Origin of the sequence: Pseudomonas sp. RG1 (assembly GCF_025910115.1) — a bacterium.
GTDB lineage: Bacteria > Pseudomonadota > Gammaproteobacteria > Pseudomonadales > Pseudomonadaceae > Aquipseudomonas > Aquipseudomonas atacamensis.
Genome location: NZ_JAPCIK010000003.1, coordinates 57672 through 114315, shown reverse-complemented (window position 1 = coordinate 114315; position 56644 = coordinate 57672). Strand labels below are relative to the sequence as shown.

Here is a 56644-nt window from a genome sequence, read left to right as displayed (position 1 = left end):
GGCAAGCCCGCTCCCACAGGGTACTGCGTTTATTTGAATAGCTGCGCTTCGGTCAGCTCTTCCAGGGTCTTGCCCCGCGTCTCCATCCCGAACAGCCACACCACGCCCGCCGCAATCGCAAAGCACGCCGCGCCCAGCGCGAACACCCCGCCCTGCCCGGTAATCGGGAACACCAGCCCGGTCACCAGTGGCCCGAGCAGTGAGCCGACGCGGCCGATCGCCGAAGCGAATCCCGAGCCGGTTGCCCGTGCCGAAGTCGGGTACAGCTCCGGGGTGTAGGTGTAGAGCACCGCCCACATGCCGAACAGGAAAAACTGCATCAACAGTCCGGTGCCGATCAGCAACGCGACGTTGCCGCCGAACACCGCGCTCTGCCCATAAAGAAACGCCATCACCCCGCCGCCGAGCAGGGTGACGATGCACACCGGTTTGCGCCCCCAACGCTCGACCAGCCACGCCGCCATGAGGAAGCCGGGAATCCCGCCGAGCGAGATCAGCACGGTGTAATACACCGATTGCGTCACGGCGAAACCCGACTGCTGCAGCAATGCGCTGAGCCAGGAAGTCAGCCCGTAAAAACCCAGCAATGCGAAGAACCACAGACTCCAGATCATCGTCGTGCGCTGGCGATATTGCGGCGACCAGATCTGCTTGAGTGCCGAGAAGAAATTACCCGGTGGCGTCACCGTGCGTGGCAAACGAACCGGTTCCGGTAACGCCGCACCGCCCAGCGAAGCACGCACCCGCGCTTCAATGCCGTTCAACACTTTGTCCGCGTCGGCGTCGCGCCCGGCCTGTTCCAGCCATCGCGGTGACTCAGGGATGAAAAAGCGGATCGCCAGAACGAACACCGCCGGCACCGCCAGTACCAGGAAGATATCGCGCCAGCCAATCAGCGGCAGCAGGAAGTACGAGAGCACACCCGCCGCGACAAAACCCAGCGGCCAGAAGCCGTCCATCAGGGCGATGTAGCGCCCGCGCCGTTGTGCTGGAATCAATTCCGACAGCATCGACTGCGCGATGGGAAACTCCATGCCCATCCCGATTCCGAGCAGGATGCGAAACAGCGTCAGCGTCTCCACCGTCTGCGCCGTCGAACACAGGTAACTGGCCACGCCCCACAACACGATGCTCCACTGAAACACCGGTTTGCGCCCGAAGCGGTCGGCGAGCATTCCCGACAGCGACGCCCCGAGCACCATGCCGAAGAAGCTCGAGCTGGCCAGCAGCCCTGCTTGCGCACTGCTCAGGCCGAACTCGGCTTTGATCGAGCCGAGCAGGAAAGTCATCATCGCCAGATCCATGGAGTCGAAGAAAAACGCCAAGGCAATGATGATGAAAATGACGCGGTGATAACCGCTGAGCGGCAGCCGTTCCAGGCGCTCAGCCGCACTAAAGCGTTGTGTATTCATGTTGTGCTCCCCCATCCGAGAAATCCCCGGATCGAGTGTGCGTCATGGTCATTCAGAGGTCGTACTGGATGCGACCTGTTCACAGCCGTGGACGACGTCAGCCTTCAGCTCATCGCCGAGCAACGCTCTAGAACGCTGTTTCCAGCTCGGTTTCCTTGGCAAAGCGATGGATTTCGCGCTGGCCCGTCGCGGTCAACTGCAAGGCGCGGGAATCGTTGGGCAAGGTCAGCCAGCCGGACTGCATGAACAACTGCAACAGCGCCGCGCCCAGTGAGCCGCCCATGTGCGGACGACGCTCGCTCCAGTCCGGGCAGGCGCAGGCGACCTGCACGTTGCGGTGGGCCAGGGCCTGGATGAACACTCCGCGCTGGGCCAGTCGGGTGGAGCCCTTGTGCGTCACCACCACCCGTTGCTCAAGCTGTTCGATCCAGCCGGCATCGAGCAGGCGCTGATACAGGTCGGCCGCCAAAGTACCGCCCAGATGATCGTCGCAGAACCGCGCGCGCAACAGCGAAGACGGCGCCGCCTGTGGTCTGACCATGGGAGCCGTGCGTTTCAGCGCATCAGGGATTTGCCGTGGCGCGCTGGCAATGGTGGCGCTGGCCAGTGCTTCGATCGCCGCGCCGATTTCCGGTGCCGCCAGGCGAAAGAAGCGTTTGCGCCCACGCATTTCGATGTTCAACAGCCCCCCTGCGGACAGGCGTCCCAGATGCGCACTGGCCGACGACGGCGAGAGCCCGGCCAGCAGCGCCAGCTCTTCGGCTTGCCGGGCCGAGCCATCCATCAACGCCCACATCATCGCGCTGCGCTTGGGGTCGGCCAGCAATGTCGCGATCTGGCTGATGCACGGTGCATGTTCCATATGTTCACTCCCTGTTGAATCGTATCGTCTACCGCTCGGAGACATCCTGGCCGGTTATGGGGCATCGGCCAACACGCGAAAATCGCCCGGGATCGGTGGCAAGGGATGCCACCGACACCAGCTGCTCCGGCACACAACCTGGCAGCAGAAGTAGCAACCGTCACCAAAAGCCGGCAACGCGTTACGGGGTCTGCGCGCCGGGTGTCAGTGCAGGCATGAGGCGGGCGCTAGTATAAGCGGGTTAAGCCAGACGTCCTGCGCCTGGGCCTGGGCAGGTGGCGATTGTTCCTGACAGAAATTTCTCTAATTGCCTGCGACTAATGATCAACTTTGAGGAAACCGGGAAATTGGCTACTCAATTCGGCGCATCGGCTGGCGAGCATCTCCCTCAGCAGGTTCACCGGCTTACTCAATTGTGCGCGATGGGCGCACAACAGATTCAGCGGTGCGCGCTCACACAGCAGTTCCGGCATCAGCACTTTGAGGCGTCCGGCGAGCACATCGGCGCCGACATCCAGCCAGGATTTGTAGGCGATACCGGCACCGGCCACCGCCCATAACCGTACTACGTCGGCGTCATCACTGAAGCGGTCGCCGCTGACGGTCAGGCCGACTTCGCGCTTGCCATCGTGAAAACTCCAATGGTCATGAACACGGCTGCCGAGCATGTACAAAAGGCAGTTGTGCTGGGCCAGTTGCTCAAGCTGGCGCGGTTCGCCATGCCGGGCCAGGTAATCGGGAGATGCGCACAACACGCGGCGATTGTGTGGCGCGATGGGCAAGGCGATCAGGCTGGAATCTTCCGGCTCGCCGTAGCGCAGGGCGATGTCCACCGGTTGCCGGAACAGGTCGGCGATGCGGTCGCCAAGCAGCAGGCGCACCGTCAGTTTCGGGTGTTCACGCTGGAACGCGTCGAGCCACGGCAGCAGCAGATTGCGGCCGAAATCCGAGGGTGCTGACAGTTGCAGAATTCCGCTGACCTGATCCTGTCCGCTGGCGAGCAGTCGACGGCCTTCGTCGAGATTGCTCAGGGCGGCGCGGGCATATTCGAGGAAGCCTTCGCCCTCGGCGGTGAGGCGCAGGCTGCGGGTCGAACGCGCCAGCAGCCGTGCACCGAGTTGTTGCTCAATGCGCTTCAAGGCCGCACTGGCCACCGCCGCAGACATGTCCATCACCCGTGCCGCCGCCGACAGGCTGCCCAGATCCGCCGCGCGGACAAACAACTGCAAGTCATCAAAACGCAGCATGCGCAGCCTCGATTATCAAAAAAATATTGAAAGAGACTGCTCTTTTAGCCGGTTTTATCGCGCAGAGAAATAGCCAATGATGGCCTACAACAAATTCATCCCGATTCTCTGGAGTCCGCGCATGTCCCAGCCCTTTACCGCTATCGCCACCCTGACCGCTAAATCCGGCCAGCAGGACGTTCTCGAACAGGCTCTGCGTGCCCTTGTCGAACCGAGCCGCGCCGAGCCCGGTTGTGGCCAGTACGACCTGCACCGCGACCTTGCCGATCCGCAGGTTTTTTATGTCATCGAACAGTGGGCCAGTGACGAGATTCTTGAGGCGCACAACGCCAGCGCGCATTTTCAGAAGTTTCAGGCCAGCGCCGGCCACACCATCGAACACTTCCAGCTCAAACGCCTCGGCAAAATTGCCTGATTCCTCCTTCTATCAACTGTACGGAGCCACTTATGAAAGCCATTGCCTATTACGCGTCCCTGCCGATCAGCGACACCAAGTCCCTGCAAGACATTGAACTGCCAGAACCGGTCGCCGGCCCGCGCGACCTCTTGGTGGAGGTCAAAGCCATCTCGGTCAACCCGGTCGACACCAAAGTGCGGCAGAACGTGGCACCGGAAAACGGCGCGGCGAAAGTGCTGGGCTGGGACGTTGCCGGTGTGGTCAAGGCTGTAGGCAGCGACGTCACCCTGTTCAAGGCGGGCGACAAGGTGTTCTACGCCGGTTCGATCGCCCGGGCCGGTGGCAATAGCGAGTTGCACGTGGTTGATGAGCGCATCGTCGGCCACATGCCCAAGTCCCTCGGTTTTGCCGAAGCCGCCGCGCTGCCGCTGACCGCGATCACTGCGTGGGAATTGCTCTTCGAGCGCCTGCAAATCAGCGAAGGCAGCAATGATCAAGGCCAGAGCCTGCTGATCGTTGGTGCGGCGGGCGGCGTGGGCTCGATCCTCACTCAATTGGCCAAGCAATTGACCGGCCTGAAAGTCATCGGCACTGCCTCCCGTGCGCAAACCCGTGACTGGGTCAGCGCACTCGGTGCCGATCTGGTCATCGATCACAGCCAGCCGCTGAGCGAAGAATTGAAGCGCGCCGGCATCGCCAGCGTGACCCACGTCGCCAGCCTGACCCAGACCGACCAGCATCTGGCGCAACTGGTCGAAGCCCTCGCGCCGCAAGGCAAGCTGGCGCTGATCGACGATCCGAAGTCCCTCGACATCAGCCTGCTCAAGCGCAAGAGCCTGTCGCTGCACTGGGAGTTCATGTACACCCGCTCGTTGTTCGAAACGCCGGACATGATTGAACAGCACAAGCTGCTCAACCGCGTTGCCGAGCTGATTGACTCCGGCACTTTGAAGACGACTTTGGGCGAGCACTTCGGCGCGATCAACGCGGCAAACCTGCGCCGCGCCCATGAGCTGCTGGAAAGCGGCAAGGCCAAGGGGAAAATTGTTTTAGAAGGTTTCTAAAAAAATAAAGCCTCGCAACCGCTCGTGATGCCAGAGCGGTTGCGGGGCTTTTTGCCGTCAGTCGGTTGCTTGACCCTTGTCACAATTGCGCGGGTATCGAGGTCTACAATCGAAGCCTCTGCGATACATCTTTTACGCAAGGGAGGTCAGCAATGAAGATCCTGATAAAAGAAGTGGCAAAGTCCCAATGGCAAGTGCGCCTGGACCAGCACGTCGTGACCTTTCGCAGTGAAGCCGAGGCTCTGGCCTTCACTCGCACCCTCGAAGCGCGACTCTGCGCGCCCCACCGGATTCCCGAACCCAGCCAGCAGCGCGCCGCCGGCTGAGTTCCAAAGTCGAGCGTTCAGACCTGGGCTTGGGCCAGCGCCCGGGCATTCTGCAAGCGCCGGGTGAGCAGCGCGACGCTCACCACCAGCAAACCACACAGGCTGATGACCATGGCCATCGGCACGGCGCTGCCATCGTGCAACACCCCCACCAACGCGGCGGCACCGGCGGCGATGCTGAATTGCAGGCAACCGAGCATCGCCGACGCACTGCCGGCGCGGGCGCCCTGACCGTTCATTGCGCAAGCCGAGGCGTTGGGAATGATGCAGCCGAGGCTGGCAATGCAGATGAACAGCGGAATCAGCAACGGCCACAATGCCTCTGGACGCATCGCGCTCACCGCCAGCAACGTCAGCCCGGCGAGGAAATACACCCACACCGCGCGCACCAGCAAAAACGCCGGACCACGCTTGGCCAGCAGACGCGCATTGACCTGCGCCACCAGAATGAACCCCGCCGCGTTGGTGCCGAACAGCCAGCCAAAATGCTCGGCGGGTACGCCGTAGAGCTTGATGAACACAAACGGTGAACCGGCGATGTAAGCGAACATGCCGGCGATGGCGATGCCGCCGGTCAGGGCGTGGCCGAGGTAGACCGAATCCTTGACCAGTCGTGCGTACTGGCGCAACGCACCGGACAACGGCTGGCGCGGCACGTGGGCCGGCATGCTTTCCGGCAGACCCAACGCCACCGCCAGACCTGCCGCCGCACTGAATCCGGTGAGGACCAGAAAGATCGACTGCCAACCCGTGGTATTGACCAGCAGACCGCCGAGCATCGGCGCCAGAATCGGCGCCAGGCCCATCACCAGCATCAATTGGGAAAACACCTTCGCCGAGCCCACCGCATCGCACTTGTCAGCAACCACCGCACGGGAAATCACCATGCCCGCACAACCACCGAGTGCCTGGACGAAGCGCGCGCCGATCAGCCATTCCAGGCTCGGCGCGTAGGCGCAGGCCAATGACGCCAGGGTGAACAGAGCAACGCCGCTGAGCAGCGGAAGCCGCCGGCCGAAACGATCGGAAATCGGCCCGTAAGCCAGTTGGCCCAGCGACAGACCGAGGAAGTACGCCGCCAGCGTCAGCTGGACATGCTGCTCATCGGTGCCGAACGCCAGCGCCATGGCCGGGAAGGCAGGCAAATAGAAGTCGATCGCCAAAGGACCGAAAGCGCTCAAGGCGCCGAGTATCAAAATCGTGCGGAAGTTCATCAGGCATCCAGGTGGGCAAGTCGCAGCCCGACAGTCTAGCCGCGCCCGGACGCCTTGAACATTCCGATAGCTCGCTAACGATCAATTTCAGACGAGCTTCACCTCATAACCCTCTTCGCGGATCGCTTCGATCACCTGGTCGGCACTCAGCGCGCTCTCGACGCCGACTTCCTTGGCCGCCAGATCGACACGCACGCTGGCCGCCGGATCCAGCGCCTGCACCGCAGTGGTAATGGCTTTGACGCAATGACCGCAGGACATGCCTTGAACGTTGAACACTTGCATGGGAAGACTCCTTTGAGTGAGGTTGCCGGCAGTCTCGAGCTTGCCACGATGGCAAGGTCAAGTTCTGCGAAAAACTGCCGGGCTGGCATTCGGCGCCGCGCTCGGCCAAGCTGCATGCATCAATGACTGGAATTCAGGAGATTCAGCCATGCGCTGGTCAGCTTTGAGCCTGTTTGGCTTGCTCAGCCTTTTCGCCGCCGTCCCGCAGGTGCAAGCCGCCGGCGAGGATTACGCGGTACTGATCATTTCCCGCGAACGTCTCGAAGTGGCGACCTCGTGCGAGATCGGCGTGTACATCCAGGACCAGCTGTCGGCGCGCCTGTTCCAGGAGCAGAGCACGTCGTTTAACCTGCCACCGGGCAAGGTTTCGCTGCGCCTGAAACTGCTGCCGGGCCAGGCACCGGGTTGCAACCCCGGCATGCTCGCACCGGGCTCGCAGGAAATTAAACTGCAAGCGGGTGAGATCCAGAAGTACCGGATAGCGATGACGCAGGACGGCATGTATCTGAAGCGCGCCGATCTCGGTTATTGAGCAAATTCCTAACCTGTGGGAGCGAGCCTGCTCGCTCCCACAAGAATCGCCGATCGTTCCCACGCTCTGCGTGGGAATGCAGCCATGGACGCTCTGCGTCCCGAAGCGTGACGCGGAGCGTCACAGGAGGCATTCCCACGCGGAGCGTGGGAACGATCAACATCTTGCGGAATGGTGCTTGACCTTGCCCGCATGGCAAGGTTGATCCTGTAGACATCCACTACAGGGAGCGCGACCGATGTCCGAATCCACCACTTTCGATCTGCCGATTGCCGGCATGACCTGCGCCAGTTGCGCCGGTCGTGTCGAGCGGGCGCTGCGCAAGGTCAGCGGCGCCAGTGCCGTCAGCGTCAACCTCGCCACCGAACAAGCCCGGGTACAGGCGCCCGGCGATAGCCTGCCGGCGCTGATGCAAGCCGTGGAGCGCGCCGGTTACAGCGTGCCCCGGCAAACCGTCGAATTGAGCATCGACGGCATGACCTGCGCGTCCTGCGTCGGTCGCGTCGAACGTGCCCTGAACAAAGTCCCAGGCGTGAGCAGCGTCAGCGTCAATCTGGCCAATGAACGTGCGCACCTCGAATTGCTCGGCCAGGTCGATACGCAAACCCTGCTCGACGCGGTGAGCAAGGCCGGTTACTCGGCCAGCGTCTGGCAAGCTGAACGGCCACAGTCCGATGACCAGCAAAAACGCTTGCACCGCGAGCGCTGGGCATTGATCTGTGCGATCGCCCTCGCTCTGCCGCTGGCGCTGCCGATGTTACTGCAGCCGTTCGGCATTCACTGGATGCTCCCGGCCTGGGCGCAATTCGCCCTCGCCACCCCCGTGCAATTCATCTTCGGCGCACGCTTTTATGTGGCGGCGTGGAAAGCCGTGCGCGCCGGTGCCGGCAACATGGACCTGCTCGTCGCCCTCGGCACCAGCGCCGGTTATGGCCTGAGTGTCTATGAATGGGCCAGCGCCGCCGGACGCATGCCGCATCTGTATTTCGAGGCCTCGGCGGTGGTCATCGCTTTGGTATTGCTCGGCAAATATCTCGAAAGCCGCGCCAAACGTCAGACCGCCAGCGCCATTCGCGCCCTCGAAGCGTTGCGGCCGGAGCGCGCGATTCAAGTCATCGACGGGCGTGAGCAGGACGTTGCGATCAGCGCCCTGCGCCTCGACGATCTGGTGCTGGTCAAACCCGGCGAACGCTTCCCGGTGGATGGCGAAGTCGTCGAAGGCCAGAGCCACGCCGACGAAGCGCTGATCAGCGGCGAAAGCCTGCCAGTGCCGAAACAACCGGGCGACAAGGTCACCGGCGGCGCGATTAACGGCGAGGGTCGTTTGCTGGTGCGCACCCAGGCGCTCGGCGCGGAAACCGTGCTGGCGCGGATCATTCGCCTGGTCGAAGACGCGCAAGCGGCGAAAGCGCCGATTCAGAAGCTGGTGGACAAGGTCAGCCAGATTTTCGTGCCGACCGTGTTGCTGATCGCCCTGGCCACGCTGATCGGCTGGTGGCTGTACGGCGCGCCGCTGGAAACTGCGGTGATCAATGCCGTCGCCGTGCTGGTGATTGCCTGCCCGTGCGCCCTCGGCCTTGCCACCCCGACGGCGATCATGGCCGGCACCGGCGTCGCCGCACGCCACGGCATTCTGATCAAGGATGCCGAAGCGCTGGAACGCGCCCATGAAGTCAGCAGTGTGGTGTTCGACAAGACCGGCACGCTGACCTCGGGTGCGCCGCGTATCGCGCACTTCAGCGCGGTCGATGGCGACGAAAACAATCTGCTGACACTGGCCGGTGCCTTGCAGCGCGGCAGCGAGCATCCGTTGGCCAAAGCCGTGCTGGATGCAGCCGCCGAACGCGGCTTGAACGTGCCCGATGTCATCGACAGCCAGGCGCTGACCGGCCGCGGCATCGCCGGCACGCTGGATGGCCGGCGCCTGGCGCTGGGCAATAGGCGGATGCTCGACGAAAGCGCTTTGAGTGCCGGTGAATTGAGCTCGTCCGCCGAAGCGTGGGAACGCGAAGGTCGCACATTGTCGTGGCTGATCGAACAAAGTCCTCAGCCGAAGGTGCTTGGTCTGTTCGCCTTCGGTGACACGCTGAAACCCGGCGCACTGCAAGCGGTGCAACAACTCGCCGCGCGGGATATCCAGAGCCACCTGCTGACCGGCGACAATCGCGGCAGCGCACGGGTGGTGGCTGATGCCCTAGGCATCCGCACTGTTCACGCCGAAGTGCTGCCGGCCGACAAGGCCGCGACCGTCGCCGAGCTGAAGAAAACCGGCGTAGTCGCCATGGTCGGCGATGGCATCAACGACGCCCCGGCCCTCGCCGCCGCCGACATCGGCATCGCCATGGGCGGCGGCACCGACGTCGCCATGCACGCGGCCGGCATCACCTTGATGCGCGGCGATCCGCGACTGGTGCCGGCGGCGCTGGAGATCAGCCGCAAGACCTACGCAAAGATTCGCCAGAACCTGTTCTGGGCCTTTGTCTACAACCTGATCGGCATTCCGCTGGCGGTGTTCGGCTTCCTCAATCCGGTGCTGGCCGGCGCGGCGATGGCGCTGTCGAGCGTCAGCGTGGTGAGCAATGCGCTACTGTTGAAAACCTGGAAGCCCAAGGACCTGGAGGAACACCGATGAACATCGGCCAAGCGGCCCGGCAGAGTGGCCTGAGTGCAAAAATGATCCGTTATTACGAATCGATCGGCCTGCTCAAAGCGGCCAATCGCACCGACAGCGGTTACCGCGTATACGGCAGCGACGACCTGCACACGCTGGCGTTCATCAAGCGCTCGCGGGATCTGGGCTTTTCCCTGGAAGAGGTCGGCAAGCTGCTGACCCTCTGGCAGGATCGCCAGCGTGCCAGCGCTGATGTGAAAGCACTGGCGCGCCAGCACATCGACGAGCTGAACCAGAAGATCCGCGAGCTCGGCGAGCTGCGCGACACCCTGCAGGATCTGGTCGAGCATTGCAGCGGCGACCATCGCCCGGACTGCCCGATCCTCAAGGAACTGGCGTCGGGCTGCTGCGCGCAACCCGCCCGCGCCTGATCCGCAACAGCGTCACCACGCCCAAGGTGCCGAGGGGAATGCCGTGGAACAGCATGACCACGGCCCCCGGCGTCCACCACGCATAGAACGGCGCAGCGACCAACATGCCGATGCCGAAACCGCTCATCTGCAGCAAGGTCAGCACGCTGAAAATCGGCAGGCGCAACGCCGCAGGTTCCCGTTGCAGCCGTGACATCAGGCTGACTTCGGAAACCCCGTCGCCAAGCCCCGCCGGCAAGGCGAACAGCAGCAGACCGTAGAGGCTGTGCTGCTGGAACATCAGAATGAAACCGCAGGACATCAGCGCTACGCCGCAGAAAAATCTTCTTTCGAGGTGGCTGTTCTCCGAGCCTTTCAGGTGACTGGCGATGCGTGCGCCGAGCAGTTTGCCGATGGCCCATACCGCAAGCGCCAGCCCCAAGGTCGTACTCGCCGCCTCGGGCGTGAGCAGTTTCGAAATGATCGGGAAGCCGACGTTGTGCGCAGCGCTGCCCAAGGTGTCGGCCATGGTCACCGCGAGCATGGCCGCGACCACAGGCGCTGAACGCAGGCCCTGCCGCAGCGCAAACCATTCACCGCGTTCCGGTTGTTCGCTGACATCGGTTTTTTCGAAACGCAGCGGCACGATCAGCAGAGCCGCGAGCAAATAGGTCAGCGCGTTGAGGGCGAAGACCGTTTCAAAACCGAAAGCAGCCACCAGCAACCCCGACACCAGACTGCCGCCGACCATCGCCGCAGAAGAAGCTGAAGTGATCCAGGCATTGGCCTTGAGCAATTGCGCCGGCGCGATCAAACGCGGCAACTGGCTGTTGAGGCCGATGGCGAACATCGAATTGCCCAAGCCGAGGCCGAAGGCAATCAACGGCAACAGCCACGCCTGCTGATTCGCCGGTGTGATCAACAGCAGTCCCAGCAGTGCGGCGCGCAACAGATCGAAAGCAATCAGCGGCGCGCGGCCCTGCCAGCGCCGGTAGAAGCGCGTGCCGATCAGGCTGGCGAAAATTCCGCCACCGACGCGGCTGGCAAGGAAGATGCCGACGCTCATGGCATTGTTGCTCAGCAGGTAGACGTAGGTGGCCAGCGCGACCATGTTGAGGAAGGCGCCGAAATCGGAGATCAGCCGGGCGGTTACGATCAGGTGGGTGTTGCGTGGGGTGGTCACATTCAGTCCTTGAGTGTGGTTGGAGCGCTGGACAGTAGACGCGAATAAGCCAAGTTCCGAAAGCCCCCTCACCCTAGCCCTCTCCCAAAGGGAGAGGGGACCGATTGGGGGATATTTGGGAGATACACCGACCTGAACGTTTTTCTTTGAATCCATAATCGACTCGGTTTTTTCAGGTCGATGTATGGCTAAAGACACCTCGGTCGGCCCCCTCTCCCTCCGGGAGAGGGACCGATTGGGGGATATTTGGGAAATACACCGACCTGAACGTTTTTCTTTGAATCCGTAATCGACTCGGTTTTTTCAGGTCGATGTATGGCTCAAGACACCTCGGTCGGCCCCCTCTCCCTCCGGGAGAGGGCTGGGGTGAGGGTGCTTTTTGACTCAAACAAAAAACCCGGCCGAAGCCGGGCTTTTTCATCACGCGATCACTGCATCCACGGCGGTGGAGGCGGTTCTTCGGGTTTGCCTTTCGGCGCGTCGTCCGCCGCGCGAATGGCCTGCTTGCGTTCCTCGTCGAGGCGCGCCGCTTCGATTTCGCGCAGCACCCCGCCGACATCGGCCAGGTCCTCCGGATCGTCGAACTCGCCGGTCAGCACACTGTTCGGGTGCAAGGTGCCGGCTTCGTACAACGCCCACATTTCCTTGGCGTACTTGGTCTTCTTCAATTCCGGCGCGAAACGGCCGAAGTACGAAGCCATATTGCCAACGTCACGCTCGAGCATGCTGAACGCGTGGTTGTTACCCGCAGCGTCGACTGCCTGGGGCAGGTCGATGATGACCGGGCCGGTCGGGGTCAGCAGCACGTTGAACTCGGAGAGGTCACCGTGCACCAGACCGGTACACAACATCAGCACGATCTGCGAAATCAGGAACGCGTGATACTCGCGCGCCTGATCCGGCTCCAGCACCACATCGTTCAGACGCGGCGCGGCGTCGCCGAATTCGTCGGCCACCAGCTCCATCAACAGCACGCCGTCGAGGAAGTCATAGGGTTTGGGCACTCGCACACCGGCGCCGGCCAGACGGAACAGCGCCGCCACTTCGGCGTTCTGCCAGGCGTCTTCGGTCTCTTTGCGACCGAACTTGGACCCCTTCGCCATGGCCCGCGCCTGACGGCTGTTACGAACCTTGCGGCCTTCCTGATACTCGGCCGCCTGGCGGAAACTGCGTTTATTCGCCTCCTTGTAGACCTTGGCGCAACGTAACTGATTGCCGCAGCGCACTACATAAACAGCTGCCTCTTTGCCACTCATCAGTGGGCGCAGCACTTCGTCGACCAGACCGTCCTCGATCAGGGGTTCAATGCGTTTTGGAGTCTTCATCAGCTTTTATTGTGGGTCCTTTATTACCAAACACGCGAATGTCACTCGTTATACGGCAATCCTCGCCCGACGGGGAGGGGTTGCCGACCTGTGAACCTTGAGGATGCACACACTGTGCCGGATCAATCGCAGCGACCCGGGCGAATCATAGCCGAGACCGTGGCATTGATTGGTATCGGTCGGCAAGGGCATTTGCGACAGAATCTGACATGGTCGGTGAACTTCAGTTGCCCTCACCCCAGCCCTCTCCCAGAGGGAGAGGGGGCCGATCGAGGTGTCTCCCGTAATGCATCGACCTGAGAGACCGCAGCGCTTCTGGTTTGAATCGCAGCTTTGGATTCGGTGAAGGGCGCTCAGGTCGGCGTCGATCTCGAGCATCCCCCAATCAGTCCCCTCTCCCTTTGGGAGAGGGTTAGGGTGAGGGGCTTTTTCAGCGTTCAATGATCGCGGTGACACCCTGCCCGCCCGCCGCACAAATCGAGATCAGACCCCGGCCCTTGCCCGCCGCATCCAGCAGTTTGGCCAAATTCGCGACAATGCGCCCGCCCGTTGCGGCGAACGGATGCCCCGCCGCCAGCGAACTGCCTTTGACGTTAAGCCGACTGCGATCAATCGAACCCAGCGGTGCGTCGAGCCCCAAGCGGGTTTTGCAATATTCGGGATCTTCCCAGGCCTTGAGCGTGCACAAGACCTGCGCGGCGAAGGCTTCGTGAATTTCGTAGTAATCAAAATCCTGCAAGGTCAGGCCGTTGCGCGCCAGCAAGCGTGGCACGGCGTACACCGGCGCCATCAGCAGGCCCTCGGCACCGTTGACGAAATCCACCGCCGCCGCCTCGCCGTCGCGCAGATAAGCGAGGATCGCCAAGCCGCGCGCTTTGGCCCATTCCTCACTTCCCAGCAACACCACCGAAGCGCCATCGGTGAGCGGCGTAGAGTTACCCGCCGTCAGCGTGCCCTTGGCGCTTTTCTCGAAGGCCGGTTTCAGCGTGGCGAGTTTTTCCAGGGTCAGGTCCGGGCGCAGATTGTTGTCGCGGGTCAGGCCGAGGAACGGCGTCATCAGATCGTTGTGCCAGCCTTCGCTGTAGGAAGCGGCGAGTTTGTGGTGGCTTTCGAGGGCCAGTTGATCCTGTTCTTCGCGGGGAATATTCCAGGTCTGCGCCATCAGCTCACAGTGCTCGCCCATGGACAGGCCAGTGCGTGGCTCACCGTTGCGCGGGAATTCAGGAATCAGATGCCGGGGGCGCAACTGCAAGAGGGTTTTCAGTTTGTCGCCGGTGCTCTTGGCGCGGTTGGCCTGTAGAAGAATCCTGCGCAGGCCTTCGCTGACGCTGATCGGCGCATCGGAAGTGGTGTCGACGCCGCCAGCGATGCCGCAGTCGATCTGGCCGAGGGCGATTTTATTCGCCACCAGCAGCGCCGCTTCCAGACCGGTGCCGCAGGCTTGCTGGATGTCATAGGCCGGCGTCGTCGGAGACAGGCGCGAGCCGAGCACGCATTCGCGGGTCAGGTTCATATCCCGTGACAATTTAAGCACCGCGCCCGCCACCATTTCGCCGATGCGCTGGCCATGCAGGTTGTAGCGTTCGATCAAGCCTTCCAGCGCGGCGGTGAGCATCGCCTGATTGCTGGCCGTGGCGTACGGCCCGTTGGAGCGGGCGAAAGGGATGCGGTTACCGCCGATGATCGCGACGCGGCGCAGCTGGGTCATGGATAACTCCTGTGGAATTTGCGGATTCACATGGAAACCTGTGGGAGCTGGCTTGCCAGCGATGGGGGCGGCATTCCCAACCCTTCAGCGGCTGACACTCCGCCATCGCGGGCAAGCCCGCTCCCACAGGGTCAGTGGTCTACTCTGCTAAACCAGCGTAGGCCTTATTGCGCCGATCGAACGATTGATTGCCGTGGACAGTCCACACTTTGAACCCCAACTTCTGGAGAGCGTTCCATGTCTGACCGCTATATCGACTTCGCCAACTCATCCTTCGGCCATCGTCTGGTCGGGGCCTTGGGCCTGCCGTCGCCGGTGCGGCTGGAACGCTGGCAGGCGGGGCGTCTGCGGCCCATCGAGGGCGCCCTGTTGATCGGTGGCGGGCCGCTGGCCGAACGGATCAGCGGGTTTGCCAATCGCTTGACCGATGCAATCTACAGCTACGGCACCGAGCCCTCGCTGGCCACCGCGTGGATCCCCGGCCACGGGCCGAAACTCAAAGCGGTGGTGTTCGACGCCAGCGATTTGCAGCACACCGACCAGCTCAAGCAACTGCGCGAATTCTTCCAGCCATTGATGAAAAATCTCGACCATAGCGCGCATCTGGTGATTCTCGGCCGCGCGCCGGAAAGCCTGAGTGATCCGTTCGCCTCCAGTGCGCAGCGAGCACTCGAAGGCTTCTCGCGCTCGCTGGCCAAAGAGCTGCGCGGCGGTGGCACCTTGCAGCTGATCTACGTCGGCGAAGGTGCCGAAGATCAACTGGAAGGCCCGCTGCGATTTTTCCTCTCGCCAAAAAGCGCATTCGTTTCCGGCCAGGTGATTCGCCTGACCGCGTGCGCCACGCCAGTGACCGACTGGACCCGACCGCTGGCCGGGCGCAAGGCGCTGGTCACCGGTGCTGCGCGCGGCATCGGCGCGTCGATTGCCGAAACCCTCGCGCGCGATGGCGCCGAGGTTATCCTCCTCGATGTGCCGCCGGCCAAGACCGACCTCGAAGCCCTCGCCGCGCGCCTCGGCGGCCGGGCGATTACCCTCGATATCTGCGCCGATGACGCCGCCACCCAATTGATCGAACAGCTGCCCGACGGCCTCGACATCCTCGTGCACAACGCCGGCATCACCCGCGACAAAACCCTGGCCAACATGACCCCGGAATTCTGGGACGCGGTGCTGGCCGTCAACCTCAATGCCCCGCAATTGCTGACCAAGGCGCTGCTCGACAGCGGCACCCTGCGCGACAACGCACGGGTGGTCCTGCTCGCCTCGATCAGCGGCATCGCCGGCAATCGCGGGCAGACCAATTACGCGGCGAGCAAGGCTGGCCTGATCGGTCTGGCCCAGGCCTGGGCGCCGACGCTGCTGGAACGCGGCATCAGCATTAACGCCGTGGCCCCCGGTTTCATCGAAACGCAAATGACTGCGCACATTCCGTTCGGCCTGCGCGAGGCCGGGCGGCGCATGAGTTCGCTGGGCCAGGGTGGCTTGCCGCAGGACGTCGCCGAAGCCGTGGCGTGGCTGGCGCAACCGGGCACGGGCGCGTTCACCGGGCAAGCGTTGCGGGTCTGTGGGCAAAGTGTTCTGGGGGCATAAAGATGAGCATCGAATGGCACACGCTGGATCGCGAACCGAGTCTGCCGGGGCTTTATTCGCGCGCAGCGACGCGACGCAAAATCACCGGTACGCAACTGCCCGACAGCGGCCTGCGCTGCTGGGTCGATATCGACAGCAAACGGCTGGCGGCCTATCGCAGGGTCTGCGGTTTCGTCGATGACGGCCTGCTGCCGCCGACCTATCCACACATCCTCGCCTTCGCCTTGCAGATGCAATTGCTCACGGCCAGGGACTTTCCGTTCCCGCTGCTGGGGCTGATTCACCTGAGCAACCGCATCCGCGTGCTGCGGCCAATGGGCGCGATCAGTCGCGCGCAAGTCAGCGTGCGTGTGCACAATCTGCAACCGCACGCCAAAGGCGCGACATTCGATCTGCTCACCACCCTGGACGATCAGCTTGGGCCGCTGTGGGAAGCCGAAAGCCAGATGCTCTGTCGCGGGGTGAAACTCGAGGGCGAGGCGCTGGCACAGGACTGGCAGCCGTCGCAGGATTTGCTTGAGGTGACGCGCTGGACTGCGCCGGCCGATATCGGTCGCCAGTATGCGAAAGTCTCCGGCGACTACAATCCGATTCACCTCAGTGCGGCGAGCGCCAAACTGTTCGGTTTTCCCACCGCGATTGCCCATGGACTGTGGAACAAGGCGCGGACACTGGCGGCACTCTCCGATCACCTGCCCAAAGCCAACCTGGAAATCGCCGTGCACTTTCGCAAACCGGTGCGTCTGCCCAGCGAGGTGACGTTACTGGCCAGTGCAGCGGGCTCCAGCGGTGAACTGCGCCTGGTCGGTGCCGGCGACCTGGAGCATATGGTCGGTCAGTGGCAACCGATCGCCTGATCTGGCGGGGCGGAAAACCCGTTAATTGTGTATATATCACTTAAGTTTTTCCGCGCCCTGCCCGCTGCTTTGCAAAAAACCGAGCCTTGAATTTCAAGGCTTTTTTTTGCCCGTTTATTACCGGGGTATTAGTCCTTCGGCATAGCGCCGAGCCCTCTATATAAAGGGGTTAATACCAACTTGAGAATGGTGAAAAACCTGCCATCGACTGAGATTACAGCCACGGACGAGGCATCGCCGACGACAGATCGGCGAGCCATCGAAGGCAACGTAACGTTGTGACAGGTGCAGGAATCTCAATCATGAAAACTCAAGTGATGTGGTCCAAATCGGCAATCGCGCTGGCACTGATTCTTTCGGTCGGCCTCGTCGGCTGCAGCAGCGGCGGTGGCGGTCATCGCAGCAGTTCGGGCAGCTCGACGGCGGACGGCACGGCGGGCACCGATGGCAGCGGTGGCGCGGGCGGCGGAACCGGCGGCGATACTGCCGGCACTGGTGGCACCGGCGGCACTGGCGGCGGAACCGGTGGCACTGGCGGTACCGGCGGTGGCACCGATCCGACCAATCCAACCAATCCGACAGACCCGACCGATCCCACCAACCCGACCAATCCCGCTGCACCTTCGCTGGTGACCACAACACTTGTTCAGGATGTCGGCAAAACCGTCAGCGGTGTCGGCGATGGCGTCGGCCAGATCGGCGATTCGCTGAGCACTGTTCCGGTCGCTGGCGGCATCGTGCAAAGCGTGGCCAACACCACCGGCAACGTGGTCAGCACCTTGGGCGATGGCGTCACTGATGGCATCGGCAAACTGGCCACTGACCCCAATGGCCTGACCATCACCGTGGCCTCGGTTGGCGGCGTGGTTTCCGATGTTGGCGACGGCGTGTCGGACCTCAGCGTCAAACTCAACACAGCGACCCGTAGCGTTCCCGTCGTGGGCGGCGTAGTCACCCGCGTGGCGCCGCTGGTTGATGGCATCGGTGAAAAAGTCACCATGCTTGGCGACACCCTCAACACCTCACTGAGCAGCGGCCCGACCAGCCAGTTGACCAACAAGGTCGACAGCGGCCTGGTGCCGGTGATCGCCATGGTCGAAAGCACCACCGACAAGCTCGGCGATGCCACCGGTCTGGGTGATCCGCTCAAAGGGGTGATCTCAAAAGTAGGCGGCACGGTGAACAGCCTCGGCGGCAAAGTCACCGACGCAGGCAGCGGCAATCCCCTGACCAACACCCTCGGCGGCGCCCTGAGCAACACCGGCACGGCGGTCGGCAAAGCGGGTGGCCTGGTGTCCAATGGCACTGGCTCGGGTACTGGCGGCATCGGCGGCATCGGTGGCGGGCTGGGCGGCACCGGTCTGCTGCAAACCGTGGGCGGCGCCGTGGTCAACGTCGGCAGCGGTCTGAATGCCGGCAGCACCAGCGGCGTGGTCAGTGCCGGCGGCGTCACCGCTGGCGGGCTGGGCACCACGATTGCGTCGATCAACACCGTACTTGGCGGCTCGGGCACCCCGATCACTGCAACCACGTCGCCGCTGGCCAGTGTCGGCGCCGCAGTCGGTGCGGGCCTCAATCCGGTCACCAGCGCGGTCACCACTGTCACTCAACAGGTCGGCGCCGCTACCGGTCTCGGCACTCCGGTCGCTGGTCTTACAAATCAGGTGGGCGCCGCCGTCGGCAATCTCGGCGGAGCGATTGCCGCCACCAACAATCCGGTCACCACTGCTGTCGGCGGTCTGGTTACCAACGTCGGCGGCACCGTGGCAGCGGTCGGTGGCCTGGTCAACGGCGGCACTGCCACTGGCGGCACAACTGGCGGTCTGGGCGGGGTACTCGGCGGCCTGACCGGCGCGCTGGGCGGCAACAAACGCTGAATTGCACCTGGCCGATTCGACGGCCTTACCTACAGCGCCTACGCTTGGTTGAGGGCGGAAGATTCCCACGAGTCTTCCGCCTTTTTTCTACGGAAAAACTTGCCCTGTGCTGTGTTCTGACCATGGAGTGTCCTATGCGCGTACTGGCATCCCTGCTGTGCCTGAGCCTCAGTTCCGCTGCCCTCGCCGACACCTTGCCCAGCTTTCTCAACAGTAACGAAACCATCCGCAACCTCCCCGTACCCAACCTGCCCGCCGACGCCTATCGGCCGAGCGCGGCGCCGCTGCAAGTGCCGGACCCGGGTGCGACCGCCGCACAGCCACTGCTGATGGAAACCAAGGTCAACCTCAAGACCGTGCAGATCGAAGGCGGCACGATTTACCCGCTCAACGAACTCGCGGAAATCTACAAGCCACTGATCGGCCGCCAGGCCAGCCTTGCCGAACTGATCGAAGCCACGCGCAACATCACCCGCCGCTATCAGCAGGACGGCTATCTGTTGTCCTACGCGTTCCTGCCGCAACAGAACTTCGATGACGGCGTGGCGCGGGTGGTGCTGGTCGAGGGCTACGTGCGCGATATCCAGATGCAGGGCGACATCGGCCGGGTCAAAAGTCTGCTCGACAAACTCGCCGCGAAAATCCAGGCCGAACGCCCGCTGACGCGCAAGACCTTCGAGCGTTACACCACGCTTATGAGCCGCATTCCCGGCGTAACCATTCAAGCGCAAGTGCCACCGCCGGGCACCACCGATGGCGCGACCACCCTGGTTGCCCAGGCCAGTCGCAAACCGTTCACCAGCACCCTGAGCACCACCGAAGACAACCGTAACGGCCCGCAGGCGTTGCTCGGTGTCAGCAGCAATTCGCAGACGTCGATGGGCGAACAGTTGAGCCTCAGCGGCCTGTTTCCACCGGGCGACGATAAAGAGCATTACTACCGTCTCGACTACAGCCAGTTCCTCGATACCGAGGGCACGCAACTCAACGTCTCGGCCTCGCGTTACCGCGCCGACCCGGACACCGAAGTGCTGGTGGGCGGTGGCGGACGCCTGAGTACTCACCGCGAGAACGATCGCTACTCGATCGGCTTCAGCACGCCCCTGATCGCCTCCGCCAACGAACTGCTGACCGCCGGCTCGCGCTTGTATGCGGTCGACGACAAGACGCGCTACGACGGCATCAACTTTCCCTTCAGCACCGAACTGCGCACCGATGTCCGCGCCCTGGCTTTCGAAGGCGACTGGCGCAAGGCCGACGCCCGCCAACTGCGCATCCTCAGTGCCGGCGTCTACCAGGGTTTCGACAGCCTCGGCGCGCACACCAACTACGACGACATCGACCTGGATTTCTTCCGCGTCAGATTGTCCGGCGTGCAGAGCGACAAGTTTCTCGACAACTGGCAAGGCGTGCTCTCGGCGGCGCTTTACTGGAGCGACGACACCTTGCCCGACAGCGAACGCGCCGTATTCGGCGGGCAGAATTTCGGCCGTGGCTACCCCGACGACCAGGCCTCGGGCGACAAGGGTTGGGGCGTGGCCTACGAGGTCAACTACAGCTTCAACCGCGACGGCAACTGGGTGCGCATCCTGCAACCCTACGTCGTCGTCGACCGCTCGCGCAGCTGGTTCAACCAACTGCCGGTGCAGGCCAACAACCTGTCATCGACAGCCGTCGGGCTGAGGTTCGGCGATGCCAAGTACTACAACGTCGCCCTGGAAGTGGCGAAGGCCATGTCCGATGAAGCGCTGGATACGTTGAACCGCAAGCCTCGGTACAGCATCAGTTTCAGTTATCAGTTGTGATGGCCGAGCGGTGTGTCAGTCAGGATTTTTTTGACTGACGCACCGCCTTCGCGAGCAGGCTCGCTCCCACAGATTCGGCGGTGTTCACAGTTTCTCAGTACAACCGCCGTCCCTGTGGGAGCGAGCCTGCTCGCGAAAGGGTTCGGCTATTCAAACTATTTATCGCAGCGCTTAAACCAGCCGTTTAAACACACGCCCCGTTACCTCGCAACAGCCCACAAATCCTTGCGCCGTTGCCTACGGCTACGCCAGAATCCGCCGGCTTGTGCGCCTGGGGCGCGGGTTCTATCGTTTGCCTGCCACTGCTCATCAGTGGTCGGGTTTAGTCGCCCGCTTGTCCACGACGCACAGGTTCCTGTCAGCCAGGTATTGCATACCTGCACTTGATGGTGGCTGTGCGCAGGGCGCCTTCGGGCGCGCCGATTTCGTGGCTCATCGGTCGACTAACCTGCGTGCAGCTGCCTCCCTTTCGTTTAGTCGCGAACGGGTTGCGGCCCTACTCCATCAGGAGACTGAGCCCGTGAAAAAAATAACGCCCGATCCACCTCTTGCCGATCCAGCCTTCGCCGACCCGCTCGTCGAAGCGCAAAAACTCAAGGAAGCCGCCGACCGCGCCATCGATTACTACCTCAACCCCCGCCTCATCAAAGACCCTGCCGCACCGCGCAAACCCAGCACCCTGTTCATCGTCGACCCGGCTGCGGACAACGAAACCTTGTTGGTCCATGCCTGCGAATCACTGGCCTCGGCGAGCATCATGGCCAGCGACCTCGCCGGATTTATCGATGGACCGCAGCGCAATTCCCTGTTGGGAATACAGCAAGTGATCATGCTGGGCGAACTGGCGGTCAACCGCGTACTGGACAGGCTTGTGCCGGAGTGACAAGAGCAAGAGGTTGATTGCGCAGGTGGTGAGTCAGGCAGAGCGTTGTTGGCTGACTGGCCGCCTTCGCTGGCAAGCCAGCTCCCACAGGATTGATGTACATCAGGCAGGAATGGGTTGGCTGGCAGGGCGCTATCGCGAGCAGGCTCACTCCCACAGAAAAGCAAAGCAGCGCAGCTGCCCGCGGCGAAGCCGCACCACTCAACAATGAGCGCAAGCTCGAGTGCTCTTGATCTTGATCCACCGGCGACGTCGGAAGGCTGAGTGGAGGGATTGATCCGGGCGTGGGAGCGCAGCGACCGTTCGACGCAGTCGAACACAGCGGAAGGAGGTGCAGCGAAGCAAACCGTAGCCGCTGCGCCCGGATCAGTCCCGGAGCGAAGGAACCCGAGCCTGCGAGGGCCGAACGTAGGAGCAAGCCTTTTCGGTTACCTTTTTGGCGTTTGAAAAAGGTGACTCGCCGTAAGGGCGAAACCGCCAGCCGCAACACCCGCAGCAACGGATATTCACCCCCCCCACAGAACACGGTCGGCCCAAAGGCCGCCGAGTTCACCCAGCCCCAACCAGAGGCTTGGGAAACAGAGTATCGAGAGTCTCCAACAACCTCACGTGATAAATCGGCTTGCGAAACAGATCCAGTACCTGCAACCGCAACATATCGCTGACATCCTCCATATCCGCATGCCCCGACATCACAATCACCGGCAAATGCTCCCGCGACGTATGCTCACGCAGCAGCCTGATCAGCGACATGCCCGACTCCTCGGGCATACGCAGATCAGTAATCACCAAAGCAATATCCGGATGCCGGGTCAACAGATGCAACGCCAACTTCACCGACGTCGCGGTATGACAGGTAAAGCCCTCCCCCTCCAGCAACTCCGCCAACTCCAGCAACGCGTCTTCTTCATCATCAACCAGAAGCAGTTGTTGGCGGGGCGACGAAGACGCGTTCATAGGCAATACCTGAATACTGAAAGGTAAATCCAGTGTAGTGCGATATCAGCCAAGTGCAGAGTTCACAAAATCACGGCGTTGGCCGGGTCACAGCCGTACCATCGAGCGAGGTCAGAATATTGTTGAAGATCGCCAAGACCCTGTCTCCAAGCGGAGTGACGAACGCCACAACCACCACCGCCACCATCGCCACCACAATCGCATACTCGATCGCCGAAGCACCCTCTTCACTGCGGGCAAACGCGCGAGCCTTGGCGATCACATAATCAAAAGTCATACGAAACATAGGTCCACTCCTTCGCGCCTCTGGCGCCGACATCACCACCGCGGCAAGGTTCCACCGTGCCACCTGAGCATTGTCAACAAACCCCCGCCCAACAACTGTAAGAACGCATTAATCACAAAGCATTAATCCCATCGTTTTTCCGCCGTTTCCGGCTGTTAACTGGCCAGATTCATACTTTGGTACGGTTATTTCGCCTGTCATTAATGGCGCTTTTGCTTGGATCAGCTAGCTTGGAAATAGCGAAATAGTTGCATGTTCATAGCTGCCGAATGAGTAAGCCCTTCACAAGCAGATGCCGTCGGTTGTGCAGCAGGAAAGGGAGAGCCGTCATGAACAGTCGCGTCACCATGGGCCTAGCCGCGTTGCTGTTGCTCGGCGCGGTTTTTGTCGGTTACTGGGGGCTGGTGCTCAGTCGTCAGCCGGCCCCGGTCGCCGAGGCGCCCGTCGCCCCAGCGGTCAGCATTGAACAGACTGTCGCGATTGCCGAAGACCAGACCCGCCAACCGGTGGTGGTGCTGCTCCACGATGTAGCGCCGTTCACGCCGTTGAGCGCCGCCGATGTGACCGTGGAAAAACTGCGCAGCGCACCGGCCGGCAGCCTGACCAGCATTGAACAAGCAGTCGGCCGCACGCCTTGGCGCCACCTCAGCGCCGGCACCTGGCTCAATGACGAAAGCTTCCAGGCCGGCGGTGCGTTGGCGCGGATGATTCGCCGCGACGAGCGCGCACTGACCGTGGCCGTCGATGAAGTGATCGGTGCCGCCGGGCAGTTGCTGCCGGGCGATTACGTTGACGTGCTGCTGTATCTGCGCGAGGACGCGAGCAATCTGCAGCAGTCGGCGCAGATCGCCGTTCCGGCCCTGCGCGTGCTCGGGGTCGGCGATCAGTACGGCCTGACCAACGACGGCCAACCGGCTTCCCCCAACCTCAGCGCCGAAGAAAAACTCAAACAGGACCAGCGCCGCATCGCCGCGCGGACTGCGGTGCTGGCGGTGCCGGAACAACTGCTCAGCCGCCTGATGCTCGCCACTCAAGTCGGCACCTTGCGCCTCGCGGTGCGCAGCAGCGAAGAACAGCGGCTGGCCAAATACTGGGCCGGCGAAGCGCAATCGCCCGCGCATCTGGATCGCGCCAACAGTCAGCTTTTCCAGTTCACCCAACTCGCCCTGGGCAGCGCGCAAAGAGCACCTGCCACCGCCAGTGCCAGCGCGGCGCCCAGGCCTGCGGTGGAAATCATTCGCGGCAACCAGATCAGCCAACAAACCCCATGACTGCGCAAGGATTCACGTGCATGCAGAGTCGACTCAGACCGACATTGAAACCGGCGCTCCGGGCCTTGCTGTTGTTGGGATTGACGATGGACAGCGCCTTCGCGGCGGTGGGCAACTGCTCGGCACTGCCGCGCCTGCCCTCGGTGATCGAAATCGGTGAAGGCTTCCAGCAGGACATGCAGTCACCGGTGGCAATCACTCGGCTGGCAGTGGGCGATCCGAAAATTGCCGACGTGCATGCCAATGGCGGTTCGTCCTTTCTGCTCACGGGCGTCGGCCCCGGCGCGACCAGCCTGATGGTCTGGACCGCCTGCTCGGCGCAGCCGCAGCAAGCCATGGTCTTCGTCCAGGGCGCGGCGACCACGGCGCTGACCAGCAGCGTGCCGTCGGACGATCCGGCCCTGCCGTCGCAAGTGCAGACCGACATCCGTTTCGTCGAAGTCAGCCGCACCAAACTCAAGGAAGCCACGGCGTCGCTGATCGGCACGCGCGGCAATTTCCTGTTCGGCTCGCCCGGCACGCTGCCACCAATCGACGGCGTACCGCAGCCGCGCCTGCCGGTGGATAACTCGCTGTTCAACTTCTCCTGGGTCGGCGGCAAGACCATGGCGATCATCAACGCCCTGGAAACCAGCGGCTTCGCCTACACCCTGGCGCGGCCGAGTCTGGTGGCGTTGAACGGGCAGAGTGCGAGCTTCCTGGCCGGCGGAGAAATCCCGATTCCGGTGCCCAGTTCCGGCAGCGACAGCGTGTCGATCGAGTACAAGGAATTCGGCATCCGCCTGACCCTGACGCCAACCATCATCGGCCGCGACCGCATCGCGCTGAAGGTCGCCCCGGAGGTCAGCGAACTGGATTTTGCCAACGCGGTGAACATCGCCGGCACGACCGTTCCGGCGCTGACCATCCGCCGCACCGACACCAGCGTGTCGCTGGGTGATGGCGAAAGTTTCGTCATCAGCGGTTTGATCAGCACCACCAACAGCTCGCAAGTGAACAAGTTTCCCGGCCTGGGCGATATTCCCATCCTCGGCGCGTTTTTCAAGGGTTCGCAGATCAAGCGCGAAGAGCGCGAACTGCTGATGATCGTCACCCCGCACCTGGTCCAGCCATTGGCGGCGGACGCGCGACTGCCGTCGTTGCCGGGAGAGAAATTGCGCAATTACGACCCGAATTTTTATCGCATGTTCTTCCTCGAGAACGGCAACTTCGACAAGCGCAGCGGGTTGTCGCAATGAACCAGAATCTCAGCCAGACCTTCCTCGCCATCACCCGCAACAGCACCGATCTGGAATGGCTGCAAAGCGCTCTCGCGCCACTCGGCCAGGTCATCAGCGCCGGTGCCGGCAGCCTCGACGAATTGCTCGCACTGGTCGATGTAACGTTCGCCAATCTGGTCTTCGTCGGCCTTGATCGCGAGCACGTCGTGGCGCAGAGCGCGCTGATCGAAGGTGCGCTGGAAGCCAAGCCGATGCTGGCGATCGTTGCTCTCGGCGACGGCATGGACAATCAGCTGGTGCTCAATGCGATGCGCGCCGGCGCACGGGATTTCGTGGCCTATGGCTCGCGTTCCAGCGAAGTCGCCGGACTGGTGCGGCGCCTGAGTAAGCGTCTGCCGGCCGTTACACCTAGCACCCAGCTCGGCGGCCTCACCGTTCTGTACGGTGTGCAAGGCGCGTCGGACGGCGCCTTGATCGCCAATCACATGGCCATGGTCGTGCAGAAAAGCGGCCAGCAAACCCTGCTGCTCGACCTCGGTCTGCCGCGTGGCGATAGTCTGGCGTTGTTGGGTCTGGAGAGTTCGTTTCACTTCGGCGATGCCCTGCGTCATTTGCGCCGCCTCGACGCCACGCTGATCGACAGCGCTTTCACCAGCGCCGAGCACGGCCTGCGAATTCTTGCTTACGCCAACAGCGACGAGCCGCTGGAATCCACCAGTGCCGCCGAGCTGTACATGCTCCTCAGCGCCCTGCGCCAGCACTTCCAGCACATTGTCGTGAACCTCACCGGGCAGGCCGACAGTGAAGCGTTGCGCACCTTCGTCAGTCATTGCGACAAACTGCTCTGGTACACCGACCAGAACGTCCTCAACTGCCGACGCAATCTTGCCGTGCTCAACCAGTGGCGCGAGAAAGGCATGAAACTCGAGCACGGGCGCTTGCTGATCGATCGCTACCTGAGCAACGTTGCGCCGGATGCCGAGACCCTGGGCAAGACCTTCAATCTGGAAGTCATCGCCGTGCTGGCGTTCAGTCCCGATGTGCGCCTGAACGCGAAAAACCAGGGCGTGAGTCTGTTCGAACTGGCGCCGCGAGAGAAACTCACCCAGAGCCTGCGCGCCCTCGGCGAACGTTTGGCCAAGCGTTCCGAAGGCTTGAGCAAACCGAAAGTCACCTGGTTCGACCGTCTGCGAGGCCACTCATGAGCGCAGAAAAACTCTTTGGCGCAACGTCTCACGGAGCGATCGGCAACAGCGATCACGAAGGCCTGAAACTGGTCCTGCACCGCTACATCATCGACGCCATCGAGGAGTCGGGGAAAAACCTGCTGGAAGGTTCGCGCCAGCAACTGGCGCAGTTCGTCACCGACAAGGTCGCCGAATACATCGCGCGTTTGCATCTGGCGATCTCGCGCTACGAAATGGAGCGCCTCGGCGAGGAAATCGTCGACGAGCTCACCGGTTTCGGCCCACTGGAAGTCCTGCTGCGCGACCCGTCGGTGACGGAAATTCTGGTCAACGGCCCGCACCGGGTGTTCATCGAGCGCGACGGCGTACTGCATCAAAGCGATCTGCGTTTTATCGATGCGCATCATGTCGAGCGGGTCATGCAACGCATCCTTGCGCCGCTCGGGCGCCGCCTCGATGAGTCCTCGCCGATGGTCGATGCGCGCCTGCCGGACGGCAGCCGGGTCAACGCGATCATCCCGCCGATCGCCCTCGACGGCCCGTGCCTGTCGATCCGCAAGTTCCGCAAGGACATGCTCAAGAGCACCGACCTGATGGCGATGCAGACCATCGATCTGGCGATTTTCGAATTCCTGCAGAACGCCGTGGGCAGGCGCTGCAACATCCTCATCAGTGGCGGCACCGGCACCGGCAAGACCACGCTGCTGAACATCCTCAGCCAGTTGATCAACCCGCACGAACGGCTGGTGACCATCGAAGACGTCGCCGAGCTGCAACTCGGCCATCCGCATGTGGTGCGTCTTGAAACCCGTCCCCCCAACGCTGAGGAGCATGGCGAGGTCAAGGCCAGCGACCTGATTCGCAACGCCCTGCGCATGCGTCCTGACCGGATCATTCTCGGCGAGATCCGTGGCGTCGAAGTGGTCGATGTGCTCACCGCGATGAACACCGGCCACGACGGTTCGATGAGCACCGTGCACGCCAACAATGCGCAGGATGCGCTGCTGCGTCTGGAGACGCTGGTCGGGCTGACCGGGCGCTCGATCGCCGAACGCACCTTGCGCCAGATGATCTGCGCCGCCCTCGACGTGATCATTCAACTGACGCGCATGCCCGATGGCCGGCGCTGCGTCAGTGAAGTGGTGGAAGTGGTCGGCATCCGCGAGGACGTCTACGTCACCAACACCCTGTTCCGCCTCGACCGCCGCACGGGGTTCGGCTTTGTGCGCGAAGCGGTCAACCCGGCCGGCGACAAGCTGCGCCACGACGCTCACCTGGGCTGACGGCGAGGAGCACGCAGATGCTGGGACCGATCATTCTCATCGCCATCTGCCTGATGCTGCTCGGGCTGTCGATCTATCTGTTCCTGCAAGGGCTGCGCAAGACCGCGACGGAGAAAGTCCTCAATCGACTCGCCGCCGGACAACCGCAGCTGGCCGTCGAGCAGACCAGGTGGGTGGGGCTGGAGCGCATGTTTCTGCGTGCAGGACTGGGTCGGCCGAGCGAGCGTTTCGGCCTGTGGCTGAGCCTGTGGGCGGCGGCCATGGGCCTGGGATTTCTGCTCGGGAGCTGGGTTGGTTTGCTGATCATGTTGCTCGTCCCGCCCGTGGCGTTGCGGTTGTACATCGCCATTCGCTACCGACGGCGGATCCGCCGCATGATCGAACAACTGCCGCAACTGCTCGACCACACCGTGCGCAGCCTCAAGTCCGGGCGCACGCTGAGCGATGCGGTGCTGGGCGGCATCGAGGCCAGTGAAGATCCCTTGAAAGCGGCCATGGGCCGGGTGCAGCGCAACGTGCAACTGGGGGTGAACCTGCCCGATGCGGTCAGCGATTTTGCCGAGCTCTACGAGCAGGACGAATTGCGCATGTTCGCCCTCGGCCTGAAGGTCAATCACCGCTACGGCGGCAACGCCAGCGAGTTGCTGGAGAATCTGATCAAACTGATCCGCGAGCGCGACCAGGGCGCGCGGCAGTTGCGCGCGTTGACGGGGGAAACGCGCATGACCGCTTGGGTGCTCGGTTTGCTGCCGCTGATTCTGGTGAGCTACTTCATGCTGACCAACCCCGGCTACATGCTCGGCATGTGGCACGACGAAAGCGGCCAGACCATGCTGCTCAGCGCCGCCGTGTTGCAGGTGTTGGGCAGTCTGGCGCTGTGGCGCATGTTGCGGAGCGTTTGAGATGGTCTGGCTCGCGGCGTTGTTGTTGCTCCTTGGTTCGCTGTTATTGCTGGGCAATCACCTGCTCACCGAGCGCCGCCGCGTGCGTCAGGTGCATCAGCGCTTGCACGGCCAATTGGTGCGGGAGAACCGTTTCGGCCACTGGCTGCGCGCGCTGGGCAACAGCCGTTTCGGCCGGGGCTCGGTGAGCATCGACAGCGAAACCCAGACCCTGCTCGGCCGCCTCGGCTGGCGCCGCGCCAACGAACGCGCGCTCTTCGCCGCCTGCCAGATCGGCACGCCGCTGCTCGCTCTGGGGCTGGCGATCTTTTTGCAGGAAGTGTTATTCCCGCAGACCAGTCACCGCTGGATGGCGCCGATGTTCGCTGCGGGCGGCGGCTATCTACTGCCCAAACGCCTGCTCGCCTACGCCGCCGCCCGCCGACAGAAAACCATCGCCGTGGAAATCTCCACGTTCATTCCGCTGCTGCGCATCCTCTTCGAATCCGGCATGGCCGTGGAACAAGCGCTGCGCGTGCTCAGTGTCGAAGCGCAGAAACTGCTGCCGGAGCTGACCAGCGAACTGCGCCTGATCCTCAGCCGCGTCGACTCCGGTCTGGAGCTGGGTCAGGAGCTGAACAAGACCGCGGTGATGCTCGCGGTGGACGAATTCACCGACACCTGCGTGATCCTCCAGCAACTGATCCACCAGGGCGGCGGTGCGATGAAATCACTGCTGGCGCTCAAGCAATTACTGGACGACCGACGCCTGACCCGGCTGCAGGAATACATCTCGAAAATGTCGGCGAAGATGTCGGTGGTGATGATGCTGTTTCTGTTTCCGGCCCTGCTCATCGTTCTGGCCGGCCCGGGCTTCACCGCCATTGCTCGCGCGTTCGCAAACTGACCTTGGCTCATGGAGAGCGTTTGATGAAAGTACTGATAGTCATGGCAAGTCTGTTGCTGCTCAGCGGCTGCGCCACGGATGGCCAGGCGCCGTGGACCTCGCTGCTGTCGCCGTCCAGCTGCAGCAAACTCACGTCGGAGCAGGAACTGTCGCTGAACCTCGCCGATGATCTGGCCAGCGACGGCAAGCTCCACGCGAGCCTGGCCAATCTGCAAAGCCTGCCGGACAACCTCAGCGAAGTGCGCCTGCGCAAAGCCAAGGTCTATCGCCTGCTCGGTCGCAGCGAAGCCGAGCCGCTCTACCGCAGCCTGCTCGGCGGCTGCCTCACCGCCCAGGCCGAACATGGCCTGGGCCAGGTCTACGCCGCCCGTGGCGACAACGGCCAGGCCCAGGCCCACCTGCAACGCGCCGCGCGCCTGGCGCCCACCGACGAAAAAATCCGCAATGACCTCGGCGTGGTCTACCTCAACCAACTGCGCCTCAACGAAGCGAAATTCGAATTCCTCACCGCCATCGAGCTGAGCCAGAACAATCAACTGGCGACGCTGAACATGGTCACCCTGCTGCTCTACCAGAACGACTGGCCCCAAGCCGCAGAGGTCGTCAGCCGCTCGAAACTGACCCCGGAACAATTCACCGAAGCGCAGCAACGCGCAGAAAAACTCAAAGCCCCGACCAACGCCAAAGCCACACCCGGCGACCGCGTCGCCGCCTTCATCGACCCCCTACCGCCGACGCTCGAATAGGAGACAGCCATGACCATCCGCAAAGGCCTGTGCTACCTGACCCTGCTCACCCTACCCCTCGGCGCCCACGCCATCGACACCGGCCCGGCTTCAGCGCAGCAGCAGGAAACCGAAGGCTGGCTGGTCCTGCAAAGCCGCAACAAAGCCGCCTCACCCAAACCCCAAAGCGCCACCGCCACTGAACGCGAACTGGCGATGCAGCGCTGGCTGAAGAAATACCAGTACGAGATCCCGGATTTTTATGATCCGGATGCGGGCGGGAAGATCGAGAGCAAGAATTAGTTTGGTGGTGCCCTTGAAGGCCCCTTCGCGAGCAGGCTCGCTCCCACAGTCGACCGCGTGCTTTCGGTGGGAGCGAGCCTGCTCGCGAAGAACGATAACGCGGTTTCAGCTCTGCGGATCCACCCGATCCAGCGCCCGATTCACCGCCAACTCCGCCAGCATGACAATCTGCTGAATCGCCAACGCCGTGCTGCGCTGAAACCCGCTCAACTCGCCAGCGAAATTACTCGCCATCGCACTCGCTGACGCCAGCGACTCACAGGCATGCGCCAACAAGCTTTCGGTATCGACATTGGGCACCACCATGAACAGCGTGCTGGGCGGGTGCGGTTTTGCAGGTGCGGGGCAGAGATAGAAATCGAGCGCGCGTTTTATCGCTTCGCGGTTTTTCACCAGATCGTCGGCGCGCATGGCGTCTTCGAGCGAGGTGGTGGGGGATGGGGGTGGGTCTGGGATCAGTTTGTCCATGAGAACTCCTACTTGGCTGTCACGCCCTCTTCTGTCGTTTCCACACGACAAAAGGTGGCAGCTGTACGCAGGGTGGAAAACCGATAAGTAGGCAACCGGCCAGACCAAAGTCTGCCCACGCACAGCCGCCGCGACACAGTTTGCAGACGAACGAACACGCCGACAACGATTACGGTAGCAATGCAAAGCAACTACTTGAATTTCAGGTTTCCACACCTGACCGCTGAGTTGTCAGCGACAGCCAGAGACTAGTGACCCGACGTCCGACGGACAACCTGAAAACCTTGTGGGAAGGTTCTGGCAAATCAGACACAGATTTAAACAATCAAAATCAAAAGCACCCTCACCCTAGCCCTCTCCCAGAGGGAGAGGGGACCGACCCGAGTTGTTTGGGTCAGGTATGCCGACCTGAGATACCGAGTCGAATGCAAATTTTGAACAACCCGCAAATCGGCTCCCTCTCCCTCGGGAGAGGGCTGGGGTGAGGGGCGAATCCAGCGCAAAACGAAAGCCAGACACCGCATGCTTTTCACCACTCAAAACAATGAGCGCAAGCTCGAGTAGCTTTTGATCTTGATCTGGGAGCCCGTCGGCAGGCTGAGTGGAGGGATTGATCCGGGCGTGGGAGCGCAGCGACCGTACGACGCAGTCGTACACAGCGGAAGGAGGTGCAGCGAAGCAAACCGTAGCCGCTGCGCCAGGATCGATCCCGGAGCGAAGGAACCCCGAGCCCCAGCGAGCGGGCCGAACGTCAGGGCGAAGACCTTTTGGTTCCTTTGGGCTGGGCCGGCATTCCGGCGTTTGCCAAAAGGGACTCGCCGTAAGGGCGAAACCGCCAGCCGCAACACCCGAAGAAACGGATATTCACCCCAACCACCCAAAGCATGGTCGGCCCAAAGGCCGCCAAGTCAATGCGCAGTAACCCGCTGCCGCCCCGCCGAACTACCAGGAGAAAGCGCCAAAGCCAACTGCGTCCGATTATGCATATGCGTCAACCGCAACACCTGCGATACATACAGCTTCACCGTGTTCTCGGTAATCCCCAACTCACAGGCAATCTGATAATTGGTCTGCCCCTTGCCCACCAACCGCGCCACGTCCAACTGCCGGGGCGACAATTGACTGAACACCGCCGGCATCTCCACGGACTCAGGCTCACCATCACTCACCACCGGCACGGGCGAGCGCCGCACCTTGTCCAGATCCTGATAAAGGTCATCAATCGACTCGGACAAAAACTGCAACTTCTGATTCAAATGCCCCAGATGCAGATTCTTCTGCCGCTCCTGCAAAGCCAGTTCCTGGCGCTGCACACCCTCAAGCAACTCTGCCAGATCGATCGGCTTCTGATAGTAATCGGCAATCCCCGCGCGCAACGCCTTGATCACATCCTGCTTGTCAGCGCGGCCGGTGAGCATGATCGCCTCGAACACCCGCTGCTTGCCGGCCAGCCGCTGCAACGCCTGGATCAACTCGATGCCGTCCATGTCCGGCATGTGCAAATCACTCAGCACCAGACCGATGTCCGGGTCCGCCCTGAACAGCTCGATGGCTTCAAGACTCGAGTCGCACGGCACGCAACGGTAGCCACTGCTCTCGAGAAACTCACAGAGTTCTTCGACGATCAGCGGCTGATCATCGACCACGAGGATTTTTACCGAATTAGGCTTGTTCACGAACCACCCCATTTGCTCGGCCAACGCTGACGATTCCTGCACTTTGGTGGCGTATTCGCCTGAATTGAAAGTAGACCCACTTTCCGACTATGTACATAGAACTAGTGGCACCCCGCGATCAGGTGATCCAGTACAGCGAAAGCACTACACCTACCCACACGAACGGCGCAAATGGCAGCTTTTTTGACTTGTCCGGGGCCAGATGACGCACATGCTCTCTAACTCCTTGAGCCATATGAGGCCAGACTTTTGGCGCGAGCAGCAGCCACAGCACGCTGGCCACGCCCGCGCCGATAAACGCGCCAAGAACGAATATGCCGTTCGTCGCAAGACCCAGGGCTGTCATTAATTTCACATCGCCGGCGCCCATGCGGCCTAAGAAATAACCCGGCAGCGTCAGCAGCAGAGCGATCAGGCAGGCCCAGCCGCCCTGCCCCGCGTCGGCGCCCAGCCAAGTAGTGCCAGTCGCCAACAACCAGACCAACGCCAGCGCGCCGACGCCTAACGTCAAAGCATTGGAAATTCGCCGCTGCCGGGCATCTTGGGCGGCGCAGATCGCCAGCCAGATCAGAACAAGGGAAATCTGCATCCGCTGAAAGCCGTCCGTTTTGTCTGATTGATTCTATGCTGATACTACGCAGTGACTGTCAGGGTAGACGCACGCATGAAAAACGGCTTTCGCAGGTCGCAAAAAGGTGCGGTGGCGATCGAATTCGCCTTGGTGTTCATCATCTTTTTCGCAGTGTTTTACGGGTTGGTCAGCTACGGCCTGCCCTTCGTGATGATGCAATCGTTCAACCAGGCCACCGCTGAGGCGGTGCGCCGCAGCGTTGCGGTGGACCCGACCACGCCGAACTATTCGACGGTGGTGGTCAACACCGCCAATGCCGCGCTGACCCAGCAACTGCAATGGCTGCCTTCGGCCTTGAATCTGGTGGTCGGCACCGACACCAGTGCGGCCTACGACGCGGGGACTGGCACCCTGACCGTCAGCGTCAATTACCCGGTGAGCAAGCTCAATCAGATCATGCCGTTTCTGGTGCTGCCCGGGATCGGCACGGTGCCCAATCTGCCCACGCACCTGACCGCCCGCTCGAGCCTGCAATTTTGACCGCCGGCGATAAGCTTTTCGGGCGCTTGCTCAAGCGCGCCCCCGTCGCAGCCCACGACTTGCCGGACCACCTCGGCGCGCCGCCGATCGGCCTGCATTTTTATCTGGACGGCAACGGCGATGTGTTGCAGATCGCCGGCCCGCTGCGGCATTTGCTCGCCCAGCACAAACCTCAGGGTCAGCCGCTGCCGCTCCGCGCCTACCTGCTGCCGCACAGTCTGCTGACCATCGAAGGTCAGCCGCGAGACTGGCAAGGGCAATTGCTCGATCTGGATTTCAGCGGCCTGAATGATCAGCCGCTGCACCTTCGCGGCTGGGTGCAGCCACTAAACGATGGCTGGCAACTGCAGATGCTCGACATCGCCGACCTGTTGCTCGAACGTCAGCAGGCGCGCGATCGCGACGCCTGCCAGACCCTCGCCGCGCAGGTCAGCGATCGTCTGCGCACGTGCAGCCTGACGCGTCTGCCGACGGTGCTTGGCGAACAATTGCAGGCCATCGCCCAGCGCTGGCACATCCCCTGCCTCGCCGTGGCGTTACTGGATGAACAGGCCCAGGGCTGGCAGATTCATCAACAGTTTCGCGGCCACGATGCCCCGCAATTGTGGGAGGACGGTCAGCCGCTGGGCACGCCGCTGGACAGCCTCAACGGCAGCGCGCCGCAACGTCTCGCCGGCCCGCAGGGCCGCTATGAACACTCGCGATTGCAGGCCACGTTCGGCAACGCCAACGGTTTCGCCGTGCCCTACAGCAATGACCAGGGCGTGGTCGCGTGGCTGCTCTGCGGGTTTTATACAGTCGACAACGTGGCGCCATGGCTGACCGATCGCGACTGGCTGAGCCTGGCCGGCGCGCTGGCCGGGCCGCTGCTCAGCCGCTTGCGCGAGCAGCGCCATGTGCAATCGATGGAGCGCCTGGACTCGCTGCAAAACCTGCTCGGCACCGGCTGGTGGGAAATCAGTGCCGAAGAGCAGATTGCACTGGCGCCGACGCTGGCCTCGGCACTGGATCTCAGCGATCGCCTGCTGCCGGTAGAAGACTGGCTGTCGCTGTTTCATCCCGCCGATCGCGCCGAGTTGCGCAGCCGTTTGCGCGCCCTGCAACTGCAAGGAGAAGCGCTGACCCTGAGCGTACGTCTGCACCGCGCGGAGGTCGGCGCAGCGGCGACGTGGTATCGGATTCAGGGCCAGGTCAGCGGCACCGGTGAGCATCGGCGTCTGGTCGGCTTCATGCTCGACATCAGCGACATCCAGAATCAACAACAGCGCGCCGCTGCCGCCCATGCGCGGCTGGATAATCTGATTGCCAGTTCACCGGCGGTGATCTACGTGCAGCGCTATGCAGAAGGCGCACTGGTTCCGGATTTTTTTAGCGCCAGCCTGCAACCCTTGCTGGGCTGGACGCTGGAAGATTGCGACACGACAGCGCTGGTCGAGCGCGTGCATCCCGACGACCGCGAACTGTATTTCCAGCGCAACCGCCAGTTGCTGCGCGAAGGCTCGGTGCGTGCGCGTTATCGCCTGCGCGACAACCGTGGCGAGTATCACTGGCTGCTCGATGAAGCGAAACTGCTGCGCAACGATCTCGGGTTGCCGGTCGAGGCGGTGGGCCTGTGGCTGGACGTCACCGACGCGACGCTTGCCGCCGAGCAGGTGCGGCAAAGCGAAGAGCGTTACCGGATTCTGGTCGAGGACTCGCCGGCGATGATCTGCCGCTATCGCCCGGACCTGACGCTGATCTTTGGCAACCGACCGTTGGCGACTTATCTGGAATGCACCCCGGAACAACTGCCCGGGGTTGATCTGGGTGGGTGGATGTCCGAAGAACAGCGCGCAGCGTTCGTTCAGCGCTTGAGCCAACTGACGCCGGAACAGCCAGTGAGTACAGCGGAAATCAGCCTGCAATTGCCCGGACGCGAACACGCCTGGTGGGTGTGGTCAGATCGCGGCGTGTTCGACGAGCGCGGCCAGTTGATCGAAGTGCAAGCGGTGGGCCGCGACAACACCGAGGTGCGCCGCTCGCAACAACAACTCACCCAAAGCGCGAAAATGGCCACCCTCGGCGAAATGGCCACCGGCCTCGCCCACGAAATCAACCAGCCGCTCAACGTGATGCGCATGGCCATCGTCAACGTGCTCAAGCGCCTCGGCAACGGTGATGTACAGGTCGATTATCTGACCGACAAACTCAACCGCATCGACGCTCAGGTTCAACGCGCGGCTAAGGTGGTCGACCACATGCGTGTGTTCGGTCGCCGCTCGGAAATCGAACAACAATTGTTCAACCCGGCCCAAGCCATCGAAGGCACCTTGTCACTGCTGGCCGAGGGCATGCGCGGTAAAGGTGTCGATTTGCGCATCAGCGAGACTGCTTTCGAGGCGCAGGTGCGCGGCTACGTCGATCAGCTGGAGCAGGTGCTGATCAACCTGATGGTCAACGCCCGTGACGCCCTGCTCGGCAAGCGCGAGCACCACCCGGCATTCAAACCGTGGATTTCGATCTACGCCGAGCGTGACGAGGAAAGCGTGCGGCTGTGGGTCGAGGACAATGGCGGCGGTATCGATCCGCGTTTGCTGGAGCGGATCTTCGAGCCGTTCTTCACCACCAAACCGATTGGCGTCGGCACCGGCCTGGGCCTGTCGGTGAGCTACGGCATCATCGCCAACATGGGCGGCCAGTTGAGCGTGCGCAACTCCACGGAGGGCGCACGGTTCTGCATCGAATTGCCGATTGCCACGGATGATCAGATCACCAGATAGGCCTTGCCGGTCTGCCCGCAGGTCATGTTGGCGCCCACCTCTGTATCCATCAGGTTGATGCCCAGGCCTTTGAGCAGATTATTCAACAACGGGTCGAGCAAGGGACTGATCAAACCGGTGATCACTGGCAACAAGCGGTTGCTGACGTCGCTGATCAACGAAGCCACCCCAGTGACGATAGCGCCCAGCGGATTGCTGCCCACGGGTTTGTAGACGATCAGGTTGATGCCCGACAGGGTGTTCGCCAGGCTGCCGACGATGTTGCTGGTCGGCGCGGCCGGTAGCACGCTGGGCGGCAGTTTCAGATTGGCCGGGGTGGCGAAGGGTGTGGTGCTGGAGAACAGCAGATTCTGCATAGACTGCGCGACGCTGGTGTCGAGTTTGATGGCGATGCCGCCCGCGCCGTACTGGACGCGGGAGGCGGCATCGCAACTGCCGATGCCGAGAATCCTGTGGCAGGTGATGATGCCGAGATCGACCAGCGGCAGCGGCGCCACCGTTGGTTCGGCGACTGAAGAGAACGCCGCGACAGGATCGATCTTGCCGAGTTTGAGATCTGCCAGAGAGGTTGTTGTGGCGGCAGTCAGGCTTTTGCTGCCGCTGTCGTCGGTCGGGCAGCGGTAATCGGTGACATAGCTTTTCGCCCCGCCGGCATCTAGCGCGATGTCGATCTGCGGTGAGGGCAGCAGCTTCGGATCGAGCTGTTGGCAGCCGGCACCCAACAGGCAGAACACTGAATTGATTGTGTCCACCAGATTCAGGCTCAACAGCGCATTGAGCGTCGGCGTCAGCGTACCGACCAGGCCCAGCACCGCATTGGTCAGACCCGTCACCCCCGAGAGCACCGGCAAATTCACCGACAGCAGCGTGCGCACCTGCGCAGTGCGCACATAAATTCGGTCCGGTCCCAATGGATCGGCCTTGGCCCGCGCCGGATCGCCAATCGCCGAGAACTGCGGCGGTTCGATCACCTTCACCCGTACCGTGACACCGGCCAGCCCCAGCACGTTGACCGGCAAGGTCGCCGCCACCGCGCTTTTGCTGTTGGCCAGTTGCACCACGCCTTGCACCAGTTGCAGCAATTGCAGATTGGCATCCAGCCCCGCCGCCGTGGTGCCGGTCTGCAGTTGCAGGATCTCGCCGAGTCTGACCGGCGCCGCATTGATGGCGGCGACCTGCAACTGGCCCAGCGCGGTGACCACTTGCGCAGTCGCGCCGTTGAGTTGCACCACCGTCGCTGCGGCCTGAATCAACTGCGTCACCGTCGCTTGGGTATTGAGTAACTGCGTGTAATTGCCAGCACCGACGTTGAGGTCGATGGCCAGTTGATCGAGGTATTTGAGCAGGTTGATATCAGTGTGCAGCAGACCGTCCCAGCCCACCGCCGTGAGGTTGACGTTGCCGCCGAGCAACCCGGAAAACAGCGAATTGAGGATGTTCGACTGCGCCGTGTCGATGCTGGCGAGGGTGCTGCGAATATTCAGTTGGGCGACGGTCGGCTGCGGTTTCGCGGCAACTGCCGAAGCATTGAGCGTGGTATTGAGGCTGACCGGCGTGGCGCTGAACAGCGCCTGCACACCACCAGCAAAACTGCTGGTGACCGTACGACTGGCAGCGACTTTGACTGCGCTTGATTGCGTGGCATCGACAGTGAAACTGCGCAAACCGCTGGCAGCGGTGGCCAGTGTGCCGCAAGTGGTGACGAGCGTATTGGCGGCATCGACCACGTAACCATTGCGCAGCGCACTTTGCCCGGCATAACTGGCGGCGGTCAGCCCGGGCAGGCAATTGCCGCCGCGACTGACCGCTTCGAGGGCGGCGGTATCCACCACCCGCTGTAGTTTGCGCTGTTCCATGTACAGGCGACCGCTATCGACCACCAGCAACATCATCACCAGCGCCAGACTCAGGGTGGCAGCCGCCATCAAGCCGATCGCCCCGCGTTGCCGGGCCGGGCCGTTGCCTTGCGATCCTGGCGACATGGCGCACTCCTTTGCCGGCGCAGTGCCGAGCGCTACCTCCGTTAATGAAAAAGAGTGTAGACGCGGTCGGTCGAGAGTGCTGGCGTCACGCCATTCCTGTCACCAACGCCACTGTGGGAGCGAGCCTGCTCGCGAAAGCGTCGTGCCAGAGGATTCAATGCTGCATGACACACCGTCTTCGCGAGCAGGCTCGCTCCCACAGGGACGGTTCAGAGCGGTTCAACGCGGTGGATAGTTGGCCAGGATCCGTGTGACGGTCTCGCGAATGGCATTGCTGCGGTCAGCCGGATTCGGGCGGTTGCTGAGCATTTGCTCATCGCTGCCACGCCAGACCAGTTTGCCGTCCTTGCCGTCGAGCAGGTCGATCTGAATGGTCGCGACCTTGTAGGTGATGTTGCGCGTTTCGTTGTACATCGGTGCGCCCCAGTAGCCGTTCCACGGGCCGCCCCAACCGCCGCCGTAATTGGTCGTCACCTGCTGCTGCCGGTCCTCGACGATCAGGTAGGTCTGCACGCTCAGATCACCTTTGCCACCGCCGGCAGCCGGACGCAAACCGCGCTGATCGAGTTGATCGGACACCGCCTGGCGGATGCGCTGTTCGGTGAGGTCGCTTTTGATGCGCGGATCATCGGGGCGGTATTGCAGGGCCGGGTCTTTCCAGCTCCAGCTGCGATAAGCGGCAAAGTCGCGGCTGGCGTCGAAATCGTGATTGACCTGATTGGCGGCGCAGGCACTGAGCAGCGCGGCAACAGCGAGTAGAGCGAGACGGCGGAACATGATTTTTCTCCGGGTGAAGGCATGAACCTGCTGACACGACGTCAGCTGGGAGGATACGCCGCCATGGCTTTTTCCACAGCCTCGCGGATCGCATCGGCGCGTTCGATCTGATTGCCCTGGGTGCCGGTCTCGGCGCTGGCGCTCCACACTGGCTGACCATTGCCGGCATCGAACAGATCGACCCGCACCACCACGACCTGCTCCTGATAGGTGCGCACGATCGGCACGCTGTTGTACATGCCGTAACCGCGACCATAACGATCATAGCCGCCGTATCCGCCGTAGTAGCCGTAATCATCGCGCACCTGACGCAAACGGGTTTCCAGACGCAGGTCGGCGCTGACCAGCAGGTCGGCCGGGCGGTTGTCGCGCATCGGCCGCAAGCCGCGTTGGTCGAGGGCGTTGCTGACCGCCTCGGCCACTTGCGCCGAATCGGCCCACGCCGTGCCCGGCGGCAACTGCCCGTCGCGCCAGGCCCAGTTGCGGTAGCGCCCGTAATCACGCGGCGGCGCCGGGTAGGCGCTACGGTCGAAGGTGGTGGCGGCTTGCGGCGGTGCCGGCGGCAACGGCCGTGACTGGGCCACGTAGGGGTTGCTGCCTTGGCAAGCGGCCAACCCCAGACTTATCAGCAATAACCCGCATCGAGCTTTCATGTCGCGCTCCGCTCAGATCGGCCGGCAGATCCAGTGCAAGTAACGCCCAAGCCCGGCGAAGCCTGGGTGACGACGGTGCGCGAGTTCCATTTCCAGCAAATCCGCCAGTTCGGCGCGGGCCTGGAATTCCACCGGCATGTAATCGTGAAATACCCGTACGCCGCTCTGACTTTCGACCTGCCACATACCGGCGAGTTGCGTTGCCAATTCCCGTGGGTCGAGAGGCTGCTGCGGAGTCAGGCTCTGCTTCTCGCCGGCCATGACGTTCTTGCGCATTTTCTTGAAATGGCCCTTGAGCAGATTGCGATAAATCAGCGCATCACGGTTGTAGAACGCCAGCGACAGCCAGCCACCAGGCTTGGTCAATTGATGCAACACCGGCAGGATGGCGTGGGGCTCGGAGAGCCATTCCAGCACGGCGTGGCAGATCACCAGATCGTAGGGCTCGGTGAGCTGACCGGGCAGTTCCTGCCACGGCGCCTGAATGAACGTAGCGGTGTGTCCGGCTTCGGCAAAACGCTGGCGCGCACCCTCGAGCATCGGTTCGGCCGGCTCGGTGAAGGTGACGTCATGGCCGCGCTCGGCCAGCCACAGCGACATATGCCCCAGGCCCCCGCCGATATCCAGCACGCGCAGCGGACGTTCCGGCAAGGCCTCGCTCAGATCGGCCTGCAACACGGCGAGGCGAATCGCGCCTTTGGCACCGCCATATATTTTTTCGGCGAAGCGCGTGGCCAACTGATCGAAATGACGGTCGCTCATCAGCTGAACCGCCGTTCGCTGTCGGCGAGCTTGGCGCGCACCACTTCATTCATGTCCAGACCCAGTTCGCTGCACAGCAGCAACAGATACAGAACGATATCGCCGACTTCCTGCCCGGCATGCGCGAGTTTGTCCGCCGGTAACTGGCGTGACTGGTCTTCCGTCAGCCACTGGAAGATTTCCACCAGCTCGGCCATTTCGACGCTGGCGGCCATGGCGAGGTTTTTCGGGCTGTGAAATTGCCGCCAGTCATTGCGGTCGCGAATGGCGTGCAGGCGTTCGGTCAGTTCTACAAGGTTCATCGGGCTCTCCTGAAGACGCATAGCTTCGGGGGGATGCGGGCTGAAGGCAAGCAGCGCAGATGATCAATTGTGGGGGCGAGCCTGCTCGCGAAGGCGGTGGATCATCCAGACCGGATTTGCCTGACACGCCGCCTTCGCGAGCAAGCTCGCTCCCACACATTATCCGGGCAAACCTTCTATCATGCAGGGAACTCGGCCGCCCTCGGCGTGGCCCAAGGCTCAGCTCTTTCATCAGGGATGCACACATGCGTGTAGAAAGCTTTTTCGAATGGCTCGGCCAGGCACTCGGTTCGGTCATCCGCTTTATCGTCGATGGCCTCAGCGGCCTGTTCAATATGCTCAGCAATGCCGGCAGCAACTTTGTCGACGGCCTGGCGCAAACGCTGGGGATGGACACCTCGATCATCAGCATCATCGCGCTGATCGTTGGCCTGATGCTGCTGTGGTCGGCGATCCGGGCGTTCATGAACGCGTCGATCATTGCCGGGATCATCTGGTTGCTGCTGGGGTTGTGGTTGTTGAGCTGGATCATCCATTAACACCACCGCCACCCTGTGGGAGCGAGCCTGCTCGCGAATGGCCGGCACAGCCGAAATCTTCACGGTCGGTCAGTCTTCGCGAGCAGGCTCGCTCCCACATTGAATGGCATGACTCGCTACAATCCCCGCTCCCCCAAGGAGCCTGCATGTCCTCTCTGATTACCGACTGGCGCGACCGCCCGACTCACCGCAAGGTCTGGGCGCTCGCCGCGCCGATGATTCTTTCCAATATCTCCGTGCCGCTGGTGGCGCTGGTCGACAGCACTGTCATCGGTCACTTGCCCCATGCCCATCAATTGGGCGCGGTGGCGGTCGGCGCCAGTCTGTACACCTTTCTCGCCTGGGCGATGGGTTTTCTGCGCATGGGCACCACCGGTTTTGCCGCGCAGGCTGCCGGGCGCAGCGATGGCGCGGCGTTGCGGCAGATTCTCTTGCAGGGCCTGCTGCTGGCGATGGGGCTGGCCGTCGTGCTCGGCACTCTTGGCGTACCGCTCAGTGGCGTTGCCCTGCACTTCATGCAACCGTCGGCTGAACTGGATCAGCTGACCCGGGAGTTTTTCCACACGCGTCTGTTTGGCTTGCCCGCAGCGCTGGCGACGTATGCGCTGGTCGGCTGGTTCCTCGGCACGCAGAACGCGCGGGCGCCGCTGGCGATTCTGCTGAGCACCAACCTGATCAACATTGTGCTCAATCTGTGGTTTGTCATCGGCCTTGACTGGGGCGTGGTCGGCTCGGCGCGCGCTTCGGTAATCGCCGAATGGAGCGGCGCCCTGCTCGGCCTGTGGCTGACGCGCACGGCGTTGCGCGCCTATCCGGGGCAGATCATCTGGTCGGCGCTGAAAGTCTGGCAGAGCTGGCGGCCGCTGCTGGCAGTCAACCGTGACATTTTCATCCGCAGCCTCGCCCTGCAATCGGTGTTTTTCCTGATCACCGTGCAAGGCGCGCGGCTCGGCGATGCGACCGTAGCGGCCAACGCGCTGCTGCTCAACGGCTTGCTGCTGACAGCCCATGCACTGGACGGACTGGCGCATGCCGTTGAAGCCTTGTGCGGCCATGCCATCGGCGCGCGGGATCGCCTGGCATTGCGTCGATCGCTGGTGGTGGCCGGCGGCTGGTCGCTGATCGCCAGCGTCGGATTCGCTGTGCTGTTTCTGCTCGCCGGGCACCTGTTCATCGAGATGCAGACCGACATTCAGAGCGTGCGCGACACCGCATTCGTCTACCTGCCCTACCTCGCCGTGCTGCCGCTGATTGCGGTGTGGAGTTACCTGCTCGACGGCCTGTTCATCGGCGCCACCCGCGCGCGGGAAATGCGCAACGGCATGCTGCTTACAGTGTTGCTGCTCCTGCCATTCGCCTGGTTCTTGCAAGCGCTGGGCAATCACGGCCTGTGGATATCTTTTCTGCTGTTCATGGTCTTGCGCAGCGTGACCCTTGGCGCGCAAGCCTTGTGGCTCAAGCGCAGCGATGGCTGGTTCAGCGGCAAGGCTCACTGATCAGAAAAGTCAGTCCGCCGCGCCCCACTGCCGACGCAGAAAGTCGAGCCGTTCCGGTTGGGTCAGTCCGGCCGGCGGCACAACCAGCACGGCGCGCGGATTGAGCAGGCGCAGCCACAGCCAGCCATCCAGCACGGCACGGTCACTGAAACCCAGCGCCAGACCTTGTTGCACATGCACAGCAATCGTCTGGTAATCAACCCTCAGAGACTGGCACCAGCGCCAGATGTGCTGCTCCAGCAGGCAGGTTTGCAGGCGTTCGCGCTGGCGCCGGGTCAGGCTTTCTTCGATGCCCAAAGGTTCGACGAGCAGACCGGGATTGCGCAGCTGTTGCCAGCCCTGACTGCCGATGGCGCGGTCCGCCCAGGTACCACCAAACCAGCGCAACTGGCGAACCGGCCCGAGCCAGCGACTCAGCTGCGTGGCGTCACAGGCGTCGAAGAAATAACTGGCGGTCTGGCGGTTGTAATAGCTGAGCAAGGCCCGATGATTCAAACCGAACGAGACGGTGAGCATGCGCTGCAAGTGGCTGAGCAGCTGCTGCGCCGGTATTTCGCAGCTCAGCAACAGGCCGCGCCAGGTGTCCGGGTCGCGCAGGCACAGGGCGGTCAATGCCGGGCTCTCGCGCAAATCGACGAGGACCGGACCGTGCTCACTGACCGGCTGAAATTCGGTGCCGTCGAACAACCGGTGCCGCTGCACATCGGCAAAGCCCTGGCGCAAGGTCAGCAAGGCGCGTGCCGCGTCCGGGGTATCGAGCAACAGCCATTGCGCCATGGGCTCAAGCGCCGCGCCGCTCATCGTGCGCTGCTCTGATCGAGCGCGGTGAGCAGCCGGCAACTGCATACGGACTCGGCGCAGTGGTTGAAGCTGCCACCGCCCGGCATCAGGCACAGCAACAGCAACGGCTCGCCAGACTGCAACAGTTGCTGCAACCCATCGCTCACCAGCAGTTCTGGGAGCGATACCGGTTCATCGTCCTCGACCGCAGCCTCTGGCAACACCGAGGGCTGGAGCACGCCACTGACCACCGGCTGATCGGGATCGCCTTCGAGGAAACTCACCACCACCTCCACGCCATCGGCGAGTGCCGCCGAGGGCAGCTCGTTCAGGTCAGGCGCGAGGGGCAGCCAGCAATGGCTCGGCGCTGCGCCTTCGCCCTGGTAGAGCCAGTCGAATTGCACCGCCACCGGCCGCGCGCGATCCGGCTGCGGCTCATCGACGCTGACCACCCAGGCACGCTGCAAGCTGTGCATGCGCTGCTTGGACTTCGCAGCCGCGGGCGCACAGACGGGTACCCGCGCGGCCGCGAACAGGCGATTGCAATAGGGCGATTCGAGAGACTGATCGGCCCGATGCTCGATGCGGGCCAGCAGCCATGGGCGGTTGCATTCGAGGAAAGGATGGCCGTCCAGCGGCAACCACTGACCACTGCGCAAGGCCGGCAGATCGCTGTGGCCTTCGGCATCGGGGCCTCGCTGGCTGGCCTGCGAGTCTTCGCGCAGTCGCCATTGGCGGACGGCTGGAGCGACGCCATGCTGGTCATGCTCGCCCCGATAGTGCGCGACGTCTGCATGGGGCATCCGCGTCGGATCGTCGCCGAACACCAGGCAGTGCCTGTCGCGGTGATGTTCGAAGTAGTAGTGAATGCGCGCCTCTGCGCACAGGCGCTGGAGCAGTTGCAGATCGGATTCGTAGTATTGCGTGCAGAAGGTGCGGGCCGGGTAGTCGCTGTGCAACTCGTAACGTCGTTGCAGGCCGACGATGCCATGTTCGCGCAGCACCTGTTCGATGATCTGCGGCACGCAGCGGCCGCTGAAGATGCGCTGGCTCAAACGCAGGTCGAGGCAGTCGAGCCTCGGCCCGAGACGTACTCGGCACAAACGCAAGCCATGGCCGTGCTCGTGCTGGACAAGGCTGTGCAATTGCCCGTGCACACCCTGGTCGGGCGCGCCGAAACACAGGAACGCGGAACGGTGCAGCAGGCCGGCGAGATCCAGATGCGGATCGTCGATCACCACATCGATCTCGAAGGCGAAGGGTTCGCTGAGCGCTTCCCTTCCGGTAAAGGCGAGAACTTCGAAGGGGTCGGACAGGCCCGCTACATCGAGACGAAACGACGGCTCGTTGACTGGATCGAACATGGGCGGATCTCTACAGGAGGGGCGGCCGGGGATTCTCGCCGAGAGGCATGGCCGAGTAGAGAGGCGAAGTACAACTTAGGAAATGACCTACGCGAAAAGCAGACCAGATGAGTTTGCTGACCGTGATAGCACAGGTTTTCGGGAAAAAATCAGGAGATGTCCCACCGGGTTGTCCGAATTTTCCACAGCTTGCGGAAAAAAATCGGACAACCCGGGCGGAACGCTATCGGGTCTCAGGAAGACAGATAGGAGGAGCGAGTCAGGCCCAGACGCAAGGCATCGAGGAACTGCGTGCGCTCGCTGGCACTGATGCGGGCACTGGCGCACTTGTCGCGGTAGTGGGTCATCAGTTCTTCCGGCGACAAGTGCACATAACGCAGCATGTCTTCGATGGTGTCGTGGGTCTCGATACCGGCGTGGTACACGCTGCCATCGGCGTTCTGGTAGATGTTCACCGAGTCGGTGTCACCGAACAGGTTGTGCATGTCACCGAGGATTTCCTGATAGGCGCCGACCAGGAACACGCCCAGCAGGTAATCTTCGCCTTCATTCAACGCGTGCACCGGCAGGCTGGTTTCGATGCTCTGCTCGTCGACGTACTGGTTGATCTTGCCGTCGGAGTCGCAGGTCAGATCCTGCAGCACCGCACGGCGCAGCGGCTCTTCGTCGAGGCGATGCAGCGGGATGATCGGCAACACCTGATCGATCGCCCAGGTGTCCGGCAGGCTCTGGAACACCGAGAAGTTGCAGATGTACTTGTCGGCCAGCTTGTCGTTGAGTTCGTCGAGCACCTGGCGGTGCGAACGCTGACGCGCTTTCAGCGAGTTGTGCAGGCGACGGCACACGGCGAAGTAGCACTGCTCGGCCAGGGCTTTTTCCGCCAGGGTCAGCTTGCCGTCGGCGTACTGCGCGGCGACGTCGCTCATGTAGTGGGTGGCGCGCCAGTAGGTTTCGGTGACCATTTCGATGTCGGTCGGGCCGAGCAGATCGACCAGCCACTGCACGGTTTCCGGCAGGCTTTCCTTGTTCTCGATCAGCGGGATTTCGTCGTTGTGTTTCTCGACGTCGGTGACCTGCACCACCAGCATTGCGTGGTGCGCCGTCAGCGAACGACCACTCTCGGAGAAAATGTGCGGATGCGGCAGGCTCTGCGCGTCGCAGAATTCCTTGAGCATGCCGACCACGACACCGGCGTAGTCGTCCATGTCGTAGTTGATCGAACTGGCGTTGCGCGAGTGGGTACCGTCGTAGTCGACACCGAGGCCGCCGCCGACGTCGATGTGATCGACCGGCAGACCGAGGTTGCGCAATTCGCCGTAGTAACGGATCGCTTCCTTGAAGCCGTGCTGGTAGTCAGCGAGGTTGGCGATCTGCGAACCCATGTGGAAGTGCAGCAGGCGGATGCCCTGATCCAGGCCGGCGCCACGGAAACGCTCGACCACCGACAGCAGCTGTGCCGCCGACAGACCGAATTTGGATTTCTCGCCACCGGTGTCCGCCCATTTCGACGAGGCCAGCGACGACAGGCGCACGCGCAGACCCACCTGCGGCTTGACCTTCAGCGAGGCGGCTTCTTCGATCACCAGGCCGACTTCGGATTCTTTCTCGATAACGATGAACACGTTATGGCCGAGCTTCTGGCCCATCAGCGCCAGCCGGATGAACTCGCGGTCCTTGTAACCGTTGCAGACGATGGTGCCGCCCTTCGGCGCCAGCGCCAGCACGGCCAGCAGCTCAGGCTTGGAGCCGGCTTCCAGACCGATGGAAACGTTCTGGGTGGCGATGATGTTCTCGATCACCGCTTCCTGCTGGTTGACCTTGATCGGGTACAGCGCAGTGTATTTGCTCTGGTATTCCAGGCGCTCGATGTTCGAATCGAAAGCACCGGTCAACTGACGGACACGGTCTTGCAGGATGTCGGGGAACCGCACCAGCAGCGGCAAGGACAAACCGCTCTTGCGCAGTTGGTCGACTTGTTCGAACAGATCGATAGGCGAGCTGCTCGGGCCGTTCGGACGTACTTCGACGCGACCGGCTTCATTGATCGCGAAATACCCGGCCCCCCAATGGCGAATCCCGTAAACGCTGCGGCTGTCCGCAACTGTCCATTGGCTGCCATCGTCTTTACGTGTGCGTCGTACGGACATCGAAGTCCCCTATAAAGAAGTCAGAGTGCGTCGCCTGACGTTCAGGCCGGCGCAGTCTAAAGAATGAAAATGACGGTTCGTCAGTGCGGCGGTAGACCGCACTGACTGCGTGGAGTTTAGAAACCGGTCATGAACAGGCTCTGTGAAAACCATGGCGACGACGCCGGATCCGAGAACACTCGAAGCCGGATCAAGCCGCCGGAGGGTTTCACAGAGGCTGCTAGCCGCCGGATTTCTTCGCTTTGAAACCGTGCTTGATCAGCTCTGCCAAGAGTAGCTCGACGTGATCGCCCTGGATTTCGATGATGCCGTCCTTCAGCGCCCCGCCGGTGCCACAACGTTTCTTCAACGTCGTCGCCAGCTCCTTGAGCGCGTCTTCGGCCAGCGGCACGCCGGTGATGGTGGTCACCGTCTTGCCGCCACGCCCTTTGCTTTCGCGACGCACGCGGGCAATGCCGTCACCGGCCGGGATCACGGTTTGTTTGCAGATACAGGCGTCCACCGGCTTGCTGCATTCCGGGCAATGACGACCTGCGTCGGTGGAAAATACCAGGCCGCCCAGGGCGGCGAAGGATGCGGCTTTCTTGGCCACCGGCAATCCTCTCGGGAGGACAAAGACTGATCGCAACCTTGGGCAAGGTCAGCGACCGCGAAGCCCCACTCAGGCAGGGGCAGCGCTACTGCATCGGCGCTTTTTGGGAAGCATTCGGTGCAGTTTGAAAAGGTCGCGCAGTGTAACGGCAAAAATCGCGATTGCTAAGTGCCAATCGGCGCCAATTCATGTGTTCTTTGCGACGTTGCTTTGCTGCGCCTTGAGATAGCGCTTCAGCGCGGCCAGAGAGTCCGGGCAATAAGGCTTTTCGCTGATTTCGCGCATGACCTGTTCGACGGGGATGAATCGCGCTTCGAGGACTTCTTCCGGCTGCAATTTCAGCGGCCCGTCCCACACGGCGGAAAACGCCGAACACCACAGGCGGTTGCCGGTGTCTTCGAAGTAGAAGTGATCGTGAGCGGTGAGTTCGACGCCGCTGACGCCCAACTCTTCTTCCAGCTCGCGCGCCGCCGACTCGGCATAACTTTCGTCGGCCTGGACCATGCCGCCTGCGGCAACATCCCAGTAACCGGGATAAATCGCCTTGCTCAATGTGCGTCGGTGCACGCACAGCTCACCGGCGGAATTGAACAGCATGATGTAGGTGCCACGGCCGATCAGCCCGCGCTCGCGCAAATCGGAGCGCACCAGCGCCCCGAGCAAATTGTCCTGCTCGTCGACCCAAGCGATCTGTTCGGCGTCCGAGGCGGCGCGATGGGCCGCCTCTCTTGTGCTCTGGCTCACGTATCAGCCCTGATTGAGCAGTTGACGCAAATCGATCACCGCAGCGTTGGCCCGGGAAATGTAGTTGGCCATGACCAGCGAGTGGTTGGCCAATACGCCGAAACCGCTGCCATTGAGGATCATCGGGCTCCACACCGGCTCCTGCGAAGCCTCCAGTTCACGGATGATCTGGCGCACGCTGACGGTGGCGTTCTTCTTTGCCAGCACATCGGCGAAGTCGACTTCGATGGCGCGCAGCAGATGCGACAGCGCCCAGGCCTGACCGCGCGCTTCGTAGAACACGTTGTCGATCTGCATCCACGGGGTTTCCACGACTTCTTCATCAACCTGCGGCACTTCGCCGACTGCCGGAACTTCGGTCTTCAGCGCAGTATTGAGCTTGACCCGACCGACACTGGCCGACAGGCGTTGCGACAACGAGCCGAGACGGGTACCGACATCGCCCAGCCAGTTGTTGAGGTTGTCGGCGCGCGCATAGAACAGCGCGTTTTTCTGATTCGGATCCGACAAGCGCGACTGATAACGGCTCAGGGAGTTGATGCCTTCCTGGTATTCCGACTCGCTGGACGGCAGCACCCAGCTCTTGTTGTCGAAGTTGAAGCGCGGTTCGGCCTTGGCCAGATCGGCGTCTTCGGCCGACTGAGATTGCGAACGGGCGAAGTCTTTGCGCAGGGCGCGGGTCAGGTCACGCACCTGCACCAGCACGCCATATTCCCAGCTCGGCGTGTTGTCCATCCACAGACCCGGCGGGAAACGGTCATTGGAAATGTAACCGCCCGGCTTGTTGAGCAAGGTGCCGGCAACGGTCTTCAGGGTCTCGACCGTGGTGTAGCCGACCACCATTTGCTTGCCTTCTTTCTCGGCAGCGACCTGGGCGTTCTGCGCCACCGGAAACAGCTCCGGTTCCTGGCTCCAGTACCAGCCCAGCGCGATGGTGACCAGCAAATACAGACCGACCACTGTGGCCAGCGCCCGGCTGAACAGCAGCCCGCCGACATAGCTGCGGGTGGCCGACTTGGGCTCGGCGGCACGTTCAGGCGCGCTGCCCGCGCGGTTTTTCCAGTCCAGCATGGCGATATCCTTTCAATCACTTGGGTTCAACGGTTCGACCACAACCATACAACAACGTGCCAAGGCCGGGCACCCGTCGCTAACGATAAGCCGCAAATGGTGCGGCCCGATGACGCTTCGCGACACACTAAGGGATTCCCTGATAGGGCAACGCCAGCAACGCAGTGAACTCTGATCTGGATTCGGCCCGAGCAGCGATGTACAAATTCCCGACTGTTCTGCCCTGCCCTTCAAGGCAAGCGTCCGGATTTCGGGCATCTGACTGACCTGCAAGTGCATGAGAAAACCACCCGGTCAGAAACTGAATCGTGTCGTCCAGCAGATTATTGACGTACGACACTCGTCTAAGGGAAAAGAGGTGCTAGCATAGAGCCACCAGTCGATCTCAGCATGCACCCTAACTAGTAGTCAGGATATGACCGAGCCAGAAGACCCCAGCCGTGAGCGTCTCAAGCACCACTTTGCCCAGCGGGTAATTCATCAGGCACGTCAGATTCTTGAGATATGGCAGCGCCTGCAACGTAGCGAGTGGTCCACCGTCGATCTCGCCGAACTGAGCGAGGCGAATCTGCGTCTGCTGCGTTTTGCCGAGCGTTTCGAACAGCCGGAACACACTCAGTTGGCGCATCACATCAGCCAGTCGCTGCAAGCGGTGGATGCCAACCGTGGGCGCCTCAGCAGCGGCCTGATCACTGATCTGAATCGCTTGATGCAGCGCCTGTCGCGCACCGGCCTGCGCCATGGTGATCAGCTCGACCAGACGTTCCTGCCGCCGCTGCGCAAGCCGATCTACGTAATGTTGCAGGATCACGACCGCGCTGAACGACTGGCCAAGCAACTGGAGTTTTTCGGCTTGAGCGCGCAGGCACTGGACAGCGTGGCCGCGTTTCGCTCGTCGATGGTCGAGCGCTTGCCCGCGGCGATTGTCATGGACGTGGATTTCAGTGGCCCCGGCATCGGCCTGAAACTCGCCGCCGAAGCTCAGGTCGGCCTCGAAGAACCGCTGCCGCTGCTGTTCTTCAGCCTGCACGAAACCGACACTCCGACCCGCCTCGCCGCCGTGCGCGCCGGTGGCCAGGAATTCCTCACCGGCACGCTCGAAGCCTCGAGCTTGCTGGAAAAAATCGAAGTGCTGACCTGCGTCGCTCAGTACGAGCCCTATAAAGTGCTGATCATCGACGACTCGCGCGCCCAGGCCTTGCACACCGAGCGCCTGCTCAACAGCGCCGGGATTGTCACCCGCACCCTGATCGAACCGATTCAGGCAATGGCCGAACTGGCGGATTTCCAGCCGGACCTGATCATCCTCGACATGTACATGCCGGCCTGCACCGGCACCGAGCTGGCCAAAGTCATCCGTCACAACGACCGCTACGTCAGCGTGCCGATCATTTACCTGTCGGCCGAGGATGATCTGGACAAGCAGCTCGACGCCATGAGCGAGGGCGGCGATGACTTCCTGACCAAGCCGATCAAACCGCGACACCTGATCACCACCGTGCGCAACCGCGCCGCGCGGGCGCGCAATCTCAAGGCGCGGATGGTTCGCGACAGCCTCACCGGCCTGTACAACCACACGCACATCCTGCAATTGCTCGAAGACTGCTCGTTCCGCGCCCGCCGCGAGAACAAGCCGCTGAGCTTTGCCATGCTCGATATCGATCACTTCAAACGGGTCAACGACAGCCACGGCCACCCCATGGGCGACCGTGTGATCAAGAGCCTGGCGCTGTTTCTCAAACAGCGTTTGCGCAAGACCGACTTCATCGGTCGTTACGGCGGCGAAGAGTTCGCCATCGTCATGCCCGACACCGATATCGATGCGGCGCACAAAGTCCTCGACGAGATTCGTCAGCGCTTCGCCGAGATTCATTACCCGGCGCAGCCGCAGGATCTGTGGTGCACCTTCAGCGCCGGCGTGGTGGAAATGTGCGATGACTCCGACAGCCTGATGATGGCCAGCCAGGCCGACGAGGCGCTGTACCGCGCCAAAGGTGCCGGACGCAATCGGGTGCAGACCGCGCGACAGTCAAAGCAAAGTGCCACTTTTTCATCAGAATCCACTGATTCGGTCATAACCTTGTAATGGAACCGCAATAAATTCAGGCGCTTACCATTTCTGCCATTGGTAGCCGTCATGCGCCTGAAGTTGCTCACCAATCTCAACACTCTGCTGCTGGTCGCCGTCTGCGTGGCCCTTGGCGCCACGCTGTGGTGGTCGCAAAAAGCCCTCGAACGTCCGTATCTGTTGATGGAGCGTTACCTCGGGCTGTCGCAACAATTTCAGAACGAGGTGGCGCGCAACATCGAGGATTACCTCGCCAGCGGTGACGCGCTGCGCCTGAGCAGCGCCGCCCAGGCCATCGACAGCGTGCACAAACAACTGGGTGAGCTGCCCCCGACGCTGGCCGACGCCGTGCAGCCAAGCCTGTCGAGCCTTGATGAATTCAGCAAAACCGACCTGCTCGCCGCCGGCAAACTGGCCGGCGATCCGCAGGCGCTGCTGTTGCAGGCCGAACGCGAACTCAGCGCCAGCCTCGACCAGCTCAACACCTACGCCAATGGCAACGCCGCCTACCTCGCACCACTGCTCGCCGCATCGCAGCATCTGGGCAAACTGTCGCTGGCGCGGGACAAACTGGTCAGCAGCGGGCGCAGTGAACTGGCTGCCGATGTCGAGCGCGAAGTGAGCAACATGCGCGCCCAGGCCGAAGCCATCGATGCCCTGCCCTTGCTCGGTGTGGTCGCCAGCAACGAATCGAGCAGTGACGATTTCGCCGCGCTGATGGGCATCGAGAACACTGATAAAGCCGCCGCCGAAGATGCCGGTGTCGCCCTCAAACGCGAACTGAACAGCTTGCTTGGCCGCTATCCGGCGGAACTGGCGCGCACCCGCGAGCAGATCCAGAAACGCGCCGACCTCAGCGCCGCCACCCACGACAAAATCGCCAGCGTGCAGCACGCCATCGCCGGCCTCGAACCGGTGGTACGCGCGCAACATGGGCAGATCCAGGGCGAAGTGCGGATGATGCAAGGTGTGATGATCGGCCTGATTCTGCTGATCGCCCTGCTCATCGATACCTTGCAGCGGCGCCTCGCCCGCACCCTGACCAACCTCGCCCCGGCATTGTCGACTTGGGCCGAGGGCGATTTCAGTCGCGACATCCAACTGGGCAAGACCAATCGCGAATTGCACGACATCGAAGCGTCGCTCAATCGCTTGCGCGCCTATCTGGTGGATCTGGTCGGCACCATTCGCGGCAACGCCGAGCAAGTCGCGGGCAGCAGCCGCACCCTTGCGGAACTGAGCAATGACCTGCACAGCGGCGCCGAGCATCAGGCCGGCGATACCGCGCTGATTCGCGACTCGCTGGGTGAACTCGAGGCGACCATTCAGCAAGTGGCCGGCGATGCCCGGCAGGCTGCGGACGCCAGCCGTCATGCCGGACTGGCCGTCGAGCATGGCCAGACGGTGATCGGCCAGAGCCTGACCGGGCTGCATGCGCTGGTCGGTGAAGTTCAAGGCAATGCGCAGATGATCGAACATCTGGCCGAAGAGTCGGCAACCATTGGCGGCGTGCTGACGGTGATTCGTTCGATTGCTGACCAGACCAATCTGCTCGCCCTGAACGCCGCGATCGAGGCGGCCCGCGCCGGGGAGATGGGCCGTGGTTTTGCCGTAGTCGCCGAGGAAGTGCGCTCGCTGGCACAACGCACCGCCGGGGCCACGGCGGAAATCCAGACGCTGATCGCCGGCCTGCAGACCGCCGCGCGGCAATCGGTCGAAGGCATGCGCGCGCAGGTCGAACACGCCGAAGCCACGGCCAGTCAGGCGCAAGCGGCCGACGGTGCACTGGACAAAATTGTCGGCGCGATCCAGACCATCGCCGACACCGCCGTGCGCATCGCCGATGTCACTGCGCAGCAAAGTGGCGCGGTCAGCGAGATCCGCGATCACAGCGAGCGCATTCATCAATTGGGTGGGGATAACCTGCTGCGCATCGGCCAAGGGCGCGAACAGGGCGAGAACCTGTTGATTCTCGGCGGCCAATTGCATACGGCCGTTCAGGCCTTCCGCGTCTGACATACCACCTTCGCGAGCAGGCTCTCCCACATTGGAATGCATACCCCTGTGGGAGCGAGCCTGCTCGCGAAGGCGGCGGCCCTGTCATTACAAGTGACCGGATCCTGATCCTCGGTCACAAATTTCGCGCAAACATCGCCCATCGTGCCGCCTATTGCATGGAACTGGACAGTCACAAAGGCTTTGCGGCATAGTCGCCGGGTTCTGACGACTGCTCATTGATAACAAGGACAACGCAGATGGCAACGCTATTGGTGCTGCACGGCCCCAACCTGAACCTGCTCGGCACCCGGGAACCGGGGACCTACGGGTCGACGACCCTGGCGCAGATCAATCAGGATCTGGAGCGGCGCGCCCGTGAAGCCGGCCATCATCTGCTGCATCTGCAAAGCAACGCCGAGTACGAATTGATCGATCGCATCCACGCTGCGCGCGGTGAAGGCGTGGACTTCATTCTGATCAATCCGGCGGCTTTTACGCACACAAGTGTCGCATTACGTGACGCGCTGCTGGGAGTGAGCATCCCATTCATCGAAGTGCATTTGTCCAACGTGCACAAGCGCGAACCTTTCCGCCATCACTCCTACTTCTCCGATGTAGCGGTAGGAGTGATCTGCGGCCTTGGCGCCAGCGGTTACCGACTGGCCCTGGAGGCCGCACTAGAGCAGCTTGAACACCAAGCTATACGCCCCTGACCGACCCTTGGGAGTTGATGATTCATGGATATCCGTAAAGTTAAGAAACTGATCGAATTGCTGGAAGAGTCCGGCATCGACGAGCTCGAGATCAAGGAAGGCGAAGAGTCCGTACGCATCAGCCGTCACAGCAAGACCCCGGCACAGCAGTACTACGCGCCAGCCCCGATGCAGGCTCCGGCCGCTGCCCCTGCTGCCGCGCCAGTCGCTGCCGCTGCTCCGGCTGCCGCTGCTGCACCCGCGCTGAACGGCACCGTTGCCCGTTCGCCGATGGTCGGCACCTTCTACCGCAAATCTTCGCCAACCTCGCCAGCCTTCGTTGAAGTCGGCCAGACCGTGAAGAAAGGCGACACCCTGTGCATCGTCGAAGCCATGAAGATGATGAACCACATCGAAGCTGAAACCAGCGGTGTGATCGAATCCATCCTCGTCGAAGACGGCCAGCCGGTTGAGTACGACCAACCGCTGTTCACCATCGTTTGAACCGCGGAGAGCCTTTGATGACTGCGAAGTTGGAAAAAGTTCTGATCGCTAACCGCGGTGAGATCGCCCTGCGGATTCTGCGTGCCTGCAAAGAGATGGGCATCAAGACCGTCGCCGTTTACTCCAAGGCCGACAAAGAGCTGATGCACCTGGGTCTGGCAGACGAATCCGTCTGCATCGGCCCGGCGTCCGCCGCTCAGTCTTACCTGCACATTCCGGCCATCATCGCTGCCGCTGAAGTGACCGGCGCTACCGCCATTCACCCAGGCTACGGTTTCCTCGCGGAAAACGCCGATTTTGCCGAGCAGGTCGAGAACTCCGGCTTCGCCTTCATCGGCCCGAAAGCCGACACCATTCGCCTGATGGGCGACAAGGTATCGGCCAAGCACGCGATGATCGAAGCAGGCGTACCGACCGTTCCAGGTTCTGACGGCCCGCTGCCGGAAGACGAAGAAACGGCGCTGCGCATCGGTCGTGAAGTCGGCTACCCGGTGATCATCAAGGCCGCCGGTGGCGGTGGTGGTCGCGGCATGCGCGTGGTGCACAAGGAAGAAGACCTGATCGCCTCGGCGAAACTGACCCGCTCCGAAGCAGGCGCGGCGTTCGGCAACCCGATGGTCTATCTGGAAAAATTCCTCACCAACCCGCGCCACGTCGAAGTGCAGGTACTGTCCGACGGCCAGGGCCACGCCATTCACCTGGGCGACCGCGACTGCTCGCTGCAGCGTCGGCACCAGAAGGTTCTCGAAGAAGCGCCAGCACCGGGCATCGACGAGAAGGCGCGCCAGGAAGTATTGGCTCGCTGCGTCAAGGCATGCATCGACATCGGCTACCGTGGCGCCGGTACTTTCGAGTTCCTCTACGAGAACGGCCGTTTCTACTTCATCGAAATGAACACCCGTGTTCAGGTGGAGCACCCGGTTTCGGAGATGGTCACCGGTATCGACATCGTCAAGGAGATGCTCAGCATCGCCGCTGGCAACAAGCTGTCGTTCACTCAGGATGACGTGGTCATCCGCGGTCACTCGCTGGAGTGCCGGATCAACGCTGAAGATCCGAAGACCTTCATGCCGAGCCCGGGCACGGTCAAGCATTTCCACGCCCCAGGCGGCAACGGCGTTCGCGTCGATTCGCACCTGTACAGCGGTTATGCCGTGCCACCGAACTACGACTCGCTGATCGGCAAGCTGATCACTTACGGCGCAACCCGCGACGAAGCCATGGCACGCATGCGCAATGCCCTGGACGAAATCGTGGTCGACGGGATCAAGACCAACATCCCGCTGCACCGTGACCTGGTTCGTGACGAAGGCTTCTGCAAGGGCGGTGTGAACATTCACTACCTCGAGCACAAGCTGGCCAAACAGTCGTAAGGCTGAAGCGGCATGAAAAACCCGATCCCTGCGGATCGGGTTTTTTTATGCCTGCAACAAACCCATCAGAGCATTACCGTGGAGAACGCCTGCTGCTCGATCATTGTGGCAGATGCCCGCAGGCCAGCATCATCGACCACCGCTCCTGCGGCGTTTTCATGTAACGGCCTGCGGGTGA

At 62.2% G+C, this 56644-nt stretch carries 53 protein-coding genes (1 of these 53 running past the window's edge); 28 read left to right on the top strand and 25 right to left on the bottom strand.

Annotated features, from left to right (window positions below; all coding sequences use genetic code 11):
- Nucleotides 1–29: 29 nt before the first annotated feature.
- From OK411_RS04430 to OK411_RS04420, 3 genes are all read right to left on the bottom strand, one after another.
- Nucleotides 30–1412, bottom strand: coding sequence for an MFS transporter (locus OK411_RS04430; RefSeq protein WP_110603750.1), 1383 nt, complete (start codon nt 1410–1412; stop codon nt 30–32).
- Between the two features lie 127 nt (nt 1413–1539).
- Nucleotides 1540–2274, bottom strand: coding sequence for an ArsR/SmtB family transcription factor (locus OK411_RS04425; protein WP_016771819.1), 735 nt, complete (start codon nt 2272–2274; stop codon nt 1540–1542).
- A 317-nt stretch (nt 2275–2591) separates the two neighbouring features.
- The gene (locus OK411_RS04420; RefSeq protein WP_110603751.1) at nt 2592–3521 is read right to left on the bottom strand and encodes a LysR family transcriptional regulator; all 930 of its coding nucleotides are present in this window, start codon (nt 3519–3521) and stop codon (nt 2592–2594) included.
- 121 nt (nt 3522–3642) lie between these two features.
- On the opposite strand from OK411_RS04420, the gene OK411_RS04415 reads away from it, so the two are divergent.
- From OK411_RS04415 to OK411_RS04405, 3 genes are all read left to right on the top strand, one after another.
- Entirely contained in the window at nt 3643–3936 is a 294-nt protein-coding gene (locus OK411_RS04415) for a putative quinol monooxygenase (protein ID WP_016771821.1), read from the top strand.
- Between the two features lie 32 nt (nt 3937–3968).
- Nucleotides 3969–4982 carry a zinc-binding alcohol dehydrogenase family protein gene (locus tag OK411_RS04410; RefSeq protein ID WP_264364484.1) on the top strand — a complete coding sequence of 338 codons (1014 nt, stop codon included), beginning with the start codon at nt 3969–3971 and terminating at the stop codon, nt 4980–4982.
- 152 nt (nt 4983–5134) lie between these two features.
- Nucleotides 5135–5308 carry a hypothetical protein gene (locus OK411_RS04405; RefSeq protein ID WP_016771823.1) on the top strand — a complete coding sequence of 58 codons (174 nt, stop codon included), beginning with the start codon at nt 5135–5137 and terminating at the stop codon, nt 5306–5308.
- Between the two features lie 17 nt (nt 5309–5325).
- On the opposite strand, the gene OK411_RS04400 is transcribed toward OK411_RS04405, so the two are convergent.
- Both OK411_RS04400 and OK411_RS04395 read right to left on the bottom strand, forming a co-directional pair.
- Nucleotides 5326–6522, bottom strand: a complete 1197-nt coding sequence (locus tag OK411_RS04400) for a multidrug effflux MFS transporter (RefSeq protein ID WP_024011460.1) — start codon at nt 6520–6522, stop codon at nt 5326–5328.
- A gap of 87 nt (nt 6523–6609) precedes the next feature.
- Nucleotides 6610–6807, bottom strand: coding sequence for a cation transporter (locus OK411_RS04395; RefSeq protein ID WP_056787762.1), 198 nt, complete (start codon nt 6805–6807; stop codon nt 6610–6612).
- A 148-nt stretch (nt 6808–6955) separates the two neighbouring features.
- Between OK411_RS04395 and OK411_RS04390 the strand changes: the two genes are divergently transcribed.
- The 3 genes from OK411_RS04390 to cueR all read left to right on the top strand — a co-directional run bounded on the left by OK411_RS04390 (nt 6956) and on the right by cueR (nt 10381).
- Entirely contained in the window at nt 6956–7339 is a 384-nt protein-coding gene (locus tag OK411_RS04390; RefSeq protein ID WP_207809435.1) for a hypothetical protein, read from the top strand.
- Nucleotides 7340–7577: 238 nt separating this feature from the next.
- Nucleotides 7578–9971 carry a copper resistance metal-translocating P1-type ATPase CueA gene (gene cueA, locus OK411_RS04385; RefSeq protein WP_264364483.1) on the top strand — a complete coding sequence of 798 codons (2394 nt, stop codon included), beginning with the start codon at nt 7578–7580 and terminating at the stop codon, nt 9969–9971.
- Nucleotides 9968–10381 carry a Cu(I)-responsive transcriptional regulator gene (cueR, locus tag OK411_RS04380; RefSeq protein WP_016771827.1) on the top strand — a complete coding sequence of 138 codons (414 nt, stop codon included), beginning with the start codon at nt 9968–9970 and terminating at the stop codon, nt 10379–10381. The genes cueA and cueR overlap by 4 nt, the downstream gene beginning before the upstream one ends.
- On the opposite strand, the gene OK411_RS04375 is transcribed toward cueR, so the two are convergent.
- The 3 genes from OK411_RS04375 to OK411_RS04365 all read right to left on the bottom strand — a co-directional run bounded on the left by OK411_RS04375 (nt 10335) and on the right by OK411_RS04365 (nt 14576).
- Nucleotides 10335–11543: an MFS transporter gene (locus tag OK411_RS04375; RefSeq protein WP_264364482.1), complete on the bottom strand. Its 1209-nt coding sequence runs from the start codon at nt 11541–11543 to the stop codon at nt 10335–10337. The two genes, cueR and OK411_RS04375, sit on opposite strands and share 47 nt — an antisense overlap.
- A gap of 428 nt (nt 11544–11971) precedes the next feature.
- Complete coding sequence (locus OK411_RS04370; protein ID WP_016771829.1) at nt 11972–12868, bottom strand: PA4780 family RIO1-like protein kinase; 897 nt, start codon at nt 12866–12868, stop codon at nt 11972–11974.
- Between the two features lie 430 nt (nt 12869–13298).
- Nucleotides 13299–14576 (bottom strand): acetyl-CoA C-acetyltransferase, encoded by a 1278-nt coding sequence (locus OK411_RS04365; protein WP_264364481.1) that lies wholly within the window; start codon nt 14574–14576, stop codon nt 13299–13301.
- Nucleotides 14577–14813: 237 nt separating this feature from the next.
- On the opposite strand from OK411_RS04365, the gene OK411_RS04360 reads away from it, so the two are divergent.
- The 5 genes from OK411_RS04360 to OK411_RS04340 all read left to right on the top strand — a co-directional run bounded on the left by OK411_RS04360 (nt 14814) and on the right by OK411_RS04340 (nt 21588).
- A complete protein-coding gene (locus OK411_RS04360; RefSeq protein WP_264364480.1) occupies nt 14814–16166 on the top strand; it encodes a 3-oxoacyl-ACP reductase in 1353 nt (450 codons plus the stop codon).
- Between the two features lie 2 nt (nt 16167–16168).
- Nucleotides 16169–17023, top strand: coding sequence for a MaoC family dehydratase (locus OK411_RS04355; RefSeq protein ID WP_264364479.1), 855 nt, complete (start codon nt 16169–16171; stop codon nt 17021–17023).
- Between the two features lie 302 nt (nt 17024–17325).
- A complete protein-coding gene (locus tag OK411_RS04350; RefSeq protein WP_264364478.1) occupies nt 17326–18900 on the top strand; it encodes a collagen-like triple helix repeat-containing protein in 1575 nt (524 codons plus the stop codon).
- Nucleotides 18901–19034: 134 nt separating this feature from the next.
- Nucleotides 19035–20705, top strand: a complete 1671-nt coding sequence (locus tag OK411_RS04345) for a ShlB/FhaC/HecB family hemolysin secretion/activation protein (RefSeq protein WP_073471828.1) — start codon at nt 19035–19037, stop codon at nt 20703–20705.
- Nucleotides 20706–21225: 520 nt separating this feature from the next.
- Complete coding sequence (locus OK411_RS04340; RefSeq protein WP_264364477.1) at nt 21226–21588, top strand: DUF6124 family protein; 363 nt, start codon at nt 21226–21228, stop codon at nt 21586–21588.
- A 549-nt stretch (nt 21589–22137) separates the two neighbouring features.
- On the opposite strand, the gene OK411_RS04335 is transcribed toward OK411_RS04340, so the two are convergent.
- Nucleotides 22138–22545 carry a response regulator gene (locus OK411_RS04335; RefSeq protein WP_136492285.1) on the bottom strand — a complete coding sequence of 136 codons (408 nt, stop codon included), beginning with the start codon at nt 22543–22545 and terminating at the stop codon, nt 22138–22140.
- Between the two features lie 70 nt (nt 22546–22615).
- Nucleotides 22616–22831 (bottom strand): Flp family type IVb pilin, encoded by a 216-nt coding sequence (locus OK411_RS04330; RefSeq protein WP_370593582.1) that lies wholly within the window; start codon nt 22829–22831, stop codon nt 22616–22618.
- Between the two features lie 329 nt (nt 22832–23160).
- Between OK411_RS04330 and cpaB the strand changes: the two genes are divergently transcribed.
- Genes cpaB through OK411_RS04290 form a run of 8 tightly spaced genes read left to right on the top strand, consistent with a single transcriptional unit; the run spans nt 23161 to nt 30608 of the window.
- Nucleotides 23161–24102 carry a Flp pilus assembly protein CpaB gene (cpaB, locus tag OK411_RS04325; protein ID WP_264364476.1) on the top strand — a complete coding sequence of 314 codons (942 nt, stop codon included), beginning with the start codon at nt 23161–23163 and terminating at the stop codon, nt 24100–24102.
- A 20-nt stretch (nt 24103–24122) separates the two neighbouring features.
- Nucleotides 24123–25340, top strand: a complete 1218-nt coding sequence (locus tag OK411_RS04320) for a type II and III secretion system protein family protein (protein ID WP_264364475.1) — start codon at nt 24123–24125, stop codon at nt 25338–25340.
- Nucleotides 25337–26527 (top strand): AAA family ATPase, encoded by a 1191-nt coding sequence (locus OK411_RS04315; RefSeq protein WP_122610416.1) that lies wholly within the window; start codon nt 25337–25339, stop codon nt 26525–26527. Before OK411_RS04320 ends, OK411_RS04315 begins: the two co-directional genes overlap by 4 nt.
- Nucleotides 26524–27792, top strand: a complete 1269-nt coding sequence (locus OK411_RS04310) for a CpaF family protein (protein WP_264364474.1) — start codon at nt 26524–26526, stop codon at nt 27790–27792. Before OK411_RS04315 ends, OK411_RS04310 begins: the two co-directional genes overlap by 4 nt.
- Nucleotides 27793–27809: 17 nt before the next feature.
- Nucleotides 27810–28694: a type II secretion system F family protein gene (locus OK411_RS04305; RefSeq protein ID WP_110647080.1), complete on the top strand. Its 885-nt coding sequence runs from the start codon at nt 27810–27812 to the stop codon at nt 28692–28694.
- Between the two features lies 1 nt (nt 28695).
- The gene (locus OK411_RS04300; protein WP_217879255.1) at nt 28696–29580 is read left to right on the top strand and encodes a type II secretion system F family protein; all 885 of its coding nucleotides are present in this window, start codon (nt 28696–28698) and stop codon (nt 29578–29580) included.
- Between the two features lie 23 nt (nt 29581–29603).
- Complete coding sequence (locus OK411_RS04295) at nt 29604–30326, top strand: tetratricopeptide repeat protein (protein WP_073471815.1); 723 nt, start codon at nt 29604–29606, stop codon at nt 30324–30326.
- Between the two features lie 9 nt (nt 30327–30335).
- Nucleotides 30336–30608: a DUF3613 domain-containing protein gene (locus OK411_RS04290; protein WP_130927037.1), complete on the top strand. Its 273-nt coding sequence runs from the start codon at nt 30336–30338 to the stop codon at nt 30606–30608.
- Between the two features lie 105 nt (nt 30609–30713).
- On the opposite strand, the gene OK411_RS04285 is transcribed toward OK411_RS04290, so the two are convergent.
- The 3 genes from OK411_RS04285 to OK411_RS04275 form a co-directional block, all read right to left on the bottom strand.
- Complete coding sequence (locus tag OK411_RS04285) at nt 30714–31076, bottom strand: DUF6124 family protein (protein ID WP_136492289.1); 363 nt, start codon at nt 31074–31076, stop codon at nt 30714–30716.
- 908 nt (nt 31077–31984) lie between these two features.
- Nucleotides 31985–32764 (bottom strand): response regulator, encoded by a 780-nt coding sequence (locus tag OK411_RS04280; RefSeq protein ID WP_413694501.1) that lies wholly within the window; start codon nt 32762–32764, stop codon nt 31985–31987.
- 106 nt (nt 32765–32870) lie between these two features.
- Nucleotides 32871–33341, bottom strand: a complete 471-nt coding sequence (locus tag OK411_RS04275; protein WP_136492290.1) for a prepilin peptidase — start codon at nt 33339–33341, stop codon at nt 32871–32873.
- A 75-nt stretch (nt 33342–33416) separates the two neighbouring features.
- Between OK411_RS04275 and OK411_RS04270 the strand changes: the two genes are divergently transcribed.
- Nucleotides 33417–33863: a TadE/TadG family type IV pilus assembly protein gene (locus tag OK411_RS04270; RefSeq protein WP_024011435.1), complete on the top strand. Its 447-nt coding sequence runs from the start codon at nt 33417–33419 to the stop codon at nt 33861–33863.
- Nucleotides 33860–36622, top strand: a complete 2763-nt coding sequence (locus tag OK411_RS04265; protein ID WP_264364473.1) for an ATP-binding protein — start codon at nt 33860–33862, stop codon at nt 36620–36622. The genes OK411_RS04270 and OK411_RS04265 overlap by 4 nt, the downstream gene beginning before the upstream one ends.
- Here the strand turns inward: OK411_RS04265 and OK411_RS04260 are convergent.
- From OK411_RS04260 to OK411_RS04240, 5 genes are all read right to left on the bottom strand, one after another.
- Nucleotides 36607–38604 carry a pilus assembly protein TadG-related protein gene (locus tag OK411_RS04260; protein WP_264364472.1) on the bottom strand — a complete coding sequence of 666 codons (1998 nt, stop codon included), beginning with the start codon at nt 38602–38604 and terminating at the stop codon, nt 36607–36609. The two genes, OK411_RS04265 and OK411_RS04260, sit on opposite strands and share 16 nt — an antisense overlap.
- 219 nt (nt 38605–38823) lie before the next feature.
- Nucleotides 38824–39381: a DUF4136 domain-containing protein gene (locus tag OK411_RS04255; protein WP_076565566.1), complete on the bottom strand. Its 558-nt coding sequence runs from the start codon at nt 39379–39381 to the stop codon at nt 38824–38826.
- Nucleotides 39382–39422: 41 nt separating this feature from the next.
- Nucleotides 39423–40034, bottom strand: coding sequence for a DUF4136 domain-containing protein (locus tag OK411_RS04250; RefSeq protein WP_016771850.1), 612 nt, complete (start codon nt 40032–40034; stop codon nt 39423–39425).
- 12 nt (nt 40035–40046) lie between these two features.
- Entirely contained in the window at nt 40047–40796 is a 750-nt protein-coding gene (locus tag OK411_RS04245; RefSeq protein ID WP_264364471.1) for a methyltransferase domain-containing protein, read from the bottom strand.
- Nucleotides 40796–41098 carry a MazG-like family protein gene (locus OK411_RS04240; protein ID WP_016771852.1) on the bottom strand — a complete coding sequence of 101 codons (303 nt, stop codon included), beginning with the start codon at nt 41096–41098 and terminating at the stop codon, nt 40796–40798. Before OK411_RS04240 ends, OK411_RS04245 begins: the two co-directional genes overlap by 1 nt.
- 245 nt (nt 41099–41343) lie before the next feature.
- Between OK411_RS04240 and OK411_RS04235 the strand changes: the two genes are divergently transcribed.
- Together OK411_RS04235 and OK411_RS04230 are read left to right on the top strand one after the other, a co-directional pair.
- The gene (locus OK411_RS04235; RefSeq protein ID WP_016771853.1) at nt 41344–41637 is read left to right on the top strand and encodes a hypothetical protein; all 294 of its coding nucleotides are present in this window, start codon (nt 41344–41346) and stop codon (nt 41635–41637) included.
- Between the two features lie 146 nt (nt 41638–41783).
- Nucleotides 41784–43133: an MATE family efflux transporter gene (locus tag OK411_RS04230; RefSeq protein WP_207809461.1), complete on the top strand. Its 1350-nt coding sequence runs from the start codon at nt 41784–41786 to the stop codon at nt 43131–43133.
- A gap of 9 nt (nt 43134–43142) precedes the next feature.
- Here OK411_RS04230 and OK411_RS04225 read toward each other — a convergent pair whose 3' ends face one another.
- The 6 genes from OK411_RS04225 to OK411_RS04200 form a co-directional block, all read right to left on the bottom strand.
- Nucleotides 43143–43934: a DUF4123 domain-containing protein gene (locus OK411_RS04225; RefSeq protein ID WP_264364470.1), complete on the bottom strand. Its 792-nt coding sequence runs from the start codon at nt 43932–43934 to the stop codon at nt 43143–43145.
- The gene (locus OK411_RS04220; protein ID WP_264364469.1) at nt 43931–45277 is read right to left on the bottom strand and encodes a type VI secretion system Vgr family protein; all 1347 of its coding nucleotides are present in this window, start codon (nt 45275–45277) and stop codon (nt 43931–43933) included. Before OK411_RS04220 ends, OK411_RS04225 begins: the two co-directional genes overlap by 4 nt.
- A gap of 233 nt (nt 45278–45510) precedes the next feature.
- Entirely contained in the window at nt 45511–47424 is a 1914-nt protein-coding gene (gene speA, locus OK411_RS04215) for an arginine decarboxylase (RefSeq protein WP_016771856.1), read from the bottom strand.
- Between the two features lie 220 nt (nt 47425–47644).
- Nucleotides 47645–48016, bottom strand: a complete 372-nt coding sequence (locus OK411_RS04210) for a translation initiation factor Sui1 (RefSeq protein WP_007914613.1) — start codon at nt 48014–48016, stop codon at nt 47645–47647.
- A 186-nt stretch (nt 48017–48202) separates the two neighbouring features.
- Nucleotides 48203–48760, bottom strand: a complete 558-nt coding sequence (locus OK411_RS04205) for an NUDIX hydrolase (protein WP_122610406.1) — start codon at nt 48758–48760, stop codon at nt 48203–48205.
- A gap of 3 nt (nt 48761–48763) precedes the next feature.
- Nucleotides 48764–49831, bottom strand: coding sequence for a DUF2333 family protein (locus tag OK411_RS04200; protein ID WP_016771859.1), 1068 nt, complete (start codon nt 49829–49831; stop codon nt 48764–48766).
- A gap of 415 nt (nt 49832–50246) precedes the next feature.
- Here OK411_RS04200 and gcbA point away from each other — a divergent pair, with 415 nt between their 5' ends.
- The 5 genes from gcbA to accC all read left to right on the top strand — a co-directional run bounded on the left by gcbA (nt 50247) and on the right by accC (nt 56466).
- Entirely contained in the window at nt 50247–51917 is a 1671-nt protein-coding gene (gene gcbA, locus OK411_RS04195) for a diguanylate cyclase GcbA (RefSeq protein WP_016771860.1), read from the top strand.
- A 51-nt stretch (nt 51918–51968) separates the two neighbouring features.
- Nucleotides 51969–53915 (top strand): methyl-accepting chemotaxis protein, encoded by a 1947-nt coding sequence (locus OK411_RS04190; protein ID WP_024011425.1) that lies wholly within the window; start codon nt 51969–51971, stop codon nt 53913–53915.
- 239 nt (nt 53916–54154) lie between these two features.
- Complete coding sequence (gene aroQ / locus OK411_RS04185) at nt 54155–54610, top strand: type II 3-dehydroquinate dehydratase (RefSeq protein WP_016771861.1); 456 nt, start codon at nt 54155–54157, stop codon at nt 54608–54610.
- 24 nt (nt 54611–54634) lie between these two features.
- On the top strand, nt 54635–55093 hold the full coding sequence (accB, locus tag OK411_RS04180; RefSeq protein ID WP_016771862.1) for an acetyl-CoA carboxylase biotin carboxyl carrier protein: 459 nt from the start codon (nt 54635–54637) through the stop codon (nt 55091–55093).
- 17 nt (nt 55094–55110) lie between these two features.
- Nucleotides 55111–56466: an acetyl-CoA carboxylase biotin carboxylase subunit gene (gene accC / locus OK411_RS04175; RefSeq protein ID WP_024011424.1), complete on the top strand. Its 1356-nt coding sequence runs from the start codon at nt 55111–55113 to the stop codon at nt 56464–56466.
- Nucleotides 56467–56531: 65 nt separating this feature from the next.
- On the opposite strand, the gene OK411_RS04170 is transcribed toward accC, so the two are convergent.
- On the bottom strand, nt 56532–56644 hold the 3' end of the coding sequence (locus OK411_RS04170; RefSeq protein ID WP_264364468.1) for a type III effector 1. It continues 3841 nt past the right edge of the window; the window shows 113 of its 3954 coding nt (coding positions 3842–3954); its start codon lies beyond the right edge, outside the window; it ends in the stop codon at nt 56532–56534.

What these genes read in the sequence shown, in the direction of transcription:
- OK411_RS04300 (WP_217879255.1), top strand. Translation starts at nt 28,696, where the DNA reads ATGGTCTGGCTCGCGGCGTTGTTGTTGCTCCTTGGTTCGCTGTTATTG.
- OK411_RS04275 (WP_136492290.1), bottom strand. Translation starts at nt 33,341, where the DNA reads ATGCAGATTTCCCTTGTTCTGATCTGGCTGGCGATCTGCGCCGCCCAA.
- OK411_RS04355 (WP_264364479.1), top strand. Translation starts at nt 16,169, where the DNA reads ATGAGCATCGAATGGCACACGCTGGATCGCGAACCGAGTCTGCCGGGG.
- OK411_RS04330 (WP_370593582.1), bottom strand. Translation starts at nt 22,831, where the DNA reads ATGTTTCGTATGACTTTTGATTATGTGATCGCCAAGGCTCGCGCGTTT.
- OK411_RS04225 (WP_264364470.1), bottom strand. Translation starts at nt 43,934, where the DNA reads ATGAGCGGCGCGGCGCTTGAGCCCATGGCGCAATGGCTGTTGCTCGAT.
- OK411_RS04315 (WP_122610416.1), top strand. Translation starts at nt 25,337, where the DNA reads ATGAACCAGAATCTCAGCCAGACCTTCCTCGCCATCACCCGCAACAGC.
- OK411_RS04405 (WP_016771823.1), top strand. Translation starts at nt 5,135, where the DNA reads ATGAAGATCCTGATAAAAGAAGTGGCAAAGTCCCAATGGCAAGTGCGC.
- OK411_RS04345 (WP_073471828.1), top strand. Translation starts at nt 19,035, where the DNA reads ATGCGCGTACTGGCATCCCTGCTGTGCCTGAGCCTCAGTTCCGCTGCC.
- OK411_RS04360 (WP_264364480.1), top strand. Translation starts at nt 14,814, where the DNA reads ATGTCTGACCGCTATATCGACTTCGCCAACTCATCCTTCGGCCATCGT.
- aroQ (WP_016771861.1), top strand. Translation starts at nt 54,155, where the DNA reads ATGGCAACGCTATTGGTGCTGCACGGCCCCAACCTGAACCTGCTCGGC.
- OK411_RS04305 (WP_110647080.1), top strand. Translation starts at nt 27,810, where the DNA reads ATGCTGGGACCGATCATTCTCATCGCCATCTGCCTGATGCTGCTCGGG.
- cueR (WP_016771827.1), top strand. Translation starts at nt 9,968, where the DNA reads ATGAACATCGGCCAAGCGGCCCGGCAGAGTGGCCTGAGTGCAAAAATG.
- OK411_RS04230 (WP_207809461.1), top strand. Translation starts at nt 41,784, where the DNA reads ATGTCCTCTCTGATTACCGACTGGCGCGACCGCCCGACTCACCGCAAG.
- OK411_RS04420 (WP_110603751.1), bottom strand. Translation starts at nt 3,521, where the DNA reads ATGCTGCGTTTTGATGACTTGCAGTTGTTTGTCCGCGCGGCGGATCTG.
- OK411_RS04365 (WP_264364481.1), bottom strand. Translation starts at nt 14,576, where the DNA reads ATGACCCAGCTGCGCCGCGTCGCGATCATCGGCGGTAACCGCATCCCT.
- OK411_RS04250 (WP_016771850.1), bottom strand. Translation starts at nt 40,034, where the DNA reads ATGAAAGCTCGATGCGGGTTATTGCTGATAAGTCTGGGGTTGGCCGCT.
- cpaB (WP_264364476.1), top strand. Translation starts at nt 23,161, where the DNA reads ATGAACAGTCGCGTCACCATGGGCCTAGCCGCGTTGCTGTTGCTCGGC.
- OK411_RS04235 (WP_016771853.1), top strand. Translation starts at nt 41,344, where the DNA reads ATGCGTGTAGAAAGCTTTTTCGAATGGCTCGGCCAGGCACTCGGTTCG.
- accC (WP_024011424.1), top strand. Translation starts at nt 55,111, where the DNA reads ATGACTGCGAAGTTGGAAAAAGTTCTGATCGCTAACCGCGGTGAGATC.
- OK411_RS04410 (WP_264364484.1), top strand. Translation starts at nt 3,969, where the DNA reads ATGAAAGCCATTGCCTATTACGCGTCCCTGCCGATCAGCGACACCAAG.
- cueA (WP_264364483.1), top strand. Translation starts at nt 7,578, where the DNA reads ATGTCCGAATCCACCACTTTCGATCTGCCGATTGCCGGCATGACCTGC.
- accB (WP_016771862.1), top strand. Translation starts at nt 54,635, where the DNA reads ATGGATATCCGTAAAGTTAAGAAACTGATCGAATTGCTGGAAGAGTCC.
- OK411_RS04320 (WP_264364475.1), top strand. Translation starts at nt 24,123, where the DNA reads ATGCAGAGTCGACTCAGACCGACATTGAAACCGGCGCTCCGGGCCTTG.
- gcbA (WP_016771860.1), top strand. Translation starts at nt 50,247, where the DNA reads ATGACCGAGCCAGAAGACCCCAGCCGTGAGCGTCTCAAGCACCACTTT.
- OK411_RS04245 (WP_264364471.1), bottom strand. Translation starts at nt 40,796, where the DNA reads ATGAGCGACCGTCATTTCGATCAGTTGGCCACGCGCTTCGCCGAAAAA.
- OK411_RS04390 (WP_207809435.1), top strand. Translation starts at nt 6,956, where the DNA reads ATGCGCTGGTCAGCTTTGAGCCTGTTTGGCTTGCTCAGCCTTTTCGCC.
- OK411_RS04285 (WP_136492289.1), bottom strand. Translation starts at nt 31,076, where the DNA reads ATGGACAAACTGATCCCAGACCCACCCCCATCCCCCACCACCTCGCTC.
- OK411_RS04270 (WP_024011435.1), top strand. Translation starts at nt 33,417, where the DNA reads ATGAAAAACGGCTTTCGCAGGTCGCAAAAAGGTGCGGTGGCGATCGAA.
- OK411_RS04310 (WP_264364474.1), top strand. Translation starts at nt 26,524, where the DNA reads ATGAGCGCAGAAAAACTCTTTGGCGCAACGTCTCACGGAGCGATCGGC.
- OK411_RS04425 (WP_016771819.1), bottom strand. Translation starts at nt 2,274, where the DNA reads ATGGAACATGCACCGTGCATCAGCCAGATCGCGACATTGCTGGCCGAC.
- OK411_RS04220 (WP_264364469.1), bottom strand. Translation starts at nt 45,277, where the DNA reads ATGTTCGATCCAGTCAACGAGCCGTCGTTTCGTCTCGATGTAGCGGGC.
- OK411_RS04255 (WP_076565566.1), bottom strand. Translation starts at nt 39,381, where the DNA reads ATGTTCCGCCGTCTCGCTCTACTCGCTGTTGCCGCGCTGCTCAGTGCC.
- OK411_RS04295 (WP_073471815.1), top strand. Translation starts at nt 29,604, where the DNA reads ATGAAAGTACTGATAGTCATGGCAAGTCTGTTGCTGCTCAGCGGCTGC.
- OK411_RS04260 (WP_264364472.1), bottom strand. Translation starts at nt 38,604, where the DNA reads ATGTCGCCAGGATCGCAAGGCAACGGCCCGGCCCGGCAACGCGGGGCG.
- OK411_RS04200 (WP_016771859.1), bottom strand. Translation starts at nt 49,831, where the DNA reads ATGCTGGACTGGAAAAACCGCGCGGGCAGCGCGCCTGAACGTGCCGCC.
- OK411_RS04190 (WP_024011425.1), top strand. Translation starts at nt 51,969, where the DNA reads ATGCGCCTGAAGTTGCTCACCAATCTCAACACTCTGCTGCTGGTCGCC.
- speA (WP_016771856.1), bottom strand. Translation starts at nt 47,424, where the DNA reads ATGTCCGTACGACGCACACGTAAAGACGATGGCAGCCAATGGACAGTT.
- OK411_RS04240 (WP_016771852.1), bottom strand. Translation starts at nt 41,098, where the DNA reads ATGAACCTTGTAGAACTGACCGAACGCCTGCACGCCATTCGCGACCGC.
- OK411_RS04335 (WP_136492285.1), bottom strand. Translation starts at nt 22,545, where the DNA reads ATGAACGCGTCTTCGTCGCCCCGCCAACAACTGCTTCTGGTTGATGAT.
- OK411_RS04395 (WP_056787762.1), bottom strand. Translation starts at nt 6,807, where the DNA reads ATGCAAGTGTTCAACGTTCAAGGCATGTCCTGCGGTCATTGCGTCAAA.
- OK411_RS04430 (WP_110603750.1), bottom strand. Translation starts at nt 1,412, where the DNA reads ATGAATACACAACGCTTTAGTGCGGCTGAGCGCCTGGAACGGCTGCCG.
- OK411_RS04400 (WP_024011460.1), bottom strand. Translation starts at nt 6,522, where the DNA reads ATGAACTTCCGCACGATTTTGATACTCGGCGCCTTGAGCGCTTTCGGT.
- OK411_RS04280 (WP_413694501.1), bottom strand. Translation starts at nt 32,764, where the DNA reads ATGGGGTGGTTCGTGAACAAGCCTAATTCGGTAAAAATCCTCGTGGTC.
- OK411_RS04290 (WP_130927037.1), top strand. Translation starts at nt 30,336, where the DNA reads ATGACCATCCGCAAAGGCCTGTGCTACCTGACCCTGCTCACCCTACCC.
- OK411_RS04350 (WP_264364478.1), top strand. Translation starts at nt 17,326, where the DNA reads ATGAAAACTCAAGTGATGTGGTCCAAATCGGCAATCGCGCTGGCACTG.
- OK411_RS04415 (WP_016771821.1), top strand. Translation starts at nt 3,643, where the DNA reads ATGTCCCAGCCCTTTACCGCTATCGCCACCCTGACCGCTAAATCCGGC.
- OK411_RS04370 (WP_016771829.1), bottom strand. Translation starts at nt 12,868, where the DNA reads ATGAAGACTCCAAAACGCATTGAACCCCTGATCGAGGACGGTCTGGTC.